54 protein-coding genes and 3 pseudogenes (2 of these 57 cut by a window edge) are annotated in these 57,671 nt (G+C 39.8%); 37 read left to right on the top strand and 20 right to left on the bottom strand.

Annotated features, from left to right (window positions below; all coding sequences use genetic code 11):
* From GWP43_RS02685 to GWP43_RS02725, 10 genes are all read left to right on the top strand, one after another.
* Positions 1 to 52, top strand: the end of a protein-coding gene (locus GWP43_RS02685) for a DUF4261 domain-containing protein (RefSeq protein WP_162662502.1). 743 nt of this gene lie to the left of the window's left edge; the window shows 52 of its 795 coding nt (coding positions 744-795); its start codon lies off the left edge, out of view; it ends in the stop codon at positions 50 to 52.
* 327 nt (positions 53 to 379) lie between these two features.
* Positions 380 to 1,276, top strand: a complete 897-nt coding sequence (locus tag GWP43_RS02690) for a helix-turn-helix transcriptional regulator (protein ID WP_162662504.1) — start codon at positions 380 to 382, stop codon at positions 1,274 to 1,276.
* 138 nt (positions 1,277 to 1,414) lie between these two features.
* A complete protein-coding gene (locus tag GWP43_RS02695; RefSeq protein ID WP_162662506.1) occupies positions 1,415 to 2,962 on the top strand; it encodes an ABC transporter substrate-binding protein in 1,548 nt (515 codons plus the stop codon).
* Between the two features lie 151 nt (positions 2,963 to 3,113).
* Positions 3,114 to 4,058 carry an ABC transporter permease gene (locus tag GWP43_RS02700; RefSeq protein WP_162662508.1) on the top strand — a complete coding sequence of 315 codons (945 nt, stop codon included), beginning with the start codon at positions 3,114 to 3,116 and terminating at the stop codon, positions 4,056 to 4,058.
* Positions 4,048 to 4,878 carry an ABC transporter permease gene (locus tag GWP43_RS02705; protein WP_162662509.1) on the top strand — a complete coding sequence of 277 codons (831 nt, stop codon included), beginning with the start codon at positions 4,048 to 4,050 and terminating at the stop codon, positions 4,876 to 4,878. The genes GWP43_RS02700 and GWP43_RS02705 overlap by 11 nt, the downstream gene beginning before the upstream one ends.
* Positions 4,875 to 5,660, top strand: a complete 786-nt coding sequence (locus GWP43_RS02710) for an ATP-binding cassette domain-containing protein (RefSeq protein ID WP_162662511.1) — start codon at positions 4,875 to 4,877, stop codon at positions 5,658 to 5,660. The genes GWP43_RS02705 and GWP43_RS02710 overlap by 4 nt, the downstream gene beginning before the upstream one ends.
* Positions 5,661 to 5,670: 10 nt before the next feature.
* Positions 5,671 to 6,450: an ABC transporter ATP-binding protein gene (locus GWP43_RS02715; RefSeq protein ID WP_162662513.1), complete on the top strand. Its 780-nt coding sequence runs from the start codon at positions 5,671 to 5,673 to the stop codon at positions 6,448 to 6,450.
* Between the two features lie 77 nt (positions 6,451 to 6,527).
* Positions 6,528 to 6,791, top strand: a complete 264-nt coding sequence (locus GWP43_RS14440) for a 6TM ABC transporter family protein (RefSeq protein ID WP_230977965.1) — start codon at positions 6,528 to 6,530, stop codon at positions 6,789 to 6,791.
* A 207-nt stretch (positions 6,792 to 6,998) separates the two neighbouring features.
* Positions 6,999 to 8,255 carry an ABC transporter ATP-binding protein gene (locus GWP43_RS02720; protein WP_230977967.1) on the top strand — a complete coding sequence of 419 codons (1,257 nt, stop codon included), beginning with the start codon at positions 6,999 to 7,001 and terminating at the stop codon, positions 8,253 to 8,255.
* 14 nt (positions 8,256 to 8,269) lie between these two features.
* Positions 8,270 to 9,934: an ABC transporter ATP-binding protein gene (locus GWP43_RS02725; RefSeq protein WP_162662515.1), complete on the top strand. Its 1,665-nt coding sequence runs from the start codon at positions 8,270 to 8,272 to the stop codon at positions 9,932 to 9,934.
* A 521-nt stretch (positions 9,935 to 10,455) separates the two neighbouring features.
* Here GWP43_RS02725 and grdD read toward each other — a convergent pair.
* Both grdD and grdC read right to left on the bottom strand, forming a co-directional pair.
* A complete protein-coding gene (gene grdD / locus GWP43_RS02730; protein ID WP_162662517.1) occupies positions 10,456 to 11,607 on the bottom strand; it encodes a glycine/sarcosine/betaine reductase complex component C subunit alpha in 1,152 nt (383 codons plus the stop codon).
* Positions 11,604 to 13,154, bottom strand: coding sequence for a glycine/sarcosine/betaine reductase complex component C subunit beta (gene grdC, locus GWP43_RS02735; protein ID WP_162662519.1), 1,551 nt, complete (start codon positions 13,152 to 13,154; stop codon positions 11,604 to 11,606). The genes grdD and grdC overlap by 4 nt, the downstream gene beginning before the upstream one ends.
* A 320-nt stretch (positions 13,155 to 13,474) precedes the next feature.
* Here grdC and GWP43_RS02740 point away from each other — a divergent pair, with 320 nt between their 5' ends.
* Together GWP43_RS02740 and nudC are read left to right on the top strand one after the other, a co-directional pair.
* Positions 13,475 to 13,999 (top strand): cysteine hydrolase family protein, encoded by a 525-nt coding sequence (locus tag GWP43_RS02740; RefSeq protein WP_162662521.1) that lies wholly within the window; start codon positions 13,475 to 13,477, stop codon positions 13,997 to 13,999.
* A gap of 66 nt (positions 14,000 to 14,065) precedes the next feature.
* Positions 14,066 to 14,857 (top strand): NAD(+) diphosphatase, encoded by a 792-nt coding sequence (nudC, locus tag GWP43_RS02745; protein ID WP_162662523.1) that lies wholly within the window; start codon positions 14,066 to 14,068, stop codon positions 14,855 to 14,857.
* A gap of 120 nt (positions 14,858 to 14,977) precedes the next feature.
* Here the strand turns inward: nudC and GWP43_RS02750 are convergent, their stop codons facing one another.
* The 3 genes from GWP43_RS02750 to GWP43_RS02760 all read right to left on the bottom strand — a co-directional run bounded on the left by GWP43_RS02750 (position 14,978) and on the right by GWP43_RS02760 (position 19,854).
* Positions 14,978 to 16,702, bottom strand: a complete 1,725-nt coding sequence (locus tag GWP43_RS02750; protein WP_162662525.1) for a thiol-activated cytolysin family protein — start codon at positions 16,700 to 16,702, stop codon at positions 14,978 to 14,980.
* Positions 16,703 to 16,876: 174 nt separating this feature from the next.
* On the bottom strand, positions 16,877 to 18,637 hold the full coding sequence (gene pyk, locus GWP43_RS02755) for a pyruvate kinase (protein WP_162662527.1): 1,761 nt from the start codon (positions 18,635 to 18,637) through the stop codon (positions 16,877 to 16,879).
* A 29-nt stretch (positions 18,638 to 18,666) separates the two neighbouring features.
* Entirely contained in the window at positions 18,667 to 19,854 is a 1,188-nt protein-coding gene (locus GWP43_RS02760; RefSeq protein ID WP_162662529.1) for a dicarboxylate/amino acid:cation symporter, read from the bottom strand.
* Positions 19,855 to 20,060: 206 nt separating this feature from the next.
* On the opposite strand from GWP43_RS02760, the gene GWP43_RS02765 reads away from it, so the two are divergent.
* The 25 genes and pseudogenes from GWP43_RS02765 to GWP43_RS02885 all read left to right on the top strand — a co-directional run bounded on the left by GWP43_RS02765 (position 20,061) and on the right by GWP43_RS02885 (position 44,358).
* The gene (locus GWP43_RS02765) at positions 20,061 to 21,503 is read left to right on the top strand and encodes an aminopeptidase (protein WP_162662531.1); all 1,443 of its coding nucleotides are present in this window, start codon (positions 20,061 to 20,063) and stop codon (positions 21,501 to 21,503) included.
* 74 nt (positions 21,504 to 21,577) lie between these two features.
* The gene (locus tag GWP43_RS02770) at positions 21,578 to 23,458 is read left to right on the top strand and encodes a phosphoglucomutase (RefSeq protein WP_162662532.1); all 1,881 of its coding nucleotides are present in this window, start codon (positions 21,578 to 21,580) and stop codon (positions 23,456 to 23,458) included.
* 166 nt (positions 23,459 to 23,624) lie between these two features.
* Positions 23,625 to 24,011, top strand: a complete 387-nt coding sequence (locus GWP43_RS02775; protein WP_162662534.1) for a PUR family DNA/RNA-binding protein — start codon at positions 23,625 to 23,627, stop codon at positions 24,009 to 24,011.
* 203 nt (positions 24,012 to 24,214) lie between these two features.
* A complete protein-coding gene (locus tag GWP43_RS02780) occupies positions 24,215 to 24,673 on the top strand; it encodes a VanZ family protein (protein WP_230977976.1) in 459 nt (152 codons plus the stop codon).
* Positions 24,674 to 24,691: 18 nt separating this feature from the next.
* Positions 24,692 to 24,901 (top strand): hypothetical protein, encoded by a 210-nt coding sequence (locus GWP43_RS02785; protein WP_162662536.1) that lies wholly within the window; start codon positions 24,692 to 24,694, stop codon positions 24,899 to 24,901.
* 27 nt (positions 24,902 to 24,928) lie between these two features.
* Positions 24,929 to 26,026, top strand: coding sequence for a Gfo/Idh/MocA family protein (locus tag GWP43_RS02790; protein ID WP_162662538.1), 1,098 nt, complete (start codon positions 24,929 to 24,931; stop codon positions 26,024 to 26,026).
* 16 nt (positions 26,027 to 26,042) lie between these two features.
* The gene (locus GWP43_RS02795) at positions 26,043 to 27,161 is read left to right on the top strand and encodes a DegT/DnrJ/EryC1/StrS family aminotransferase (RefSeq protein WP_162662540.1); all 1,119 of its coding nucleotides are present in this window, start codon (positions 26,043 to 26,045) and stop codon (positions 27,159 to 27,161) included.
* 217 nt (positions 27,162 to 27,378) lie between these two features.
* Positions 27,379 to 28,617, top strand: coding sequence for an ATP-binding protein (locus tag GWP43_RS02800; RefSeq protein WP_162662542.1), 1,239 nt, complete (start codon positions 27,379 to 27,381; stop codon positions 28,615 to 28,617).
* 6 nt (positions 28,618 to 28,623) lie between these two features.
* Entirely contained in the window at positions 28,624 to 29,118 is a 495-nt protein-coding gene (locus tag GWP43_RS15360) for an acyltransferase (RefSeq protein WP_162662544.1), read from the top strand.
* A gap of 3 nt (positions 29,119 to 29,121) precedes the next feature.
* Positions 29,122 to 29,313, top strand: a complete 192-nt coding sequence (locus tag GWP43_RS02810; RefSeq protein WP_162662546.1) for a hypothetical protein — start codon at positions 29,122 to 29,124, stop codon at positions 29,311 to 29,313.
* A gap of 234 nt (positions 29,314 to 29,547) precedes the next feature.
* Positions 29,548 to 30,795 carry a CDP-glycerol glycerophosphotransferase family protein gene (locus GWP43_RS02815; RefSeq protein ID WP_162662548.1) on the top strand — a complete coding sequence of 416 codons (1,248 nt, stop codon included), beginning with the start codon at positions 29,548 to 29,550 and terminating at the stop codon, positions 30,793 to 30,795.
* Between the two features lie 7 nt (positions 30,796 to 30,802).
* Positions 30,803 to 32,212 (top strand): lipopolysaccharide biosynthesis protein, encoded by a 1,410-nt coding sequence (locus GWP43_RS02820; protein WP_162662550.1) that lies wholly within the window; start codon positions 30,803 to 30,805, stop codon positions 32,210 to 32,212.
* Between the two features lie 75 nt (positions 32,213 to 32,287).
* Positions 32,288 to 33,439 carry an N-acetyl sugar amidotransferase gene (locus GWP43_RS02825; RefSeq protein WP_162662552.1) on the top strand — a complete coding sequence of 384 codons (1,152 nt, stop codon included), beginning with the start codon at positions 32,288 to 32,290 and terminating at the stop codon, positions 33,437 to 33,439.
* Between the two features lie 9 nt (positions 33,440 to 33,448).
* Positions 33,449 to 34,528: a non-hydrolyzing UDP-N-acetylglucosamine 2-epimerase gene (gene wecB, locus GWP43_RS02830; protein WP_162662554.1), complete on the top strand. Its 1,080-nt coding sequence runs from the start codon at positions 33,449 to 33,451 to the stop codon at positions 34,526 to 34,528.
* 39 nt (positions 34,529 to 34,567) lie between these two features.
* Entirely contained in the window at positions 34,568 to 35,890 is a 1,323-nt protein-coding gene (locus GWP43_RS02835) for a nucleotide sugar dehydrogenase (RefSeq protein WP_162662556.1), read from the top strand.
* Positions 35,890 to 37,188, top strand: coding sequence for a glycosyltransferase (locus GWP43_RS02840; RefSeq protein ID WP_162662558.1), 1,299 nt, complete (start codon positions 35,890 to 35,892; stop codon positions 37,186 to 37,188). The genes GWP43_RS02835 and GWP43_RS02840 overlap by 1 nt, the downstream gene beginning before the upstream one ends.
* 8 nt (positions 37,189 to 37,196) lie before the next feature.
* Entirely contained in the window at positions 37,197 to 38,228 is a 1,032-nt protein-coding gene (locus GWP43_RS02845; RefSeq protein WP_162662560.1) for an EpsG family protein, read from the top strand.
* A 16-nt stretch (positions 38,229 to 38,244) separates the two neighbouring features.
* The gene (locus GWP43_RS02850; RefSeq protein WP_162662562.1) at positions 38,245 to 39,225 is read left to right on the top strand and encodes a glycosyltransferase family 2 protein; all 981 of its coding nucleotides are present in this window, start codon (positions 38,245 to 38,247) and stop codon (positions 39,223 to 39,225) included.
* 23 nt (positions 39,226 to 39,248) lie between these two features.
* A complete protein-coding gene (locus GWP43_RS02855; RefSeq protein WP_162662564.1) occupies positions 39,249 to 40,334 on the top strand; it encodes a glycosyltransferase in 1,086 nt (361 codons plus the stop codon).
* A complete protein-coding gene (locus tag GWP43_RS02860; RefSeq protein ID WP_162662566.1) occupies positions 40,331 to 41,320 on the top strand; it encodes an NAD-dependent epimerase/dehydratase family protein in 990 nt (329 codons plus the stop codon). Before GWP43_RS02855 ends, GWP43_RS02860 begins: the two co-directional genes overlap by 4 nt.
* A gap of 295 nt (positions 41,321 to 41,615) precedes the next feature.
* A pseudogene (locus tag GWP43_RS02865) lies at positions 41,616 to 41,798 on the top strand (dTDP-glucose 4,6-dehydratase); the annotation flags it as partial.
* A gap of 43 nt (positions 41,799 to 41,841) precedes the next feature.
* Positions 41,842 to 42,837, top strand: a complete 996-nt coding sequence (locus GWP43_RS02870; protein WP_162662568.1) for a GNVR domain-containing protein — start codon at positions 41,842 to 41,844, stop codon at positions 42,835 to 42,837.
* Positions 42,838 to 43,072: 235 nt separating this feature from the next.
* Positions 43,073 to 43,690, top strand: a complete 618-nt coding sequence (locus GWP43_RS02875; protein ID WP_162662570.1) for a hypothetical protein — start codon at positions 43,073 to 43,075, stop codon at positions 43,688 to 43,690.
* Positions 43,691 to 43,700: 10 nt separating this feature from the next.
* Entirely contained in the window at positions 43,701 to 43,919 is a 219-nt protein-coding gene (locus GWP43_RS02880; protein WP_162662572.1) for a hypothetical protein, read from the top strand.
* 88 nt (positions 43,920 to 44,007) lie between these two features.
* The gene (locus GWP43_RS02885; protein WP_162662574.1) at positions 44,008 to 44,358 is read left to right on the top strand and encodes an arsenate reductase family protein; all 351 of its coding nucleotides are present in this window, start codon (positions 44,008 to 44,010) and stop codon (positions 44,356 to 44,358) included.
* Between the two features lie 260 nt (positions 44,359 to 44,618).
* Here GWP43_RS02885 and GWP43_RS02890 read toward each other — a convergent pair whose 3' ends face one another.
* The 15 genes and pseudogenes from GWP43_RS02890 to lon all read right to left on the bottom strand — a co-directional run.
* Positions 44,619 to 45,827 (bottom strand): IS256 family transposase, encoded by a 1,209-nt coding sequence (locus GWP43_RS02890; protein WP_414162724.1) that lies wholly within the window; start codon positions 45,825 to 45,827, stop codon positions 44,619 to 44,621.
* A gap of 85 nt (positions 45,828 to 45,912) precedes the next feature.
* The gene (locus GWP43_RS02895; protein WP_162662578.1) at positions 45,913 to 46,344 is read right to left on the bottom strand and encodes a type II toxin-antitoxin system VapC family toxin; all 432 of its coding nucleotides are present in this window, start codon (positions 46,342 to 46,344) and stop codon (positions 45,913 to 45,915) included.
* On the bottom strand, positions 46,328 to 46,516 hold the full coding sequence (locus tag GWP43_RS02900) for a hypothetical protein (protein WP_230977987.1): 189 nt from the start codon (positions 46,514 to 46,516) through the stop codon (positions 46,328 to 46,330). Before GWP43_RS02900 ends, GWP43_RS02895 begins: the two co-directional genes overlap by 17 nt.
* 286 nt (positions 46,517 to 46,802) lie before the next feature.
* Entirely contained in the window at positions 46,803 to 47,474 is a 672-nt protein-coding gene (locus GWP43_RS02905) for a hypothetical protein (protein WP_162662580.1), read from the bottom strand.
* A 386-nt stretch (positions 47,475 to 47,860) separates the two neighbouring features.
* On the bottom strand, positions 47,861 to 48,328 hold the full coding sequence (locus tag GWP43_RS02910) for a hypothetical protein (RefSeq protein ID WP_162662582.1): 468 nt from the start codon (positions 48,326 to 48,328) through the stop codon (positions 47,861 to 47,863).
* Positions 48,329 to 48,952: 624 nt separating this feature from the next.
* Positions 48,953 to 49,444 (bottom strand): hypothetical protein, encoded by a 492-nt coding sequence (locus GWP43_RS02915; protein ID WP_162662583.1) that lies wholly within the window; start codon positions 49,442 to 49,444, stop codon positions 48,953 to 48,955.
* Between the two features lie 136 nt (positions 49,445 to 49,580).
* A complete protein-coding gene (locus GWP43_RS02920; protein WP_162662585.1) occupies positions 49,581 to 50,387 on the bottom strand; it encodes a TM2 domain-containing protein in 807 nt (268 codons plus the stop codon).
* Positions 50,388 to 50,484: 97 nt separating this feature from the next.
* A complete protein-coding gene (locus tag GWP43_RS02925; protein WP_162662587.1) occupies positions 50,485 to 51,144 on the bottom strand; it encodes a hypothetical protein in 660 nt (219 codons plus the stop codon).
* Positions 51,134 to 51,493: pseudogene (locus GWP43_RS02930) on the bottom strand (HepT-like ribonuclease domain-containing protein). Before GWP43_RS02930 ends, GWP43_RS02925 begins: the two are co-directional and overlap by 11 nt.
* Positions 51,477 to 51,785: a nucleotidyltransferase family protein gene (locus GWP43_RS02935; protein ID WP_162662589.1), complete on the bottom strand. Its 309-nt coding sequence runs from the start codon at positions 51,783 to 51,785 to the stop codon at positions 51,477 to 51,479. Before GWP43_RS02935 ends, GWP43_RS02930 begins: the two are co-directional and overlap by 17 nt.
* 213 nt (positions 51,786 to 51,998) lie before the next feature.
* Positions 51,999 to 52,832, bottom strand: coding sequence for a hypothetical protein (locus tag GWP43_RS02940; RefSeq protein ID WP_162662591.1), 834 nt, complete (start codon positions 52,830 to 52,832; stop codon positions 51,999 to 52,001).
* Positions 52,833 to 53,004: 172 nt separating this feature from the next.
* Positions 53,005 to 53,790 (bottom strand): GIY-YIG nuclease family protein, encoded by a 786-nt coding sequence (locus GWP43_RS02945; protein ID WP_162662593.1) that lies wholly within the window; start codon positions 53,788 to 53,790, stop codon positions 53,005 to 53,007.
* 64 nt (positions 53,791 to 53,854) lie between these two features.
* Positions 53,855 to 54,286, bottom strand: a complete 432-nt coding sequence (locus GWP43_RS02950) for an SUMF1/EgtB/PvdO family nonheme iron enzyme (protein ID WP_162662595.1) — start codon at positions 54,284 to 54,286, stop codon at positions 53,855 to 53,857.
* 194 nt (positions 54,287 to 54,480) lie between these two features.
* Positions 54,481 to 55,104, bottom strand: a pseudogene (locus GWP43_RS02955) (integron integrase); the annotation flags it as partial.
* A gap of 877 nt (positions 55,105 to 55,981) precedes the next feature.
* On the bottom strand, positions 55,982 to 57,671 hold the 3' portion of the coding sequence (gene lon, locus GWP43_RS02960) for an endopeptidase La (RefSeq protein WP_230977992.1). The gene runs 746 nt beyond the window's last position; 1,690 of the gene's 2,436 nt are visible here — the last part of the coding sequence; the start codon falls outside the window, past its right edge; its stop codon occupies positions 55,982 to 55,984.

Consider the following 57,671-nt stretch of genomic DNA (forward strand, 5'->3'; position numbering starts at 1 on the left):
AGAATCGGAAGCAATTTATTTGGAGGGCACATCATTAAAAATAGAATTATAGATTACTGTATTTCTTTCTGTCCGGTAATCAACATAGAGAAGCCTTTGTGTGTTCTTCCCCTACTTTAAAGTAATATCGCCGTAATAGCCGACCTCACGGCCAATCTGTGTAATCGAAAGTCCAAAAACTGAAAGCCTACCGGCTTTTTCTGTAAGGGAATTATTCGTTATATCCGCTAAAGCGGATTACGAAACAGTTTTTAGACTGTTTCCTTAGATTTAGATGCCGTCCAGAGGCGGTTAAGGGACGGCGGGTATGAAAACCTCCGCATGAATAACGTAAGCATTTCGGAATGCAAAGATGTGGTTTGAAGCATGAGGAAAATAAATGAATAAAACTGCCGAATATAAAACAGCCGTGATACAATTGTATAAGGGCGTTAATCTTGAATTTTATGATACCGAAACCGATGAAGTATATTTTCTTCGCGGAAAACCGCGTAATGTATTTAGAATCGATTATTGCAAACAAGGTATTTTGGAAGGTGAATTTGAAAATAAATCTTTTTCATATTTAGGCGAAAAAGAAGCGGCAATTAATTACGAAAAACTTGCACTGTTAAAAACATATTTTCCACTGAGAATTTACAAAGGAGTAAGCATTTTATTTTTTCTCGATGAACTGGATGAAAAATTTACCGCCGTAACGGAAATCTTTGATATCGATATTAATAAGATTTGTACAAAATTGGATTTAAAAAACGGATGGTATAAACTGAAACCGGAATCGGAAATTACAAAAATTTTAGATGCGTTATATGTAAACACGGATATGTACGATCATATTTATTTTCAAATTAAAATACTCGAAATTCTTCATTATTTGAACAGGCTTGGCCTATCGGCATACCGGACGGCAGAATTTTTTTCAGGCTATAATATCAATAAGGTAAAAAAAATTCATGCCTTTATTGCCGATAACCTTGATAAGAGTATTTCATTTCAACAGCTTGTAAAAACGGAAGGAATAAGTTACACGATTTTTCAAAAATTGTTCAGACAAATATACGGCGACAGTCCGTATTCCTATCTAAAAAAATATAAACTAAAAACGGGAGCGTTTTATATTTCTTCTACAAACAAAAAAATAGCGGAGATAGCGGCTGATTTGGGTTATGCAAATGCGAGTAAATTCTCCGATGCCTTTAAGTCCATATACGGGCAAACACCGCTGCAGTACAGAAACACCCTTACGAACCCTGCTAAAAACGATAAAAATTCATAGAATCTTCAAAAGTATTTTCCAAAAAAAATATCAAAATGGAGTATTTTCGCCCAAAATGGAGTGGAAAGAAAAATCATTTTGCGTATAGTAAGTTGAAACTAACTTCTATTTATATATTTTAAGGACGGTATAACTTCTATGAAACGCTTGCTATTGGGGATTCTTTCAATTGTGCTGCTAATCTCATGTACGGTAAAAAGCGAAACACCCACGGATACAGAACAGACCGTGCTGAAAATAGGCGCCATAAAGGATTTTAAACGGTCGCTTGAAGGCTCGACGTTGGTATTTGATACGCTTTTGCAAATGACACTCGATTACAAACCGCTTCCCAATATCATTACCGAATGGACGCGGAACGATACGGCAACGGAATACCATCTTACCATACGGGATGATATTCTTTTTTCCGATGGAACTCCGCTTACCGCGCAAACCGTAAAATGGGATATCGAAAACGTTGCGCCGATAACGTACTGCGTATTTTCATCCCTGTTGAAAGAGGTCAGCATAACGGATACGACGCATTTAAAAATCAGCTTGACTGCTCCGTATTATTTTCTGCCGCAGGATCTTGCGTTAGTAACGGCGATAAAAGAAAACGGAGTTGATGAGGCGTTAAACATTACCGATTTTATCGGAACCGGCGCATATATTTTGAAAGAATACGACGAAGGTCAGTCGGCTTCTTTGATAAAGAATGAGAACTACTGGAATAAAGCGGCAGCGCCTTCAATTCCGCAAGTAGAGTGGCTTGTAATCACCGACGACAATGCACGGAATTCGGCTCTTTCGTCAGGGCAAATCGACGTGCTTGGCATAAGTGAGCATTATCTTTCGATACAGTATCCGTTAATCGATGATTTAATAAAGGCAAAAAAGATGAGCTTTTTTGAAGAACCGAAAGACGCTTTTACTTCACTTATGACTATCAGCTTTAATTGGAAAGAAGGTTTTTGCAGCGATAAAGCGTTGCGCGAAGCGCTGGAATACGGAATAAACCGACAGGCGCTCGTTGATACCGTTTTTTTCGGCATACCTCAGGCATCGGGACATCAATTTAACCCTGCATTTACCGATAGACCTCAAAACGAAAAACCATATACCTATAATCCGGAGTTTTCAAAGACGCTGCTTGCCGAAGCGGGTTATCGGGACAGCGATAACGACGGTGTACTCGAAAAAGACGGAAAAAAAGTTTCGTTAAAATTTTTAATTTCTTCAAAAGAAGATTACCAACGCGATTTGGCCGTTTTTATAAAATCGGAATTGCATAAACTCAGAATAGATTGCGAAATTATTCAGGTTACCGGTGAAGCAATGAGGGAGCATTTTAAAACCGGCAATTATGACTTGGCTGTTTCTCATCCGTGGTATGAACCGATCATCGGTACCGTAACCTATTTTGGATTTGATGATAATTATACCGACTACGGATTAAGCTATGCCATTAATGCAAAGTCTGTGGAAGCGGCGCGCGCTTTGGTCGAATCGGCAACCGAAGAACAAATTAAAACCTACGCGGGAGCATTATGGCAAGAACAATACGAGCAGTGCGTAACCCTACCGTTATGTACCAGTTCCCGCATGGCAATTTTTAATCCGCGTTTTGAAGGCTTCCGGTTTAACGGGAACGTATACCGCATCGATTTAAGCGGCGTCAAACTCCGTACCGAAAAACGGTAGTGGTGCAGCGCTGCCGATTGGAAAATGCAGGAGCATCTCTAAAAGCACTGATTTGCATGTCCGTGTTAGCGAATATGATGATTACTTTCTTACAGGATAAGCGATAAACTTATAGTTTTTGAAAGATGCTCACAAAAGGAAAAAACGTTTTATGAGTCCGTTACATGTATTTATCAGAAAATTAATTATGATTATACCGACGGTACTGTTGCTGTCTTTTTTAAGTTTTTCCGTAATTTATTTTGCGCCTGGCAGCGCAGAAAAGTTGTTGCTGAATGCAAAAAATGCACGAGGTTTTATAAACGACAAAACAGTAGACGTATACGGCAAAAAGCTCGGGCTCAATAAACCGTTCAGCAGGCTGTATGCGCACTGGTTATGCAGTTTATTAAAAGGAGATCTCGGTACATCGTATTTGACAAATAAACCGGTTTCCGGCATTTTTATAAAACGTTTTTCGGTTACTTTTAAACTCGCATTGTTAAGCCTGCTGATTTATTCGGCATTGGGTATTCCAATCGGAGTGCTTGCATCGGTAAAAGAAAATATACTGTGCCGTTTCTTTTTGCAGCGGTGGCGTATCATTTGTATGTCGATACCGTCATTTTGGATTGCCGTTATTTTGGTTTGGTTTATTGCGAATTATATTCCTGTTATTCCTACAATAGGTTATCACGGAATAAAAAGTTTAATAGTTCCTGCTTTTTTACTGGGCGTTATGTCGTTTTCCAATTTAACCTGCGTTATTCAAAGTAAAACTCAAGCGGTATTAAGTAAGTCGTTTATCATCTTAGCGGGAGCGCTCGGCATTCCGCAAAAGATCATTTTTATAAGGCACGTGCTTAAAAATATCGCAGCCCCTGCAATTGCAGTAGCCTGCATCGATTTTAGCGGATTTATCGGCGGGGCAATTTTAATCGAAAATATCTTTTCTATTCCCGGTTTGGGGCTGATGCTTGCCGAAGCGCTCAATGTAAAAGATTACCCCGTTATCGCAGGAACACTTTTTTTGTTGGGACTTTTTATCAATCTTTTAAACTTCTTTGCAGAGATGGTATATCTTATAATCGACAGACGAGGTATTTATGAAAACTAAAAAGAATTGCAAAGTTCGTATTATCGTCTATTCGATATTGAGCTTTGCCGTTCTTACGGCAGTGGTATTATCCGATATTGCAGCTGCTCCGGAAATACATGCCTCATTGGAACACAGATTTTTGCCGCCGTCGATACGGCATCTATTCGGTACGGATGATTTCGGTCGGGATGTTTTTTTAAGGACGCTGCAAGGGTTCAAATACACTTTTTTTATTGCGCTCACTGCTCAGGTTTTCAGTTTTTTATTAGGTGGGATAATCGGCCTTTTTGCAGGATATTACGGCGGACTGTTCGACGAAATACTGTATTATCTTTGCAATATCATTCTATCGTTTCCAATGATTGCCGCCGTTATCTTTTTCTCCGCTGTTTTCGGAAATTCCGTTTTTATTTTAATCGTCTTATCGATTGTTTTCGGTATGATATTTAATATAAAGGTAGTCAGAAGCGAAATAATGATACTGAAGCACAGCGATTTTGTTACGGGATTAAAAATTATCGGCGCTTCCGATTTGTTTATCGTAACGAGGCATCTTTTAAAGCCTGCGTTTATGCTACTCTTACCGACGTTTCCGCTCATCTTGGGGCACATCATTATCGGCATTTCCGCATATTCATTTTTGGGTTTCGGTGTGCAGCCGCCTCATCCTGAAATAGGCTTGATGTTAAAAGAATCCATTCGGTTTATCAATTATGCGCCGTGGCTGATGGTTTGTCCGGGATTATTTCAATTCTCTGTTATCCTCATCTTTGCCGATTTATCCGAAGCCGTTCAAAATTTTATGCAGTACGCACGGGATGTCAGGAGAAAGATATGACGGATACCGTTTTAAGCATACGTGCGCTGACAGTCGATTTTGTAGTCGGAGAAGAAAAAAAACGGATTATAAAAAATATTTCTTTAACTGTTAAAAATGAAATATTTGCGATTATGGGAGAAACAGGCAGCGGTAAGTCTGTTTTTGCAGCAAGCATTCTGGGGATGCTGCCTTCAAATGCAATAATCGAAGGTAGCATTTTTTATAAAGGTAAAGCGATTTCCGGTTTAACGGAAAAGGAATATAACACCATTCGCGGAAAAGAAATAGCATTGGTGCCGCAAATTTCTGCGGACTCTTTAAACCCGCTGTTAAAGATTAAAAGTCAACTTGCCGTACCGATTACGGTTCATAAAATTTGTAAAACGGCGGATGAAGTATATTCCCGTTCTTGTGCATTACTGAAAAGTGTGTCGCTTAATCGGGATGTATTAAATCTATATCCGTTTCAATTAAGCGGCGGGATGCAGCACCGCGTTTTAACTGCGCTCGGCCTTTCGTGTAAACCTTCCGTACTGATTCTTGACGAACCGACCCGCGGAATGGATATGATGTTGCGCAACGAATACGCTGCGCTGATTAAGTCGATTTACGATACGGAGCATATTGCAATTATTTTTATAACGCATGATTTGGAACTTGCGCATAAACTTTCTCACCGCTGCGCGCTTATGTATAACGGGGCAATTGTAGAAGAAGGAGAAACGCAATCGGTATTCAAAGACCGCCGCTCTTCTTATTTTCGTTCTTTGATGGCAGCGATGCCGCAAAATCTTATGTGAAGGCGATAGTATGGAATATATTCTCCAATGCAGCGCTCTTTCAAAATCATTCCGCAGCAATACAATACTTGGGGCGTCCGCTTCTATTTTAAAAAATATCGATTGCGGTATTGTACCCTTTTCCGTCACCGGCATCACCGGAGAAAGCGGCTGCGGCAAAACGACACTTTCACGCTGTATTCTTAATTTGATAAAACCCGATAGCGGAATCGTTTTGATACACGGTAGGCCGGTTTGTGCATACGGCTGCAAAAAAGAATTTTTCCGCACCATACAAGCAGTGCAGCAAAATCCCGAATCGGCGCTGGATCCGGATTTTACGGTACGACGCAGTTTGGAAGAAATGTATACGCTCCATAAGGAACGCTTTGCTTCAAAGCAGGTGTTTTTGAAGGAATTGGAATCGTTATGTAAAGATGCCGGAATTGCATACGACGAATTGGACAGACTTCCGTATTGTTTTTCAGGAGGTCAGCTACAGCGTATTTGCATTATCAGAGCGGTCATTATAAAACCGGAAATTCTGATTCTTGACGAACCAACTTCGATGCTTGATGTTGCCGTTCAGGCGCAAATCTTGTCGCTACTCTCAAAGCTAAAAGAAAAGTATAAATTGACGTTAATTTTGATTTCGCATGATCTCAATGTAATCGAATATTTCTGCGATTATTTGATTGTTATGCGGGCAGGCAGCATTGTCGAATCGGGCGTATGCAAAGAAGTATTTGCTCATCCGGCACACGAGTATACGGCAGCTTTATTGAAAAGCAGAAACTTACATTTGAACTAAAAAAAGTTCTATTGGGCATCTCTAAAAACTCCGTTAGATTTTTAGAGGTTCCCTATTGTAATTTGGAGAAAATAGTTATGATGATTCACAAACGGGTGATGGAACTGACGAAAGGTGCGCGTTCCGGTATTGTATGCAAAGCCTTGATAGGGGTTGCCATTTCTGCGACCTATATTGTGCAGGCAGCGACGCTGGGCACGATCGTCGGGCTGTTGTATAAACGGGCTGCATTTTCCGCACTGCTACCGTATATAACATGTTTGACAGCAATTATCGGTACGCGGCTTGTATTAATCTATATAAATTCCGTGTATGGAAAAAAAAAATTATCGGCACGGTAAAAAATATACTCAGACGGCGCATTTATGCAAAGCTGCTAAAACTGGGACCCGCATTTTTGGATGACGAGCGTACCGGTACATTGGGCTCGACAATGGTAAGCGGTGTCGATTATTTGGAAGGTTATTTGACGCTGTATCTGCCGCAGGTGCTGGTATGCCTTATCGCTTGCTCTGCAATGCTTGTCTATATTTTTTTCAGTGCATTATGTGCTTGGGCTTATTGCGTTGGTAGCATTGATTATCGTGCTCATATCCCCGATCGTATTCGGGAAAGTATTGTCGGAATCTTCCAATGCGCATTGGGCGGCGTATCAGGAGCTGACGGCAGAAATATTAGACGGTGTACAGGGGATTGTAACGGCAAAGGCAAACAATGCGCAAGAACGAATCGGCAGCGTATTAAAAGGAAAAATGAAAACGCTTTTTTCCGAAACGATGAATAATCTCAAAGTCAATTTAACGGAAGTGGGTATTGCCGGATTTGCTTCGGGCGCAGGCGTCAGTTTCACCCTTGCGGTTGCCGCTCTTCTGGCGGTAAAAGGGAGTATTCCGCTTTCTTCGCTTTTGGTTCTGCTTTTTATGACGAATGAAGTGTTCAGACCTGTGGCCGATTTAAGTGCGTATTTTCATCAAGGCTTTATGGGCATTACTTCTTCAGGCAGTATTTTTGCACTGCTCGACGAAGAAGAAAAAATACACGATACGGGGACAAAAACACTCGATGTAAAAATGCCGGGCGGTTTTGAAATTGCGTATACGGATGTCTTATTTTCATATAACGAAAATGAAGCTCCCGTTTTTGAAGACATGAATTTTACGGTCAAAAAAAACGAGCGGCTTGCAATCGCTGGAGAATCGGGAAGCGGAAAAACAACTCTTATCAATTTGTTGCTCCGCTTTTATGATCCGCAGGCGGGACGCATCGCCATTAACGGAATCGATATACGGGATCTGACGCTGAAATCGCTCCGCAGTTTAATTTCCGTTGTTTCGCAGGAAACATATTTGTTCAACGGTACGATAAAAGAAAATCTGCTGCATGCAAACGAAGCGGCTGATGACGATATGGTAATCGAAGCATGCAAAATTGCGCATATCGATTCGTTTATTCAAAGCCTGCCTGAAAAATATAACACGCGTGTCGGGGAACGGGGGCTTAATTTTTCAGGAGGACAGCGGCAGCGTATTGCTATTGCACGTGCCGTGTTGAAAGATGCGCCGATTATCGTACTGGATGAAGCGACCTCCGGTATCGATACCGAAAACGAAAATGAGATCAAACATAGTCTTTCGGTGTTATTAAAAAACCGTACGAGTATTACCATTGCCCACCGTTTAAATACAATAGAAGATTGCGACCGCATTTTGGTTTTGCGGCATGGACGGATTGTCGAAGAGGGAACTCATCATCAGCTGTTTGGAAAAGACGGTTATTATAAAAAACTGGTACAAGCACAGCAGTAGAAAGGAGCGAAGAAATGTTCGAAAAATATAAACCGCTTTTAAAATTGATCGTATATATCAAAGAGTATAAAAAAGAATTCGTGATTTCAGTGCTGTATGGAATATTGAATAGTGTTTTTTCGCTACTGACGGTATTAACCGGAGCGTATATTACCTCGGCGGCACTGTCCCGTGCGAGTGTTCAAACCGTGCTGTATTTGTTTATCCCTCTTTTAGGGTTTATATGCGGAAAAGGGCTTTTTCCTTTTTTGGAAATGTACGAATGTCATCTGGTTGCTTACAAAATTATAGAGAAAATACGGGGGCTTTTATACGATGCAGTTTCGGCATCGGCGCCTCAATCGATGGCAAAAACAAGGTCGGGGAACATAACCGCTGCTATCGTTGAGGATGTGGAAGCAACTGAAATCTTTTACGCTCATACCGCAGGTGCGTATATCGTTGCTGCCGTATGCACCGTACTGTATCTGACGGCTCTTGCGTTTCTCTCGTTGCGTATTGCCGCCACCGTATGCGCTGCTTGTATCCTTGTTGCGGCAGTGCCGTATTTTTTCAACCGTGTTACCAAAAAAACGGGAGAGGAAATACGAGAGGGCGCGGCGGCCGTACATGCGGAAGCGGTAGATACTGTTCAAGGGTTGCGTGAAATTTTGATTTTTGGAAAAGAGAAAAAATACATCGAAAAGGTCGTACGGGATACGCTCAGGTTGAACAAAAAAGAAAGGAAGGACGGGCGATTTAAGGGTGTGCAGGGGTTAACCGTCAATCTGATTACCTCCGCTGTATTGATTGTGTCGCTTTTATTCGCTCATACAGAAGTTATTGCCGGAACATTGCGGGCGGAAACGGTTTCCGTCGTGATTGTTTTTTCGCTGTTTGCCTTTATACCGGTGATGGGTGTTTCGGTAACGGCGGGAGCGATGAATATTTCTAACGGAGCGGCAAAGCGGATTTTGAATATTCTTGAAGAAGCACCGTCTGTTACCGATACCGTACCGTATATTCCACAATCCGAACTGCACCTTGCAGGCAGTGTCGAGTTTAAGGATGTGCGTTTTTCTTATGAAAAAGACCGGGAGGTACTGCACGGTATTTCTTTTTTCGTGCAGGCGGGAGAGAGCGTTGCCATTACCGGAGAGTCGGGAGCGGGGAAATCGACGATAGCGGCTCTACTGATGCGTTTTTACGATCCCGACAGCGGCGCGGTGTATATCGGCGGAAAAAATATCAAAGCATTGAATCAAAAATCCGTGCGGGATATGATTGCGTATGTGCCGCAAGATGTATATCTTTTTAATAAAAGCATTAAAGAAAATATTGCGCTCGCCTGTCCCTGCGCTTCCGATGAAGAGATAAAAGCCGCAGCGCAGATTGCAATGGCGGACGGCTTTATCGAAAAACTGGAATACGGATACGATACAAATGCGGGCGAGCGCGGTGTACAGCTTTCAGGCGGGGAAAAACAACGTATCGCCATTGCCCGCGCTGTTTTGAAAAAATCTCCCATTTTACTGATGGACGAGGCGTCTTCCAATTTGGACAGCGAAAGCGAGGCCTTGTTCCGGCAAGCGTTGAGCAATATCCGCAGAGGCAAAACTATCCTCACAATTGCGCATCGTCCATCTACCATAAAAGAAGCGGATAGAGTTATCCGAATCGATAACGGACGGATGGTATAAAAAGTTAAAAGACCGAGAAATGGTAGGTATTAAATCCGCGAATAAAGACGTTCTAAAAGGTGCCCACTCTGCACTCCTGCTGCTGCAAAAACATTACCTCTTAAAATGCGCCGGGGTTGTTGATTTTATCTTGTTTTTACGGGTTTATTTTAATAGAATCAACGCATAGCAAAAATTACAAGTAAACGGTGACGGATTCTGTACTTTAGGTAAATTGAGAATTTATAATGAAATTGAGGTATATATATGTATATAAGAAATGAAATAGAGAGAATAATTAAAGGCAATAATATAAATCGCTCGAATTGTTTTGAATGTTCAAAAATCAGTTATAAATCAATAATAAAAAAAATTGAACGGAAATTTGTATTAAACGGCGGCAATATACATTTAAAATAACAGAAAGAATATAAGACCTCTAAAAACTTGCTTTGCAGGCCGCAGCAGACAAGGAAATGAATTCCCTGACAGAACAAACAGGGAAGCTTGCAGTTTTTAGAGGTCTCCTACAGTAATTCTTTTTAGATATAGTTCGCTGCGGTTAAAATCTTACGCGCTTTTTCAGCGTCTTCTCCGGCAAGCAGGATAACGGGGCCGGTACAGCCCATGCCCGCTTCCGCATAGATGTTCTCTTTCCAGAGCGTCTTGCAGGCATTTTCTATGTCGATAACGTCGATGCCGTGGATTTCTTCCGTAACGACCTTCTTAGGCGGCACCGCGACTGTCTCCGCGCTTGCCTCTTTTGCGGCGCCGAACGAGTCGAGTATGGCTTGCAGCCCTGTTTTTTCGGCGGCTTGCACCTCGGCACGGCACAGCGCTTGCAAGTTTGCCTGCGCGCTGCGCGCGGAATACGCCAAGGCTGCGGCGATAACCGGGGCGCCCGATGCGCGGGAAACAATCGCGACAACATCGGTCATATCCTTACCGGCGCAGGGACCGTAACCGGAACCGGAGGCTTCGTAGCTACCGCCTGTTAAGAAGGAGCTGAAAAGCTTCATCAACACATTGCCGGTTAAGGTATCACAGACCATCACATCGGGCGTCCCTTGCAGCAAATCGTTTCCGCGCATGCGTACCCCGCCGTCGGCGCGGTGCGATTCGGTGAAGCGTATCGGATAGCCCGCTTTTTGCAGCTTTAACAGCGCTTTTTCAATCGTCGCAACGCCGTCGATGTTTAAAAGCCCGACCGTCGGGTTTTCAACACCGTTTGCTTTTGCAACGGCAATTCCGGCAAAGGTGTTTAACAGCATTGCCTTATACCGGTCGGCATCGGAGGCTCCGGTAGTGGACGCAATAAACATCTCTTTGCCGAAGCCGGGCGTTACTACCTTTCCGATTGTCGTAACGCCGAGCGGGAAAGTATAGTGCATTGTTACAGCGGCTTTTATTTCGCCCGTTTTAAACAATTCTTCCATTTTATGATGTGCGTCTTCCAGCGTCGGCGCTTCATACCAGCGGAACCCCCTCGGTTTTCGGGGGCCGCCGATCAGCACAATATCCAATCCGGGATTGGCATGGGCTGCCAGTTTTGCCGCGCGGATAAGCTCCGCTTCTCCGTGCTCGCTGCCGGGGACGGTTAAGCCGACCGGAAAGGCTTCCGCAAAGGCGCCGGTTTCCAGTCCCTTCGCCATCAGACTGAAGGCATCGGCCAGTTGTTGTTTTGTACTGCTCATTTTGCTCCGTCCTCCGCTAAGATACGGGCAGCGACATCGCGCATAGCATCGGCTACAATCTTCTTAATTTCCGCTTCACCGGCGCCGCCCGCAGCACCGGAACTTCCCTTACCGTTGTTCGCCTCAATTAAAAGGCTTAAACCGTCAAAGAGGTTGGTCAAACGGCCGAGGAACAAGCTGCCTTTTCCGATAATCATTGCGCGGCGCAATTTACCTGCAAGCATATCCCGCCGTGCATGGCCGATAAAAGGAACGCCGGAGGGAATATGTCCCTGCGTAGGCGCAAACCCTTCCACACCGTATTGCTTTACAAATTCCGCGATTTTGGCTCGTTCAAGCTGGCCTTTCATAACCGCAAGCGCCGCGATCATCTTTGTGTTCGCTTCCGGCACATTACCGGCGCCTGCAGGAGCAGTAATTTCATGATTCTGCAACTCCGCAGCAAATTTTTCGACATCGGTAATCTTCATCCCTGCGGCGTTCAGCGGATCGTAGATAAGCGCTGTCATAACCGCCTGCGGAGAAGAACCGGAAGAAATCGTATGTTTGCCGATAACATCGGTATTGATAATGGGGTTTACACCGTCGTCTTCCGTAATTAAAACGGCGAAACCGCCTACCATATCCTCAAGGAGCGGCATCTCTTTTTTAACATGATCTTTACCGTTCATACCGAGCTTAGGTACGGAACCGCCGGCGACAACCATCACGGTCTTAAAGATACCCGACCGCACGAGCGCAGCGGCATTTGCCAATGCGTGTACCGGCGCTGCACAGAAACCGCGGATATCACAGCCGGTTGCATGAACGCATCCCGCTTTTTCGCCGACGGATTTTGCGATGTTGCCGCCTCCGCGCTGGTTTACATCGCCCGCAGCTTCCTCGGAACACTCGATAATATAATCGATGTCCGCCGCATTGATGCCTTCAAGCTCCGCGAGGTGCCATGCGGTTAAGATGCCGGTTCCCTTGGTAACAAGGTTTTCGAGCATCGTATGAGCGCTCAAGTTCGGGTCGGTGTCATGCGCTTGTTTGACACAGCCGACCAGCACGTCATTGTCGTATAAACCTTCCGCCGTGTGCGATTGCACCAACTTTTCGATATCGGCCTTGGAATGGGCTTCTCCCAACGTAATCGCCTTATCCTTCATTAACGGATGATTTTGAATAATCGTTGCCGCTTCGGCAGTAAATTCTTCGGTTAAGTATACCAGTTCAAAAACGTCGGCGTACTTCATCAAAATATAGAGTTCTTTTTGCGTTGCAATTTCACCGAACGGCCCAAAGCGGTCGGCTTTTTCGGTGCACTTAAACCACGGCTCGGGGATACCGGGCAAATCTTCCGGCTTCTTGTTTCCGATATACACCTGATTAGGCGGATATTGTACAGCTTGCTCAAAGGTTCTTAAATGAGACGGGATTGCGGCAATATAGGGATCGGCAGGATCTTTCGCAATCGCTGCGGTCTGAGTTGAACCGTTCCGTTTTAACAGATCGGGGCTGTATGCCAATGTGTAACTTGCCCCTTTAATCACTGCGTTTTTCATAATACATCCTTATTGATAAGATATTGAAGCACCTCAAAAAATTTTAATTTTTAGAAGGTACTCAGTTAGAAAAATACCGTCTCATATCGATACACGGTTTTTCCTATAATATGGTAGCATTAACTTAATTTCATAGCCTACACTTTGAAAATGCTCTTGTCAAGCATTCATTTTTTATAGAATTTTTTATAGAAGACAGTGTTCGGTTTCTTATTGATACATGCCCTCGTCCGTATTTGAAATAAATGATATAAAGTTATATATGGAGAGATACATCCAGTTGTTCCATCAATAAATTTGAGATAGACGGAGGATTTTCTATGAATGATGTGTTGGCTGTTATCGATATGCAAAATGATTTTGTCAGCGGGAGTTTGGGTACAAAGGAAGCGCAAGCGATTGTTCAAAATGTCGTAAAAAAGATTGAGACTTTTAAGGGGCACATTGTATTTACGCAAGATACGCACCAAAGTTCATATCTGCAATCTCAAGAAGGAATGTTTTTACCTGTTCAGCATTGCATAAAAAATACGGAGGGATGGGAACTTGTTGCTCCGATTAAAAAGCTCATAACCGATCAAGTCTATGAAAAGCCTACCTTCGGTTCGCTTTTGCTGGCGGAATCTTTAAAAAGTTTGCATGAAAGAACCCCAATCCGTTCTATTACGCTGATAGGATTGTGTACGGATATTTGTGTTGTGTCGAATGCGTTGTTGTTAAAAGCTTTTTTTCCCGAAATCCCCATTTATGTTGATGCTGTCTGTTGCGCGGGAACAACGCCCGAAAATCACAAGGCGGCGCTGCAGGTTATGAAGATGTGCCAAATTATTATCGAAAATGAATAAGTATCATTTTTAGCAATCGGAATATGTCGATTTGACTTAAACCGATAAAAGGATATACTGAAACGTATGGCGCTTATAGATTGTCCCGATGGGGCTGATTTTGAATTCGGTGTTTTAATACAAAAGAAAAATATTTTTATTTTAGGAAATGGACAGTTGCCGAACGGTAACGAAGTATCTAAAGCTCTTAAAAAATATAATGATAGTGATATTCTCGGTCTTTACGGTGAAAAGGCATATCACACGTTTGCGGCAGCTTTGTCGCCCGAAGCGGCGGGGTCGAAAGGTTTTAAACAAATTCCGTACCGAAATCTATTTATAACGGAACCTGCTGAGCATGCCGCGATTGTTGCTCGCGCAGCGCTTTTACTCGATTGGCTGCATCATACAAAGTATTGTTCTTCTTGCGGTAGCCGCCTGTATTTGAGCACAACCGAAACGGCATTGGAATGCCCACAATGCCGCAGAATATGGTATCCGGTTCTTGCGCCGTGCATTATTGTACTTATCAGCAAGGGTGAACAAATTCTTTTAGCGCGGCATGTACAGCACATCTCCGACCTTTATACTTGTATTGCGGGTTTTATCGAAGCGGGAGAAACGGCGGAAGAGGCGGTTGCCCGCGAAATACGCGAAGAGGTTGGTTTAACGGTTAAGAATATCCGGTATCGCGGAAGCCAAGGCTGGCCGTATCCCAATCAGCTGATGCTTGCCTTCCGCGCCGAGTACGTTTCGGGGGATATTACCGTACAAAAGGAAGAGCTATCGGATGCTGCATGGTTTACACGCGACGCATTACCGCCGATACCGCTCCCCGGATCCGCCGCTTACGATCTTATCTGCGGCGACTGGTTTTAGGTACACGGACAGGACAATCCGTTTGCTGTGTTTGCCCTGCCTGCTTTTGAAAAACCCGTGCAAAATTTTGGATAAAACTTTGCACAGGTTGTTTAAAAGTAGTGTATTGCCCTTTTCTTGTTAACTCTCTTTTTCAACTTTAAACCGAATATCGAACACCAGCGTTTCATTCGGATTATCTTTGTGATAGAGCGTAAAATATTGCAAGGAACTTTTTTTGAGTTCGCTTGCCTTAGGCGTAAGCAGCATAGAATTATTCCCCTGTTCATTGCTTACAAAAACTTGTTGCACACCATTTACATAGCCCTTTATATTGAAGGAAAGCTGAACAACAGAAGATTCGCTTAATACAATAATATTATTTGTTTGCGCTTGAGGCTGTACCTTTTTCATGTACGTACACGTTAATTTTGGCAGAGGTTTCGTATTACTGTAGTTAAAGATCGCTTGCCGCAGCTTGTCTTTATCAAACGGCTGCATGCCGATACTACCGGTAACATCTATAGTTTTATGGCCTGTATAATGTATATTTTCTACCGTTGCGGTTACCTTGTATCCTTTTGTCGGTACCTCAATACGTTCTACCGTCTTGTATTTTTCGCTATATTTGATATATGCGACGGCATTATCGTCCAGGAATCTTAATTGGTACTTAATAATCTGCCCCGGATTCTTTGCAGAAAATCCCTCTTTTACAATATATTTTTGAAACTGTCTAAGATCGGTAACAGCCTCGCTGCCGCCTCCGATAATATTGATGGTAATCGTCGTTCCTTTTTCCAGTTTTTTGATTGCCAGATCGATGTCGGCTTCGGCATGATTTGCTGTTGTAACTTTAAATACTGTGTCGAGATTGGCTTTAAGCTCTGATTTTTCCTGATCGGATTCAATAGTAAGATATGCAATTCGTCCGTAAGAAACCGACGACACATATACCGGCATTCTGTCGCCTACGGCTGCTCGCGGTATATTGATCATAAGCGGAGCTGCTTCTTGATTTACATCGACGGTATAAAACGTTTCAACGAATTTGATAAGGCGCCGTTCCTTTTGGTCTCCATTTTTGAATTTAAAGCCTGCTGCAATTTTGCTTTTAATTCCAGCTGCACCGAAACCAACCCCTATTTTAAGCTGCGCTTCAAGGCTTTTTTCATTGGTAATCTCCATCTCTTCATAGCTTGAATGGGCAGAGGCATGGTATGTAATACTTTGACTGAGGATTCTATTGCGCAGATCTCTATATGATGCTAAATTCGGGAAAATTGCGTCGGACGTAATCCCTGCTTTTCCATCTTTACCTTCTTTATCTTTTACTCCCTGTAAATCGAATGAGATCGTCGCTTTTCGTTTATTGCCTTCGGTAATTTCCTGGTAGCTCTCTTTATCAAGACTATCGCCACGCAGAACGGAACCGGGATAGATTGAGTTCTGGGCAGGGTCAAGCATGAGCGTGTCATCAAAGGCAGCCGAAATATCATGCTCAACTTCTTTCTCGATGTATTTTACCACCATACCCTGGGCATTAAGCTGCGGCTCCGTTTCACTAATCTGCCGCCCTTGAAAAATCATTTCGCGCAATCTCTGCGGTGATCGTGCAAGCGTTTTAGGAATATCAAGCCCTTTATAAGTAAATTCCTCTTGCTCGTTGCTTTGGCTGTTACCGGAATTACCGCTGTTCCCGTTACTCGGTTTTGCAGGTTTTTGCACCGATTTGTCCGTTTTAATTTCCCTCACTAACGGTTTTGTCGGTTGTTGGCACCCCGTTATACCGAATAGTACAAGACAGAACAACAGTGATTTCCATTTCATACATGTTGCGAGCTTTACTCGTTTTTGTTGCTGCATAAAAACCTCCTTGCGGTTGATGCTGTCTGTCTTATAAAGCACGTAATGTAAAATGGCTTGAAATTCGGAGAAAAAATTAAAAAATTTTAAAAAATTTCGTGCAAAAATAAGGCAACCGCCTGAGACATCTCCAATTCGGTTGCCTTAGTGTGTAGAAAAAGCTGTAAAATTAATTTAATAAATAGCGGCGGTTCCTTTTATCACGACGCCGGTTTTTCCGTTCAGCGTGATAATATCGCCTGTTTTTAATATGCTTGTTGCCTCGGAGGCGCCTACGATAGTCGGCTTCGACAAGTTCATTCCCATCAAGGCGGCGTGTCCGCTCAAGTTGCCGTTTTCGGTAATGACAGCGCCTGCCCGCTCGATAAAGGAATTCATTAAATCGTTGGTCGTTTGGGTTACGATGATGTCTCCGTCCGCAAAGTCGGTCAGTAAGTCTTGCTCGGAACGGATAACCTTTACTCGGCCGGTTACAACCGACTGAATGCCGGTGCCCTTACCCTTCAGCAGGATCTTCCCGACGGTTTCAACTTTCAACAAGTTTGTCGAACCGACCAGTCCGATAGGAACTCCGGCGGTAAGCACGGCGAGTTCACCCTCTTGTACAAACCCATTCTCTTTTGCGACGTTGATGCACTGTTCAAACATTTCGTCCGTCGATTTAAAATAGGACGTGACAATCGGATATACCCCCCAGTTAAGTGATAACCGGCGTGCAGTTGCTTCATAGGGGGTTACGGCAACAATCGGCGCCTTGGGCTTGTATTTTGAAAGTGCCCGCGGCGTTTCTCCCGAAGAGGTCGCGGTAACGATAACCTGTGCATTCATTTCCAACGCCATAGAACAGGTTGCGTGTGCGATGGCATTCGTAATGGTCAAAGAATGCTCCCGGGCAACCGCCCCCATAATCTTGTCGTAGTTTAACGAATTTTCGGTTGTAACGGCAATGCGGTGCATCATCTTAACGGTTTCTACCGGATATTTGCCCGCAGCCGTTTCTCCCGAAAGCATAATGGCGCTCGTTCCGTCAAAGATAGCGTTCGCAACATCGGTAACCTCCGCCCGTGTCGGCCGCGGATTATGCGTCATCGACTCGAGCATCTGGGTTGCCGTAATTGCCGGTTTACTTGCCTTCAGTGTTTTGCGGATAATCATCTTTTGCACGAGCGGAATTTCTTCCGGCGGAATTTCGATACCTAAATCGCCGCGAGCAACCATGATGCCGTCGGAAACTTCAATAATCTTGTCGATGGAGTCGACGCCTTCTTGGTTTTCGATTTTCGCAATAATATGGATATTGTTCCCATTCGCTTCCTCCAAGACCTTGCGGATGCTTAAGATATCCGCAGGGCCGCGGGTAAACGAGGCTGCTACAAAATCAACCTCATTTTGAGCGCCGAACTTTAAGTCGGAAATATCCTGTTCGCTCAGAAAGGGGAGGTTGATTTTTGCTCCGGGAATATTGATACCCTTATGATTCGATACGGGGCCGTCGCTCATGACGGTACAGATAATATCGGTGCCGTTATCGATCCGCTCGACCTTCAGTTCGATTAAGCCGTCATCTATAAGGATGCGATTATTAGGCTGTACTTCCTGCGCAAGGTTCTTATAGGTTACGCTGCATATTTTTTCATCGCCGACAACATCGCGTACGGTAAGCGTAAATTGCTGTCCCTTGCTCAGCTGTACGGAATTAACGCCGAAATTTTTCAGCCGTATTTCCGGCCCCTTGGTGTCCAGCATAATCGCAATCGGCAAGTTGAGTTCCTGTCGAATCTTTTTGATACGGTCGATACGGATCTGGTGCTCTTCATGCGTACCGTGCGAAAAATTAAGGCGGCATACGTTGAGCCCTGCCTTAAATAATTCGCGCAGTATTTCTTCCGAGTCGGAAGCGGGATCGATAGTACAGACAATCTTTGTCTTTTTCATCTTTTCTCCTATCGAATAAAAGTATGTCTTTACGCTTTCTTCTTATCCTTCGAGATGGCATCCACTAGAATGGCAATTGCGCCGTCTCCGGTTACGTTACATGCAGTTCCGAAGCTGTCCTGTGCAATATAGAGCGCGATAATCAATGAACTCATTGTGTCGTTAAAGCCGAGAATGGACTGAACAAAGCCAAGCGCTGCCATAACGGCGCCACCGGGGATACCGGGGGCTGCAACCATTGCGATACCCAAGATTGCGATAAACGGAAGCATAACGCCGGCGTTTGCCGTTTGTCCGTGCAGGATCAGGATAGCCATCGAGCAGCTGGTAAGGGTGATAGTACTTCCTGCAAGATGAATGGTCGCGCAGAGCGGAATAACAAAGTCTGCAATTTTTTCCTGAATACCGATTTTCTTTGCGGAAGCGAGCGTTACCGGTATGGTTGCTGCGGATGATTGAGTTCCCAATGCGGTAACATACGCCGGTAGCATCGTCTTAATCGACGTAAAGGGATTCCGTTTTGCAATGGTACAAGCAATGATGTACTGAATAAGTATCATGATGACGTGCAGTGCAATGACGATTGCAAATACTTTGATGAATACCTTGAGGATAAGCCCAACCTGTCCCGCATGGGTCATGTTGGTAAACACGCCTAAAATATGGAGCGGTAATAGCGGGATAATGATAACTTCGATAACTTTCGTAACGATATTCTGAAATTCGCGTGCTGCGTTTTTTAATGTTTCAGAACGGGTTACCGCGATACCGATACCGAGAACAAAGCTTAAAATCAACGCAGTCATAACACCCATCAGCGGCGGCATATCGATACCGAATAAGCCGGGCAGCAGCGCATCTTCAGGATTCGCATGGGAAAAAACATCCGCATGAGAACTTAAAAAGAACGGGAAGAATATGGAATCGGTTACAAAGGCCAACGTACCGGCAAGCAGCGTTGAACCGTACGCAATACCGGCAGTGATAGCGAGCAGCTTTCCTGCGTCGGAACCCAGATCCGCGATACCCGGAATGACAAATCCAAGAATGATCAGCGGGATGATAAAGCTGAGAAAGTTGCCGAATACCCCGTTAAAGGTTGCCAAAATCTGAACAGGCAACGGCAAATGGATGGAGCGCGTCAAGTTACCGATTAAAATACCGGCAACGATTGCAATAACAAGACGCGGCAATAGACCTAATTTTTTTGCACTCACAATAAACTCCTTTTTAAAAGTGTCCGAACATCTCTAAAAGCTGACCGGTTTTTTAAAGGTGTCCGTCTATCTTTTTATAGTGTAACTGACTTTATTTCACTTGTCCAGTTTTTTTTGATATTCTGGCGCCGCGATGTACCTCTTTTATAATTCCCTTCAATAGTATATACTGCTCCATCCGATGAAAATTCAATAAGAGGTACACTATGGAACTCACGTATAAAGCAAAAACAGCATGGGAAAAGCTCACCGACAGCGAACTTGCCGAAATGCAAACGCTTTCTCAACACTACATCTCGTTTTTAAACACAGGAAAGACCGAACGCGAATGCGCCGCTCAAATTATACGGCAGGCAAAGGAAGCCGGTTTTAAACCGCTTGAAGAGGTCATAAAGAGCGGAAAAGCGCCGGCGGGTACAAAGGTATATCTCAACAATAAGGATAAGTCCGTTGTGATGATGGTGCTCGGCGAGGATATCATGCAAGGTATGAATATCGTCGGTGCTCATATCGACAGCCCGCGCCTTGACGTTAAACAGATGCCGCTCTATGAAGATTCAAACCTCGTGTTTTTAAAGACGCACTATTACGGCGGCATTAAAAAGTACCAATGGACTGCAATCCCGCTCGCTATTCACGGGGTCATTTTTACCAAAGAAGGCAAGAAGGTTGAAATCTGCATCGGCGAAGATGAAAACGATCCGGTGCTTTTTATTAGCGACCTCCTGATTCACCTTTCAAAAAAGCAGTTGCAGGAAACGCTGGCCGAAGGGATTACCGCCGAGCAGCTTAACGTACTGGTCGGTAATATGAAGCCTGCGACGCCGGATGATGATGGCAAGAAGAAAAAAGACGAATCGAAAGAGGATAAAAAAGGAGATAAGGTATCCCCTGTTAAGGAAAATATCTTAAAAATCTTAAATCAAAAATACGGCATTACCGAAGAAGATTTCCGCGTTGCGGAGCTTGAGATTGTTCCCGCAGGAAAAGCGCGGAATGTCGGGCTTGATAACTCGATGATTGCAGGACACGGCCACGACGACCGCGTATGTGCCTATACCACACTGAAAGCGATGCTCGAAGTTTCGGGGACTCCTGCAAAGACTGCCGTCGCCCTCTTTGCCGATAAAGAAGAGATCGGTTCGGTCGGTAATACCGGCATGACAGCGCTCTACTTTGAAAACATGGTTGCGGAGATTGCCGCCCTGCAAAAAGCTCCCTGCGATTTAGGCGTGCGCCGTGCATTTGCCAATTCCTGTATGTTGTCTGCCGATGTATCCGCCGGTTATGACCCCGCGTTTACATCCGTATTTGAAAAGCTCAATTCGGCGTTTATCGGCAACGGTATCTGCATCAACAAATACACCGGCTCCGGCGGCAAAGGCGGCTCAAATGACGCAAACGCTGAATATCTCCAAAAGATCAGACACTTATTCGACACCAACAATGTTGTCTGGCAGACGGCGGAACTCGGCATGACCGACGCCGGAGGAGGAGGCACAATTGCCTACATCCTCGCTAAGTACGGAACGGAAGTCGTAGACTGCGGAGTGCCGGTATTATCGATGCATGCTCCCATCGAATTGATCAGCAAAGTAGACCTTTTAATGGCGTACCGAGCCTACAAGGCGTTTTTAAAAGCACATTAAAGCTAAGTGGAACCTCTAAAAGCTGTAGTTTTTAGAGGTTTCCGGTTAATGGATTTCGATACGAGAGAATATCAATGAATACAGCATACCCTGAATTACAGCATGCATTTGAAAAGATGATTCTATCGGCGTCGGGCTGGCGCAAAGTGTTCGCTCAATCCGGAAGCGAAAACGACGGAGCGCCGGAGATTTCCGCTGCCGACCGCGATATCGTTTTCTTTGCCGCTCAATCATTTGCGGAATTCTTACAAGCTGAGTTTCCGGCAATCCGCACGGTAATCATAGCCCGCGACAGCCGCCCCACCGGCGCAGCGCTTTTAAAAGAGGCGGTAACTGCGTTTGCAGCCGCTGGGAATACTTCTGCGGCAACAAGCTCGGCTGCACTAGCGGTACAATCGGTTGGGATAGCCGCGGCGCCGGAAATTATGGCGTATGCACGCTCCGCAGGGGCTGCTTTCATGTATATTTCTGCAAGTCATAATCCCATCGGGCATAACGGCTTTAAGTTCGGGTTGGATACCGGCGGCGTACTGGACGGAAGTCAATCCGCGCGGTTGATAGCCTTATTCACACAAAAATGCGCCGCTGCCCACCAAGATACCGCAGCTGTCCTGCGCAAACAGGCCGCCCCGGCACCGGTGCAAGCGGTGTTTGAGGCAGAAGCAGCGCACAAACAAGCGGCGCTTACCGCCTATCAAAACTTTTTACAGGAAGTAATTGCCGATTCAAAAGACAGCGCGGAACAAGCACGGTTCTTTGATGACATTCGCGCTCAATGTACCGCGCTTGCGGCAGCAGGTAAGCCGTTTACGCTGGTTGCAGACTTTAACGGCAGCGCCCGCGCCGCTTCGGTTGACCGAGCTTTCTTTGAAAAGCTCGGTATGCAGCTTGTCGGTATTGCGGAAAAGGCCGGAAATATCGTCCATGGTATTGTTCCCGAAGGAGGAAACCTTGCAACCTGTGCAGCCAAAATCGAAGAACTGCACCGGAGCAATCCCGCACAGGCGGAGAATACGTTGTTCGGCTATATGCCCGATTGCGACGGGGACCGCGGCAATATCATCTACTGGGATGAAGCGCAGCAAAAAGCATTGATCCTTGAAGCGCAGGAAGTCTTTGCCCTGTCGGTCATCGCAGAACTGAGTTATCTGCACTACAGCGGTAACATCAGCGCGCCACTTGCGGTTACCGTCAACGGATCGACTTCGCTCCGCATTAACGAAATCGCAAAAGCCTTGGATGCGGAAGTGTTTTATGCGGAAGTAGGCGAAGCCAATGTAGTAAACCGGGCGGAAGATGCACGTCGGTACGGTTATAAAGTGCGGATACTCGGCGAAGGTTCCAACGGGGGGAATATTACGTACCCTGCCGCCGTGCGTGACCCGCTGAATACGCTCTTTGCAATCAGCAAGCTCCTGCTCATAAAGGATATGCCTGACCGCTCCTGCCCGTTCCGTATCTGGTGCGAGCGGTCGGGGCAAACGGCAAAGTACCGGAAAGACTTTACCTTTGCGGATATTATTGCAACGCTTCCCCGCTATTGGACTACCCCGACGCAGGAAGCTCGGGCGCTGATGCACATCCATACTACCGACCATACCGCACTGAAATCGGCATATCAGAAGATTTTTATGCAGGAATGGGCGGATAAAAAACAGCTGCTGAAAGACCGGTTCGGTATAGCAGCCTGTAAAGTATTTGCGTATAATGGGACGGTTTGTACAGAAAACCTCAGGGATTTTGGGGTTTCCGCAAAGGGCGGCCTCAAGGTGCAGTTCTATAATGCAAGCCATACTCCGATTGCCTTTATCTGGATGCGCGGTTCCGGTACCGAACCGGTATTCCGCATTATGGCGGACATCAAAGGATATGATCAGGCAGCGGAAGAATATCTGGTGCAGTGGCAGGGAGATATGGTACGCAAAGCCGATGTGGCGGTATCGGTAAAAAATTAAGGGAAAGTGGTATAACTTCGGCAGCCGCAGTAAGGCTGCCTCGTTAACCGTCAAGTTTTCTTTCGAAAACTTGCTTATTAAACATGTGCGCTTTTCGCGCACGGATTCGCCTGCCTCCAAAATTGATATTTTGTTCGGCTGTCGAATTTATGGGAAGGATACAAGAATGGGAATTCGAGGAGAATTATTTACCACTCAAATTCCGGTAGAAAACCGGACATATTTTTTTAATGTGAAAGAGAATCGGCTGGGTGATGTTTTTTTGCAGATTGTCGAAAGCAAAAACACCGACGGCGCCGGTTTTGACCGCCATGCAATTGTCGTATTTCAGGATGAAATGCAAACCTTTTTGCAGGGGCTGAACGAAAGCCTTGAATTTATCGAAAAAAAGCGGAAAGAGCAGCTCAAAGAAAAACGGGAGAAAAAACAGCGGAACATTTCTGCGGAAACAGCCGGCGTAGAAAAAAAGAAAATCATCAATAAACATAACCCAAGCGCAAAACCGAAATCCGCGCGTAAGGTGCGTATCGTCAAAAAAGACGGCGCAGAATAGGTTGTTACGCATCCCGCAAACAGTATGTTGACAAGAACAGGGCTGGGAAACCTCCAAAGTTATAGCTTGCATTTAGCCTAAAATTAGTGTATAGTTCTGCAGTTTGCAATTATCAGCCTGATGTGGAATGGAGCCTGTTTCGGCGGCACAGAAAGCAACGGTGGTTATTTAATATAGTTTGGCATACTGTATATTTAAAATTTTTGAAATTTAAAGCAGTTATGTTAATGGGTGAGGTGTGCTCTCATTATATTCCAAAGGTAGCGGAAATGATTTCAAAAAGATTTATCGATTATGGTATGCGCTGTATGTCGATTGGTATCGCTGTTACTATTTTTATCCTTTCGGCACACTCAAAGCTGCCTATTCCGAAGACAGTGTCTTTCCATGGCTTAGACAAACTTTTACACGCTTGTGCTTTCGGGAGTCTTGCGTTTACTTTTTCTTATTGGTTTGCGGCTGATAAATGGCTTACAAAACCTTTCAGATATTTCGCGGTTGTTTGTCTTATTACTGCCTGTTACGGTATCTCTGATGAAATACATCAAATTTTTGTTCCAGGGCGCGATGCTTCCATATATGACTGGTTTGCCGACTGTACCGGAGCGGTTTTAGCGGTATTTGTACGTCTGAGAATGGTAAAATTCTGCATGAAAACTTAATTTTTAGGAAGAGCGTGAATGAATACCGCAATTATAGAAAAGCTTACTGCCTTTTTTGACGCTAAGTCCGAAATTATCCTTGCAATGCCTAAGGGAAGCGCTTTGCTGCATAGGCATACTATGACTGCTCTTTATTGGTATGAAGATTATTATCCCATCTATAAGCGCGGGCAAGCGTATATTCTTGAGCATGCTTTTAAACGAAATCTTGTCGGTGATGTACCATGAGTATTGATAAAAATGAGAGGTATATGAATGAAATATAAGATAGCATTAATCGGCTGTGGCCGTATTAGCTTTAAGCATATTGAAGCCTTCGTTGCGATGCAGGATAAGGTTGACTTAGTTGCTGTTTGCGATCCTTTGGTGGAGCGGGCAGAAGAGAAAAAAGCTGAATACACTAAAGCAGTGTCGAATGCAGCAGTAAGAGTCTTTGCCGACTATAAGGAAATGCTGGCAGCGTGTAAACCGGGAATTGTAACGATTGCAACCGAATCCGGTAAGCATAAAGATATTGCGGTACATTGTTTGCAGAATGGAGCGCATGTGATCTGCGAAAAACCGATGGCACTTTCTACGGCTGATGCGCAAGTGATGATTGATACGGCAAAACAGCACGGCAAAACATTGGCGGTGTGCTTTCAGAACCGCTTTAATGCACCGGTTGTAAAAGCACGCGAAGCATACGAAAAAGGGCGCTTCGGTAAAATGCTGCACGGAATGATCCAAGTGCGCTGGAATCGGAATAAAAGTTATTATGATCAAGCAAAATGGCGTGGTACTTGGGAGCAGGACGGCGGCACTTTGATGAACCAGTGTACGCACGGCATTGACCTTTTGCAGTGGATGATGGGAGAAGATGCTGTTCGTGTGCAGGCGCAAACTCGCCGATTTATCCGCCCGATTGACGCGGAGGACTTTGGCTGTGCTATTGTGGAATTTGCCTCCGGCGCTGTCGGCATAATAGAAGGAACTGCCGATGTGTATCCGAAAAATCTAAACGAAACATTGAGTTTATTCGGTTCCGAGGGGTCTGTTGTGATTGGCGGGCTTGCTGTTAATAAAATGGAAACATGGCGTTTTGCGGATGCTGAGCAGGTCGGTGATACGGAAGAGAAGGTGCTCAATCCCAATGAAAAAGACCCTCCGACGGTGTACGGCTTTGGGCATACGGCTCTTTTCAGAGATGTTATCGATGCAATCGAGCATAATCGTGAACCGCTTGTTTCGGGCGAAAAAGGCAAAAAAGCCTTAGAGATTATCTTGGCCATTTATAAATCCCAAAAAACCGGATTGCCGGTAACGCTTCCGTGTGATTTTTCAACGCTGGAAATGAAGGGGATTTTTAATTAATGAGGAGAGAAAAATAATGAATGTACCTTTTTATACGGCAACAAGAGAATATAAGAATCTAAAAGCAGAATTTGATACAGCGTTGTCTTCCGTGCTTGAAACGGGTGACTTTATTTTGGGGAAAGCAGTAGCAAACTTAGAAGAAGGGATAAAACAATACTCCGGTGCAAAATATGCGGTCGGCGTTGCTAACGGCAGTGATGCGCTGGTGATTGCTTCCGATATCCTCGGGTTTAAAGACGGTGCAGAGGTTATAACCCCTGCTTTTACATTTTTTGCGTCAACCTCCTGTATTGCCCGCTTAGGCGGTAAGCCTGTCTTTTGCGACATTGATGAAGATACCTTCTGTATGGATATGAAAGATGCGGAAAAGCGTATAACAAAAAAGACGGTTGGCATATTGCCGGTGCATTTATTCTTGCAGACGGCGGATATGGAAGCCTGCATGGCGCTTGCGAAAAAGCATAATCTTCGTGTTTTGGAAGACGCTGCAGAAGCGTTCGGTATGCAGGATATGTATAACGGCGTTTTACATCAGTCCGGAACTATCGGCGATATGGGGATTTATTCGTTTTTCCCGACAAAGACGCTCGGCGGTTACGGCGACGGCGGCATGATTGTTACGAACAACGAAGAATATTACCTAAAAGCCAAGAGTTTGCGTGTCCATGGAGCGACAAAAAAGTATCACCATGATTATATCGGCTATAACTCGCGGCTCGACAGCTTACAGGCAGCCGTTTTGAATGTTAAGCTCAAGCATATTGATGATGCGATTGCAAAACGGGCTGAACACGCTGTTCAGTATCGGACATTGTTAAAAGACGTCGGGCAGATAAAGCTTCCCGTAGTAAAAACGAAAGGAAAAGAAGTATACTATGTATTCAATATCCTTGCTGAAAACAGGGATGAGTTACAGACATATCTCACCGAAAAAGGTATAGGCACAACGGTATATTACCCCAAGTGTCTGCATGAACAGGAGTGCTTTAAGTATCTCGGCTACAAGAAAGGTGATTTCCCTGTTGCAGAAAAACTCTGTGCTTCCGTACTTGCTCTACCGATGTATCCTGAGCTGACTCAAGATGAAATTACCTATACCTGCGACGCAATAAAGGCGTTTTATAAGCGGTAGAGCGATTCTTTAAAAGAAGATACCGCACTGCTTGTATGGGGTTATTTCGGATAATCATGCGTCTATCCAAAGAAAAAGATATGATACTTTTTTATGTTTATACCTATAAAAACACTGTGTCTTTTCTGAAACTTTATAGGCATGGCTATAAAAACTTGTTTATGTATTGACTTTTTATGCTTATAACTTTAAATTTATTTCAATAATTGAGGGAATTGTGGATGTAGGCATAAAAACTGTAGTCAGACGATTGGATTATCTGCAAGAAGTGTCTCCTTTTATCGGAAAGCCTTTTATAAAGGTGTTTTCGGGGGTGCGTCGCTGCGGGAAGTCCGGTATTTTATCTTTGCTGCGTGATGAACTTATTGCACAAGGCGTCGATGCGGTGCATATTATTTTTGTCAATTTTGAAAGCTTTGCCTTTTCAACGATTAAAACCGCTGAGGATTTGTACCGGTATATTGTTGAACGAGTTCAGCCGAAACAGCGCGTTTATTTGTTGTTTGATGAAATTCAAGAAGTAGATGGCTGGGAAAAGTGCATCAATTCCTGTCTTGTAGACTTTGATGCGGATATTTATATTACCGGTTCCAATGCACGGCTGTTATCATCGGAATTGGCGACCTATCTTGCAGGCCGTTATATTGAAATTCCGATATATACGTTGTCATTTGCGGAATATTTGCAGTTTCAGGTTTATTACTTTCCGCAGCGGAACATGACGCAACGGGACGCTTTCGCCGCTTACCTACGGAAAGGCGGTTTTCCTGTTATCCATACAGCGGATTACGGAGAGCAGGAAGCATATAAGATTGTGGCAGACATTTACGCTTCGGTACTGCTTCGCGATACTATTCAACGGTTTAATATTCGTGATATTGAACTGTTGGAGCGTGTGGTAAAGTATACCTTTGACAATATCGGTAATAGCTTTTCCGGTAAAAATGTTGCCGACTATTTTAAAAATCAGAAGCGTAAACTTGATGTAAATACAATATACAATTATTTGAATGCGCTTGAAGCGGCCTTTGTTTTGTATCCTACACGTCGTTATGATATAAAAGGGAAAGAGCTGCTGAAAACACAGGAAAAGTTTTACTTGAGTGATGTGTCGCTTTTATACGCTATTTTAGGATATACCGATCAGAAAATTTCCGGTATATTGGAAAATATCGTTTTTTTGGAATTAAAGCGTAGGCGATATAATGTGTATATCGGTAAGCTCGGTACAAAAGAGGTTGATTTTATTGCAGAAAAACAGGGCACAAAGCTCTATATTCAAGTTGCCTATAAATTGGAAAGTCAGGAAACCGTCAGCCGTGAGTTTTCTCCTCTTTTGGAAATTCGCGATCAATATCCTAAATTTGTCGTAACGATGGATGAATTTTGGCAGGAGAATGTAGAGGGGGTGCGGCATTTTTACATTGCTGATTTTTTATTGAGCAAGGAATATTAAAGATTAATGGAAAAGAATTATTTTGTGCACGAATCAAGTTATGTAGATGAAGGTGCGGAAATAGGTGAGGGAACCAAAGTTTGGCATTTCACGCATATTATGAGCGGCGCTAAGGTCGGTAAAAAGTGTTCGATCGGGCAAAATGTCAATATTGGCGGAAAAGCTGTGATAGGCAACGGCGTAAAGATTCAAAATAATGTTTCGCTGTACGATGATGTTGTAATAGAAGATGATGTGTTTTGCGGTCCGTCCTGTGTGTTTACCAATGTCATAAATCCTCGTGCCTTTATTGAACGCAAACACGAATACAAACAAACTTTGATCAAAAAAGGTGCATCCATCGGTGCAAATGCTACGATTGTCTGCGGGGTAACCGTCGGCGAATATGCCTTAATTGGAGCAGGAAGTGTAGTAACAAGAGATGTGCCTCCGTATGCACTTGTTTACGGTAACCCCGCACGGGTGCATGGCACGGTGAATGAGGCGGGGGAGAAGGAGTAGAAGATGACAAAACAAAAATTGGGGTATTTTAAACAACTTATGAAAAGAATGTTTTTGAAAGCGCTTAAATATATTTTGTTTTTTATTCCCATTAAAAATGGTCAATTATTTGTTATTACTGATTCTACTATGCGGGATGAACCTTGTGGTATTACTACGAATGGACTTATGTGCATCTCCGCTTTCTTATTTTAAGTATATTCCTCTTGGCTCTATGCGTCATGACTAACGGTTTTATTTTGAATATAGAAAGTTGAATAGAGCATGATAGAAACTTGTATAATAAAAGTAGAACTGCTAATATAATAAAAATATTTATTAGTAAAACTATTTTATAGAATATATTCTATATATAAAATATGAAGTGTGTCTGTAATACTTATTTTTATATGAAAATGTTGCTATTTATCTCTAAAAAAGGATGTAGGTATGATTTTGAATTTAAAATACTGTCTAAAGCAAGCGTGTAAATTCGTATTCAAAATTGTTTTAGGATGGCTGCCCTGCCGGAATGATTTTTTATTTATAATTCCTGAAGATTCTTCTTTGCGTGAAAGTTTTAGTATAAAGAATTATACAGGGGATAACGTTTTATTTTTTTTGCACTACCTTTTGGAATGCCATGACGTCATTGATGCGCCATTTAAAAAAATATATCTTAGTATATTGAATGATGTTACTTATAAAGATTGTTGTGAACTCCAAAAACAATTAAAATATATACAATTGCTTCCGATTGTTTCACCTAAAATGCACAAACGTATTTTAAATTATATAAGATATTATTTTGCCTTTTTAAAATGTAAAATAATTATTACTCCTGATGTTATGTCACCTCTTTTAGTAAAAAAAGGATCTCAAATTGATATATGTCTGAATTATTATGCGTGCCCATTTAAATCTGATGTTGCTAAGCATAATGAAAGAACAAGAATGCAAACAAAAAAATATGTAGCTGCTTCTTCCGATTTTGCGTCTCGTATGGATATGTGTGCATCACATGTGCCGTATTTTGACTATAAAGTATTAGGATTTATCCGTCATGATAATATTGTGAATCCGCGTTTTGATAAACCAACAATAAAAAAGATGATGGGAATTGATGAGAAAATTAAAAATATTATTCTGTATACTCCTACGCATAGAGATGGTCAACTGGCAAAACAACATCAAGCTATTATTGGTTGCGATGATTATACGAAATTAAATACTTTATTAAATGTTAACTCGGCTATTTTGCTCGTTAAATCTCATGTCGGTATGTTGGATGATGTTTTAACTGGCGTGGATGGGTGTTCTAATATTATGATTTATAAACCGTCCTCATGTTATACTTTTTATGATATTTTACCTTATGCTTGTTTGTTAATAACCGACTATTCATCAATATATTTTGACTTTTTGGTTACCGGTAAGCCTGTTGTGTTTAATTTTTCTGACCGAGAAGAATATGAGAGGAACAGAGGCTTGTCTTATAATCCTGTAGAATTGTTCTGTGCAGGGAAGATTGCTTATACTGAAGAGGAATTGTATGCTGCTATTGAGAATGAATTAAACGGAAAAACGTATAAGAATGACAAGCATTATAATGATGTTAAGAATCTTTTTATTAAATATACGGACGGAAAAACAGGTGATAGGGTATATGATTTTATTTGCAAAAAAATAGCAGAATGAGTGATATATGTTAAAAAAACTATTGCAATTTTCCATCGGCTCTTTTGCTGCTGCTGCCGTATCATTCTTTACAACGCCTGTTGTTACCTATTTTATCATACCCGAGTATTTTGGTGTTGCAACTCTTTTTTCTACGGTCGCAGTTTTTCTTTTCCCTATAATTAATTTCGGAACTGATCAGGCCTTTATGCGTTTCTTTTATGAAAAGAAAGGCGACGATCGATATATATTGTTGTGGAGCTGTTTGTTCCCATGTTTTTGTATTTTTATTTTTTTATGTACAGGATTATTGATTTTTTCACATCGGGTGTCTTTGTATTTTTTTGATAAAGATATTCCGTATTTGGTCGTTTTGTTATGTATTGATTTATTCTTTAGATTAATCCAGCGTTATTCGATTTTAACGATACGAATGCAGCAAAAAGCATTGTTGTTTTCTCTCCTGAATTTTTTTCTTTCTATAACCAATACCATGACAATAATTATTTATTCGTTGTGTTTTGAAAAATCATATCTTGCAATAATATACGGAGGAATAGTTTCCAACCTGGTGGCATCGATTATCGCGATTCTTATTGAGCATAAATTTTGGTTTTCGAAATTTAGAATTACAAGTGTCGGTATAAGAGAAGTGTTGTTGTATTCGGTTCCGCTTGTTGCGGCTCATTTTTTATCCACTTTGTTTGATGGAATTGATAAATATTGTTTAAAGCAGTTTTCTACTTTTTATGAACTCGGTTTGTATAGCGTTAGTTTTAAAATTATAGCGGCTTTGCGTCTTGTACAGTCAGGGTTTTCGATGTATTGGACTCCTGCCGCTTTTGAACATTATGAAAAACATAGAGATGATACCTCTTTGTATGAAACCGTTTTTGAAAATTTATTATTGTTTCTGATAAGTGTTTCACTATTACTAATTATATTTAAAGATATTATTGTGCTTATTCTGAGCCGACAGTATTCGGCTTCTGCACATATTATGCCTTTTTTGGTGTTTTTACCTGTCATGTATACAATAACCGAAGTTTCTAATCTTGGAATATATTTTAAGAAAAAGATGATGTACGAAACATATACTTTTATTATTCTAGATGTGGTTGCGGTTGGTTTAAATTTTGTTTTTCTTGCAAAATTCGGCGCAAAAGGTGCGGCAATGGTAATTTCTATTGTATATCTTTGTTATTTTTATGTCCGTACATTTTTTTCAATAAGATTGTATCCAATGAAATTCAAGCTTGTAAAGGCAAGTATCTATTTTTTAATTTTGTGGGCTGTTGCCTTTGTTAACACCTTTGTCGATTGTAAGGTTTTTGAAATTTTATCTGCAGCTGTTGCTTTAATAATGGTCTTGATTATTGACAGAAAATTATTAAAGATGTGGATTTGGAAATGTTTAAATTATATGTATTCCAGATAGATGTGCCTATGAGTTGGTAGGTAAATTATCGGCGAATACGATTACTTACTGATTATAAAGGAGGAGGATAAATATATGATCAAATTTCAACGCTGTAATAGATGTATCATGGATAATGTATCCGATGCTAATATACGGTTTGATAGAGACGGAAATTGTAATTATTGTATCGCGGCCCTTGCAGCAAAACCATATCGGTATTTTCCAAATACAGAGGGAGAAGAAAAACTTCGGCAATTATTGACCGTTCTAAAAAATGCCGGACGAGGCAAAGAATTTGATTGTCTCATGGGCATATCAGGTGGGCTCGATTCTGCATATCTTGCATATTTGGGAGCTGTTAAATGGGGATTGCGAATCCTTGCTGTGCATGTTGATGATGGCTTTGATACCGAGTTGGCAAAAAAAAATATTAAATATTTGGTGGAAAAAGCCAATATCACACTCATTACCATTAAACCTGATCCAGAGCAGTTTTTGGATTTAAATCGAGCTTTTTTATATGCAGAAGTACCTAATTTGGCTATTCCACAAGATAATGTCTTGTTTGCTGCTTTGTATGATTTTGCTCGAAAAAAGAAAATAAAATATTTTTTATCGGGACAGAATTTTTCCTTGGAATCTATTCTACAATCTGGAAATACTCATTCGGCGTATGATCTCGTTCATATTAAGGCTATCCACAAATTATTTGGTACAAAACCGATTAATAAATTACCGTTAATCTCTTGGCAACGGCGGATGATAGATAACCGAATATTACATTTAAAGACGGTTACTCCTCTTGATTATATTGATTATAATAAAGAACGTGCTATTAAAGAATTACATGATTTTTCCGGTTTTACATACTATGAAGCAAAACATCTTGAGAATGTATTGACAAAAGTTGTTCAGCTAGTTTGGTTTAAAGAAAAATTTAAAGTTGATAAGCGTACTTCGCATTTATCAAGTTTAATTATTTCTGGACAATTGACTCGTGATGATGCCTTGAGTTTATATCAAAAACCTGCTTATGATAAAGAGCAAATGGAGAATGATATAGCTTTTGTATTGGATAAATTACAAATTTCGAGAGAAGAATTTGATAGAATTTTGCAGAGTCCGCCTAAACAGCATACTGATTATAAAACATCTTATTTCTTAGATGTTTGGACGAATCCTAGTAAATTGATCTTTTTAAGAAAGCTAAAGCGGTTTTTGCGAAGTTTATTTATCTCAAAATGAGAAATGACTATGCACATTCTTACAATTATTGGCGCTCGTCCGCAATTTATCAAAGCGGCTGTATTAAGCCGCTATATTAGGAACAATCCGCAACTTGGTGTAAAAGAGACAATCGTTCATACCGGTCAGCATTATGATCAAAATATGAGCGATATATTTTTTACTGAAATGGATATTCCTCAGCCACATTATAATTTACATATCGGTTCCGGTTCTCATGGTAAAATGACCGGTCTAATGCTCGAAAAGATTGAGGCATTACTGTTAGAACTCAAGCCTGATGCAGTGCTTGTCTATGGTGATACTAATTCTACGTTAGCTGGAGCTTTAGCTGCGAGTAAGTTGCATATTCCGGTGGCGCATGTGGAAGCTGGTTTGCGTTCCTATATGATGGTAATGCCGGAAGAACAAAACCGTAGACTTACTGATCATCTTTCAACATGGCTTTTTTGCCCGACAGATACAGCGATAGATAACCTTAAGAAGGAAGGAATTATTTCTACGGGTGGTTTACCGTCTGCGGATAATAAGACTGTGTGCAAAACGGGTGATATTATGTATGATGCCTCGCTTTATTACCGGCAAAAAAATATTCCATTACAAATACCGAGTAATTTTATCTTGTTAACCATTCATAGGGCAGAAAATACTGATGATCCGGTTCGCTTAAAAAGTATTGTAAATGCAGTTAATTCACTATCAGAAAGCAAGTTTCTTTTCCCTGTGCATCCTCGCACAAAAAAAATATTAACAGAACATGGGTTGGATTTTGGAAAACATGTTACACTTATCGACCCGGTCGGTTATTTGGAAATGCTTAAATATGAAGAAGCGTGTGTTGCCGTGCTTACGGATTCAGGCGGTGTTCAAAAAGAAGCTTTTTTCTTCCAAAAGCCTTGTATCACTATGCGTGACACTACCGAATGGGTTGAACTTGTCTCTTCCGGCTGGAATACACTCACGGGCGCTGATACTGGAAAAATCATATCAGCTATTGGGAATATTCATACTCCAGAGAATTATCCTCAGCTTTATGGTGATGGGCATACGGCAGAAAAGATTATGAAGGTTTTACTATGTCAATACTGATATATAAAAAGAATACGATAGACTATAGGAGATTTAATTATGCCAAACTTTGACGTAATCATAGAGAAAATTGAGAGTAATACCGAAGTTATTGGTGTTATCGGTTTGGGGTATGTTGGATTGCCGCTTGCCGTGTCTTTTGCAAAAAAGGATGTACAAGTCTTGGGTTTTGAGAAAAGCTCTAAAAAAGTAGAATTGGTGAATACCGGAAAAAACTATATCAGTGATATAAAAGATGAAGATTTAATCCGTGTAGTAAAAGAAACAACAAAGCTTTCTGCAACAACTGATTTTTCTCGAATTAAAGAATGCGATGCGGTCATTATCTGCGTTCCGACACCGCTTGATCATTTTAAGAAACCTGATATGAAGTTTATCGAACAATCTTGTATAGATATTGGAAAAAATATGAAAGCAGGTACTTTTATTTCGCTTGAGAGTACTACCTATCCGACAACCACCGAAGATTTTATGAAGCCAATTATCGAAAAAGAATCAGGCTTAAAAGAAGGTATAGATTTTTGGCTTTGTTTTAGTCCCGAACGGGTTGATCCGGGAAATAAAGATTATAAGACTGATAATACGCCGAAAGTAGTTGGTGCTTTAGGCGAAGATGCTCAGAAAATTGCAATTGCTCTCTACAGCAAGGCGATTCAGCATCTCTATCCTGTCTCAAGTCCCCGCGTGGCGGAAATGGTTAAAATACTTGAAAATACCTATCGGCTTATCAATATTTCACTTATCAATGAACTAGCTCTTTTAGCGGGTAAAATGGATATTAATATTTGGGAAGTGATAGACGCTGCAAAATCGAAACCCTACGGTTTTCAGGCCTTTTATCCCGGTCCCGGTATCGGCGGACACTGTATCCCGCTTGATCCGTTCTATCTTGAGCATATTGCAAAAGGCTTTAATTTCGATTTAACAATGATAAATACTGCCGGCAATATCAACAATCAGATGCCGCATAAAATGATGAATAAGATTATGTATGCGCTTAATCGCAAGCAAAAAGCAATGAATGGTGCAACAATTCTATTCCTTGGTGTCGCATATAAGCCGGATATTGATGACCCGCGTGAAAGCCCTGCCTTACTTGTTATGGAAGAATGTGCTAAAAAAAGAGCAAATGTCCTGTATCATGATCCGTATATCCCTGAATGTATTGACGATCACGGAAAAAAATGGGTCGGTACGGATTTAACTGATGTCCTATTATCTAAAGCAGATTGCGTTGTATTTACAACCAATCATTCATGTTTTGATATTGAGCATATTGTAGCAAAATCGAGCTTAGTGGTGGATTTACGCAATGCAGTAAAAAGTGTCCACATTGAAGATGGGAAGGTTTTTAAACTGTAATGAGAAGTGATGTTGACAAGCCTGTAATGATTATTGTTTCGACTCTATTTTTTAATCGTATTGGGAATCAATCTTTATTAGAGACAGTGAAACAGTATATTAAAAAATATCATATTGTATTTATTACATCTGCCTCAAAACACAATAATTATTATATGGACGTAAAAAAAGCATTGGATATATTTGGTACAGATATAACTTTTCTCCATGTTTATCAGATACTACCTGCTGTAATAAAATTTCTGCTCGTACCATTTGTTAAAAAACAAAAGAATAAACAAGCGTCTGGAAATTTTGTCAACACTACTTATGGTAAATTGAATATACTTTCTTCAAATCTTGCAGCAGTATTCTTATATCGGAAATTACTTTATGCAATTAAAAAATTCAATCCTTCGGTTATTTGTGCTTATGAAGTTTTTGCAGTGAAACCTGTTTTAAAAGTAAAAAGGAGGTGTAAGCAAAAGAATATTAAATATTTAGCAAAATTCCAAGGAACAGTATTAGGGTTCGATTATCACAAAGTTAGTGATTCTGTTATTTACAAGCGTTATAGTACTGATATTGAAGCATTTAAATTATGTAATCAATTTGATTTGTGTTCGATTACCAATGATGGGACAAATGGTGATAAAGTTTTAGCCTATTTTGGGGTTGATAGAGATAAAATTTTGTATGAACCAAATGGTATTTCGCACTACATTCAAGATATTAAACCGAATATCCGTATAGATAATACATTTGATAGTGTTGAGACGATTAATCTTTTTACACTGTCACGTCTTATTGGATGGAAACGGATATATCTATCCATCGAAGTAATGCATAAGCTAGTTAATATTTTAAAATGTCATCGTTATGCTTTGCATATTTATGGTCATGGTTCCGACTCTGAAATTAAAGCTTTGCAGGGTTTGATAGAAAAATATCGATTGTCCGCCTATGTACATCTTTATGGAGCTGTTGAGCATGATGACTTGATTGATGTATATAATCAAAATCATATCATGGTGTCGCTCTATAAATATACAAATGTTACTAATCCGGTATTTGAAGCGTTGTATCTTAATAAGCCTGTAATAACCCTTCATGATGATAATCTTGACGCTATTTTGAAAAATATAGAGACAGATCGGATATTCCTTTTTAATGATGATGGAGAGGCTTGTATTACGGATACCATATCTACTTTTTTGCATACACAGCATTTTCAATTTTTGAGAGAAAATAATAACGTTTCTGATGTTTTTGATTGGAAAGCAAGAATTGATAATGAATTAACTAAAATACAGGAATAAGTCTTTTTATGATATTCTATCTACAGTTTTTATTTATTATCACAATATTATATTTAGCTGCAACCACTAATAGAATGCTGGATCTTGTTGGATGGTATATCCTGGGAATTTTTATTATCTTTTTGGCTTGTTTTCGTTATAATATTGGTACTGATTATCTTAATTATTTATCTATTTATTCGAGTCTGCAGGACGGATATTCCAATTATAATATAGAGATTGGGTATAAGTATATCAATCTCTTATTTGTTCATTTAAAATTACCTTATGCGTTTAGTGTTTTCTTTTTTGCCTTTTTTACAAATGTATTTATGTTGTTTTTTATAAAGAAACATAGTATAGATCCAATGCTTTCTCTCGTTTTGTATATACTATTGAATTATTATTTCATAACCTATAATGTCGTTCGTCAAATTATGGCGATTTCTATTTTTTTATTAGGCGTAGATTACATTTTTCAGAAGAAGTATTTAAAGTTTATAGCAATAACATTATTTGCTTCTTTGTTTCACTATACAATGCTGCTAGGGCTTATATATCCGTTTTTGAAGAACATTAAACTAAGATCGCTTATATGTATTTGGGGCATTTTACTGCCATTTATTATTTTCCCTGTTCAGACAGTGATTATGAAGGTAGTACCGAATTCTTTTTATTATGCACACTATTTTGATTCGCAGTTTTTTATGAAATCTTCTCAACTTTCTATGCTTAAACTGATACTGCCTAATATTCTTGTAATCGTTTCCTTTATTTATTCAAAATACTTTAATGGACAGTATGAGAGATTCTGGCTAAAACTATTTGTCTTTTCAATTAGTATAGCAAATCTAGCTAATGGAACTAATGTTTTGATGCGATTGAACTATGGATTTCAAATTAGTGAAATTATTTTTTATCCTCTCTTTATATCAAAAATTGCAAAATCGGAAAAGAAATGTATTTGCATTTTATTGGTTGCCTATGCTATGCTTTTTTATATTGGTACAGTTGTCATCCGGGGTGCTCATGGTGTTATACCGTATCAATTGTTATTCTGATATATGGAAATAGTATATGAACGAAATTTTATTATCAATTATTATTCCGGCATATAATAGCGGGCGTTTTTTGCCTGCAACGCTGTCAATGCTTGTACAGCAAGGTCTTGATGATTGTGAAGTTATTATCATAAATGACGGTTCTATTGATTCCACTGAATCTATTTGTCGTGATTTCTCAAACCGTTGTTCAGAAATACGTTTCGTTTCACAAGAAAATCAAGGGGTTTCTGCTGCGCGAAATAGGGGTATAGAAGAATCACATGGTCGTTATTTATATTTTTTTGATTCTGATGACAGTCTTACTGATGGTAGCTTAGATTTTTTTCGTAGTATCTTGAGTCGACATGATGATAATACAACGCCAGAGCTCTTTGTGTTCAGTTATGAACTGCATAGACTTGATGGAGTTGTCAAGCATCTTTTTTCCAATAAACTGCATAAAACAAAAATATATGACGATACAATTAAAAAATATTTTTTTGCAAAGAAAATACCATGGCACATCTGTAGTTGTGTTTTTGATAGAAACTTTATCGTAGATAATAATATTCTCTTTCCCAATGGCATTAAAATTGGAGAGGATATTGTCTTTATGATACAAGCAATTACTGCCGCAAAGTGTTTGTATTATCATAATCGCTTGTGCTTTATCTATCAAATACGGGCTGACTCTGTGATGCAGGGCTATAAAAGTTATAGTATGGATAGAATGAAGTCATTTGAAATTGTACGGGATGCTATTTTAAAAAATTCCACAGCTTATGCTACGGTTAAAAAAGAAGTAAATTTTTTTATTGCAAATTTATATCTAGCTAATTTAGTTGCGTATATCAAAGCTGATGTTAAAGATAGAAAGATAAATAGTATTTTCATGCAAAATAAATGTTTTTTGTATAAAAGATTGTCGGGAAGATTTATCAATTATGGAGCGCTCTGTATTGCTCGATGCATTCCGCTTCGAATAGTTTTTGCAATTTTGAAATATTCTGTGTAGAGTAAGTAAGGTGGAATGTATAGATGAGAATATTGCATATTATAACGAATACGGAATTGGGAGGCGCGCAATCCGTTTGTATTTTTTTAGCAAATGCAGCAGCTCAAGAACAAAATACCGTTGCTGTAGCTAGTATGCCTGGTGGATATTTATGGGATCAATTACATCCTGATATTATCCGTTACCCGGTAAAAACAATGGTGAAGCCGATTAGCCTCTTTCCAGACATACGCTGTTATTTTGAATTAAAAAAAATTATTAGATGTTTTAGACCTGATATTATTCATTTGCATTCTAGCAAAGCGGGCGCATTAGGTCGTATTGCTGGAATAAAATATAAAGATCGTATTGTCTATACTGTTCACGGGTTTGACTCTATTCGTCTTCGTCATAGAGTGTTTTTACCATTAGAGCGGCTATTACAGCGGTATTGCGCAGCAATTGTTGCTGTTTCATGTTATGATGAAATGAATTTAAAGAAGGAAAAAATATATACTAATGTTTTGACTATTCATAACGGGGTACAGTCGCCTAAAACAGCTGTTTTAAGACCATTTGATAATAGTGGATATAAAAAAGTTATTATGACGGTTGCTCGTATTTCGCCGCAGAAACGATTTGACGGGTTTCTTACAGTGGCATCTCATCATGAAATGCAAGATTTTTTATTTGTGTGGGTCGGCGGCGCGGCAGGAAAAACACTGGATGACCTGCAACAAGAGTATACTATTCCCCCAAACGTGTTACTGTTGGGTGATTATCCTGATGCAAGCTCGCTTTTAGTGTATTGTGATTTATTCATTTTGCTGACGAATTATGAAGGTTTACCGATGACTATACTTGAAGCCATGGCTCAAGGAAAAGTTGTTGTTGCCTCTGCTGTAGGCGGGATTCCAGAACTTGTAGATGATTCGAATGGAATGTTGGTGAAAAACGATGAAGATGCTGTTATGGCAATACATCAGTTATTAGCTGATGAAGAGAAATTAAAGCAGATGGAACAGATATCAGTTTATAAATATCTTAATTATTTTACCTTTGAGACTATGTATCATAAATACGCTGAGTTATATAAAACAATTTTTAACCTAACAAGGGAAGAAGAATGACTATTGCAATAATAGGCGGTTCCGGATTTATCGGAACAAGATTGACTCGACGGCTCTTAGCTGCCGGACATACTGTTAAAATACTTGATAAGCAGGATAGTAAGTATTATCATGAATTACGGGCTTTTGCTGATGTTAGAGATATTGATTCTCTACAGAAAGGTTTAAGTTCGAATATCGAGTGTGTTATCAACTTAGCTGCTGAGCATCGTGATGATGTTGAACCTAAGAGCCTCTATGATGAGGTGAATGTTAACGGTGCCGAAAATGTATGTAAAGTATGTTCGGAATACAGCATAAAAAAAATTATTTTTACAAGCTCTGTTGCTGTTTATGGCTTTGCTCCTTTAAATACGAACGAGACGGGGGCAATAAACTATTTTAATGATTACGGAAGAACAAAATGGTTTGCAGAGGGAAAGTATCGTGCTTGGCTGAATTCCAATACGAATAACTCACTTACAATTATTCGCCCTACTGTTGTTTTTGGCGAACAGAACAGAGGCAATGTGTATAATCTTCTAAGACAAATTAGTTCCGGATTTTTTCCTTTTATCGGTGATGGAAAAAACAGAAAGTCTATGGCGTATGTTGAAAACATTGCCGCTTTTATTGAATTTTCTCTTAATAATACTTCTGGGGAGCACTTATTTAACTATATAGATAAGCCGGACTTTGATATGAATACTCTTACCAAAGAGGTGTATGCTATACTTGGAAAACCGCATCATAAAATTTTTCATTGGCCGTATTGGTTGGGGTATTTTGGAGGTCTTTGTTTTGATCTTCTTGCCAAAATAACTGGAAAAAAATTAGCTATCAGCTCTATTAGGGTAAAAAAATTTTGCGCAAACACCCTTTTTGATTCAATTAATACTCAAAAGACTAGTTTTAGGCCTCCTGTTTCATTGAAAGATGGTTTATATAATACGGTTAAATACGAATTTATTGATAAGGTTCAAGGGCATAATTTTTATAGTGAATAATACCTATAATTTTATACAGAACAACCGCTCAAAATCTTTTGAGATGCAATAATGTTACGAGGTACCTAATAGTTTTGTTTATAGGATCTTAAAGAAATGCGTACAAGTGAAATTGTAGTATAGGATGCATATATCTACAATGGCTTGAGTCTGTCAAAGAAGTTGATGTTACCGCTAAAACATCTTAAAGGAGGTGTTCTAAATGCGCCGTTTAAAAAATATTCTTATCACAGGCGATGCCGGCTTTATTGGGTCTAATTTTATCTGTACCTTATTAAAAAGACCAGATTAAAAAAACCGGCGCTATGTTATTGATTGTACAAAGCTTAAAACGCAGCTGGGCTGGAAGCGTGTGTTTGATTTTGAAACAGGTCTTGCACATACTGTTGACTGGTATTTACAAAATAAAGATTGGATTGAGAATGTCCGTTCCGGTGAATACCGAAAGTGGATTGAAAAAAACTACAGCAGACGTTGATAGCATGATTATGTTATACTTGCAAAAATGAGAGGGTATATTTATGAATGATGAAAATAATGTTGTCGATGAAATATCTTTGCTGGATTTAATTTCCGTATTGTGGCGGTGGAAATGGCTTATTGTCGGAGTAACCGGTTTGATATCGGTGGCTGTGTTTGCTTATGTTTTTATCGGTAAAAAAATGGCGCCTGAAAAATCATATATGCCGGATCTATATACCAGCACGGCTTTTATACGGGTACAGATCGATGCCGGCGCTGCGAGTGATGCCTTGGTGTCAATGCTGCGGCAAAGTAATCCCAGTAATCTAGCTGAATTGGCCGGCAGTGGAATAGTACTTTATATTGCAGGGAGTAATTTATTTCTTGATACTGTTGCCGATGAATTGCATATCGCCGAAAAATATGGGATTAAAAATTCTGTCAAAACAGAGACAAGGAATATAGTAAAGGGTCTGTTTAAGGTAAAGATGGACGAAAAAAGCGGAATATTTTCAGTAACCGCTACGCATATTGATCCTAAGTTTACGCAAAAAGCCGTATCGGTCGCTGTCGATTATTACGAAAAGTGTTTTGCGGAGCTCGGTTTGAATAAGAAGGCTCGAGAAAAAGAAAATTTGGAAAAAAGTTTGGAACAATCCTTTAATGAAATAAAACGCTTGGAGCAGGAAGTTGATAATTTGGAAAATAAAAAATCTCGTTCAGGTGGGGGAGAGAACGTTGTGCCTGCGATAAAGCAAATTAAACGTGAAATTGCTATCCAAGAACAGGTTTACGAACAGTTAAAAGTACAATATGAACTCTTAAAAGTAATAATTGCAAGCGAAAATCCCGCATTTCAAATACTGGCTATGCCGGAAATACCCGAAAGAAAATCAAATCCGCCGCGGACAAAAATATATATCATTGCTTTTGTCGCAGGATTGTTCTTTTCAATCTTTCTGGCATTTCTCTTAAACGCGCTACAAGAAATATGGAGAGATCCTTCAGTTCGCGCAAAATTTTTATCAAAAAAAGAAAAGCACCGCGAGTCATAAATTTGTTTTATCTTTTTTGCGGTCGCCACGCCTTTGTTATTCGTAGCTTCAAATTCTGATGTAGAAGCTATAACCGCTTATCGTTCCTGGAATAGAACAGAGTGTAATGCGGAACGGCGTGGCAATACGCTCCGACGCATATCCGTATATGCCTTGTCGTAAATTTGACTTTTATATTGCGATAGCCGTTATCCCTCCTCTTTAAAAATCCCACAAAATAGTATATGCTTTCTTCATGAGCAATACAAAAACCGACAGAGATTTTCTCTTTGCGCTTGATTATATATTGAATAAAGCGAATCTACGCGAGATTGAAGCATTTGCCGCAGCGGTTGAGCGCCGGCAAGCTCAGCTTGAGGGAGCGATAAACAGTAGCATCCCATTTACTCCGGAAGAAGCAGCCAAGAAAATGTCGGAATCGATCTACGCTTCTATTGATGCAAGTATGGATGGTGTCCGGCATACTTTTCGGGATTATGCCGCCGATATCTTGCAAAAAGAAGCGCCGGAACTTTCTAAGGAACAGATTGCCGGTCTGATCGATTCATGGATTCCGCAATCGAGCGGGGCAGGCGGTAAAAAACGTCGCGCTTCTTTGGTAAAGAACGGTTCGGTGCAGGGGGTGCCTGCCGATCTGTTATACGAAATGGTTATACAGTTTGTTTCCTATAGTTTGGGAGAAATGCCGGTTGAAACACAGCGCAACCTTACTGCTGCAATGCATGATTGGACGGGCTCTTATTGGCGGCGCTTCCCTACCGAAATAAAACAAGAAATAAAAGCTTTTTTGAACGGAGAGACAACATCCGGTGAGTTTCAAGATCATCTACGTGATATGTTAGGGTTAGCATAAGGAGATTTACATGCAAGAAAACGAGCAGCCGTTCGAGGCGTGGATCGGATATTATAAAATAGAATATCTTGATACTGAACCCAAAGTTACGGAAAAAGAGCTCTTCGATACGGTATTTGCCAAGCTGGAAAAAATACAAAAGCAAGCTATACTCGAAAAGATTAAAAGAGTAGAAGCTCAGCTTATAAGTCTGGAAGAGGAATTGGATATATTTTTAGCACAAAGGTAATAAGTGTCTGTGCTTTAAGTTTTTCTTTCCATAGTGTAAGCAATATAGAGTATGGCGGATGCTCAGATTTCAATTCGAAGGAAGATATATGACTTTTATCTATTATCCTAAATGCAGAACGTGCATGAAAGCAAAAAAATGGCTTGGTGATCATCATATTGATTATATTGAGCGGCACATCAAAGAAGATAATCCATCTGTCGCTGAATTACAGACCTGGCATCGGCAAAGCGGACTGCCGCTGAAAAAATTTTTTAACACAAGCGGATTGTTGTATAAAAGTTTACAACTTAAAGACAAACTTTCCGGTATGACTGATGATGAAATGTATAGTATCTTGGCATCGGACGGCATGCTTGTAAAACGACCGCTTATTATTACGAAAAATAAAGTTCTTATCGGCTTTAAAGAAAAAGAATGGGAAGAAAGTCTTGTATAAGAAGATGTGTTATTAATTTTTGCGACAAAGCAAATGTATGGTTGAAGCGGGTGTTAGATGATTTTCTAGTTACAAATATGAGACTGTGAAGTCCTTTCTGTAAATTCAGTAGGCTGCGGTAAAAAGTTTTAATGCGGGTATATCCCACAAGTAGCTGACAGCTACTGTTTATTTTTTGAATATAAAATACTGTTGATTTTTTATCAAGAGTTAAATACTAAAGACAGCTTCCTTGCTGTGAAATTGTCTTTTTTTATAGATTAGTCAGGCAGGCGACCTTCGTACATTATGCACATTTCTCCGTAGGCCTGGCCCCAGTTGTGAATCGGCTGAGTCCATTTTTTTGTTGCTTCAAAAGTTGTAAGATACAAAGCTTTGAGCAGAGCCTGGTCGCTTGGGAATACACTGCGCTGGCGATTGAGTTTTCGGTAACTGGAATTCAGGCTTTCAATCGCATTCGTGGTGTAAATGATTTTCCGGATATCCTTAGAGAACTTAAAAATAGGCACGACAACATCCCAGTTTTCTATCCAGCGCTTCATGGAGTTCGGATATTTTGCGGACCATTTTTCAACAACTCGGTCGCGAGCTTTCAGCCCTTCACCTTCGGAGGCTGCGTTGTAAATTGTCTTCAGGTCAGTAGCGAAAGATTTCATGTCTTTTGATGCAACGTATTTCAGAGTGTTGCGGACCATGTGAACCATACAGCGCTGATAATCAGTTTTTGGAAATGCGGCATAGATGGCCTCTTTGATACCTGTAAGGCCGTCAGCACAGATAATCATAATATCCTGCACTCCACGGTTCTTAAGCTCATTCAGAGCGTTCAGCCAGAACTTAGCACTTTCATTTTTGCCTATGGCAAGCGACAGCACTTCCTTACGCCCGTCACAGGTAAGTCCAAGAATTACATAAGCGGCTTTTTTGACAATCACTCCGTTGTCTCTGACAGAATAGTGAATGGCATCGATGTAAATGACCGGATAAACATCATCAAGCGGCCGGTTCTGCCATTCTTCAATCTGCGGAACTATCTTATCTGTGACATCGGAAATAAAACCCTCAGACACATCAAAGCCGTAAATGTCTTCGATGGTGTCTGAAATCTGACGGGTTGTCATTCCCTTTGCATACATTGATATGATTTTATGATCGATGTCAGAAATATCTTTCTGGCCTTTTTTTACGACCTGCGGTTCGAAAGTTGATTTTCTGTCTTGAGGAACTTCCAGTTCAACTTCTCCGATACTTGATTTTACAGTCTTTGACTTGTAACCGTTTCGGTAATCATCGTTGTCAGAACGCTCAGATTTTTCATATCCCAAGTGAGCCTCCATCTCTGCTTCCATCATTTCTTTGATGGTTCCGCCTAGAAGGTCTTTCAGTGCTTCCTGAATATCCTGCGCTGACTGGATGTCGTATTCTGAAAGCAAAGTTTTAATAATCTCTCTTCTTTTGCCTTCAGTCATTACAACTTTGTGTGGTGGTGTTTTTTCTTTTGCCATACGTTGGCTCCTGTCTTTATTTTACCACAGTACCTACTTTTTTAGGAATTTACAGAAAGACTTTCACAGAGTCACAAATATCTATAGACAATTTTTCACACACTTTTGCTAAAGCTCCATTATTTGTTATTAAAGTCGCATCATTCCTTCTTGCTAATACAGCATAATACATATCATAAATCGAATGATTATTTTTCATTCCTTCTGCTAGAGCTTCTTTCCATAATTCTCTTGTTTCAATAAAATCATCAACCATATCAATTCCATCTTGAACATATTGAATACAATCAATATGAGATATGCGACCTGCCTTATAATATTTCCATAAAACATTTGTAATTTCGGCTATAAACAAATCGGGGGCAATAATCCAAGTACCTTGATGATATATACTCTTAAATGTATTGTCTTTTTCTCTTTGAAAAATAATCTCTATATAGATGCACTTACATCTAAAACTACAATCATCTGTTACGATCATCTCTTATAAAAGAAACCGGATCGATTTTCTTAATTTCAGATGCTATCTGTCTCTTTTCAAGTCTATCAATCAATCGTTTACGTCTTCCGATATTTGATTCTTGTTGCTCTAAACTCTTTTCAAGTAAAACTACTACTTGTTGAGCTATAGTTCTATTTTCATTTTTTTGCAACGTATGAAATTTTTCTATAAATATCTTCCGGACATTCTCTTACTTGTAATAAAGGCATATAATCACCTTCTGCATATAATATACAGCTATTTGTATGTTATATCAAGCAATTTTGAACTTCTAGTAATATAAATCGATTCAATTAGGATACTATAAAGAAAAATGCTTCCCCGCATCTTTTATGCGTGCAGCGTCCGTTCAATATCCGCTTAACCTGCATTTGCGGCTTGTCCGCAATGTCAGGTTGAAGCGAGTGTTAGACGTTATTTTTAAATATAACTATATACTATTTAATTATATTTACTTTTATTTTATCAAACTCAGTTGGTAAAAACTCTAGTTTTATTGAATCGTTAAAATATTCGCTATCAAAGCCTTGTATTATTATTGTTCCGATGAATTTTTCTACATCATATTCTCCTAGACATTCATCAAGAAATAAAAATCCAATCTGACTATAAATTTCACATTCGATCTCAGTGTATCCATTACAAAAAAGAACAATTCCTATTTTACTTTTATCTTCATCTTTTATAAACATAAACCTTATATCATTTGGACAAACTTCTTTATCTTCTATTTTAATTGAATTCTCTATTTTTCTTCTCGGGCGGAATCTTATAAAAGTCCATTCTGATAATTCCGGTTTTAATGAATACAATTTTTCGACTGCAGGAAATGCATCTAGTATTCCATCTGCACTAATTACAAAATCTCTTTTTCCATTTTTTACAGAACTAATTTCAAACGTTAGATCAGGATTTATTTTATGTAATTGAATTTGAAGTTCATTAAAAATTTTTTCCTGATTTATTTCATAATTGTATATTAATTGTGAGTTTTTACAAAACCAACCCCAAAATTTTTCTTCTTTTGTCTTTACAAAACATGATATTAAGCCCATAAGCATAAATCCTATAATAAATATAATTTTTTCATTTTCTTTCTTGTTGCCCATTGGGCAATCTGTCTAACATCCGCTTAACCTGCATTTGCGGCTTGTCCGCAATGTCAGGTTGAAGCGGGGGTTAGACATTTTTTTTGTTATGAAAAACTATAGTTATTCATAACACTTTTTAGATTATCGAATTTTTCCATATTTCAATAATCTTTCGACATCCTTTCTTATTTTTTCATAGTCACAATTATCATATTCGTTCTTTTTAAATACTAAATGAGGAACCTCGTCTTGTCCCGGTGATATTCTGTATAAACTTATCATTGCATAATCATCCATTAAAATAACGGCCATAGTTGTATATAAATTTTGTGTGTAAATTTCTAATTTATGATCCCTATTTATAGACTCTTTCTTCAGTTCCTTAATAAAATCATTAATTTTATTTATGTAATAATCTCCTTCATGATCATTTTCCTTGTTAACACAGAAATTGAGTCCGCCGCATCGGGATCCAATAAAATAAATCTTGTCGTTTTATAACTTTGATTAAATCTTTTTCTGAATAATTCAATATTATTAGCAAAAAATCTTTTACCATCATTCATTACTACTGTAACGATTTCGCTTTCGATAAAATTCTCTTCATAAGTATCGTTTTTTAGTGGAAACCCTGATTCAAAACCTTCTAATCCTTTTTTTTCAAGTCTATCCAAAAAAGGAAGATTTTTCTCAAGCAAAGTCCGCAATGTTTCCTCAAAATGATTTCTTTCAAAAATACTTATTATAATTGTGAACAAAGCAGCAGTAATTATAGAATAAGCAATTGATTTACATATTTCAATAGCAATTGGATCCTGTATATAATTATAGGTAATATATAATAAGACCGCACTTACAATAATTAATATCAAAGCAAAAAACAATTGTATTTAGTTTATAAGACTTTTTTACCTTCATCTTCATTTATCTCCTTATTATTTTCGCGGTAACGGACAAAATAACTATCGTTTTTTGTCTTTACTAGAATTTTATTTTTTCTCAGTATGAACAAAATTTTTCTTTCTCTTCTGGGCGCTGGGCGCCGAAGGCGTCCACATAACACCTTTTCGACCCTTCCTCATAATATCATACGAACGCCCCATTTGCAATCTAAACTATCGTGGATTAAAACAACTATATCTTTCTTCCATAATATCCGCCGAAATACATCATCGACAGGCAGACTAGGCCTATCTTCACTAAATAGGATACATTTTCGGTTGATAGGGCATGAAAACCGGCTGCAACCACTTTGTAAGAACAACACTTTGGAGGATTTGCATCGGGAGGGTTGATTGACTTCGGAATACCTAACCGTCAAACAGCTTCATGCAGGGTTTGCTGAATGACCTAAGGCTCGATATGCTGTCCTCCTGTCTTTTTATTCTGCCATCGAGGTGCTTGAGGTAACACCCGCTGCCATGCTCATGTTTTATCGGCAGTGGGCTATTTTTTTGACGAGAGCAAATGGAAGCGACCCTGAACCGAAAGCGTTTCTACAAAGGCAATTCCGCCACAAGCCATTCACCGCTTTTTTTGTCTTTTCTCATAGTAACTTCGTCTTCACCTTCGTCAGTTTTGTCCTCGTAGGAATATGCGATTTTTATCGTGTAAAAAGCGGTTGCGTCCCCCTTAAGCATAAATTTTTCAGGACTAATTGTAATGGAAATTGTATCGACTATTCCGTAGAACTGCGCATAAGCCTCATTCATTTCGTCGACTAATATCTCATAAAATGTATTATTCACGATCAAATCATGCCAGTCGTCAGTTTGCTTAAAATAGCTGACAAAGAACGCGGCGAGTACAGCCGAGGGGTTTGTTCTATCTTTCCAAGAATCGCCGCTCAAAGTCTTTCCTCCGTAAGTTGCAGTAACCTCTTTTCCATTCCGTACAACGATGAATGATTTTTCAGTGATTAGCGTGTTCTGCGCATACAAAACAGTTACTGTGAAAAGCACCGCGGCTAGTCTGATGATGTGTTTCATTATTCCTCCTTAGCTATTGATTAATATCTATTTGCATTATCAATTTTTTCGCCTTGAAGAGGTCAATCTAACATTCGCTTAACCTGCATTTGCGGCTTGTCCGCAATGTCAGCGTTGAAGCGGGTGTTAGGACAATCTACCAATTTCTCACTAAGTTTTTTTCAGAATCCTTCATTCTTCCAAAAACTGCAAGAATGAAATCTATGCTATTTACGAGCACTGATATACTTACAAAACCTATTAATAATATTAATAATATAATAAATACACTTCTATCTATAAAAAGAAGTGTATACCAATAGCGAAAAACCAAAAAAAATTCAGTAACAATAATCAATCCAAGTAATAATTTTCCAATACCTATTACCGTTCGTCCTATATAGAATCTATCAATTCCTAAAAAACCTAAAAATGCAGAATAAAGTATTAAATAAGTTCTGCTTTTTGGTGAAATTCTTTTATTATTTTTTATTTCCAAATATCGGCTTTCGCTCTTTACAATCATACTACCTGCTGATAAAATAAAAGAAATATTTCTTATCAGAATAAATATATATAAAATGGAATTCTGTGCAGAATTAAATGCAGAAAAAAATGTAAGGTAATTTACTCCTTTCTGTGACACAGCGATAAATAAGGCGGAAACCGAAAAAGGATTATCAAATATTATTGTTATGAGAATATAAAAATAAAGTGTTAGAATTCCATACTCCCTTTCATTTGAATTACTTTTTAAACAGAAAATTCCCAGTAAAAGGAAAAAAATAAAGTTCTTAATAATTTCTTGCCACGGAACAATAAATATATCTTTATACTCATCTAAGGATGACAAATATCTTCCTACAATACTTTTTGGAAAAAAAATTAAAAGAATTATTGCAATAAGTAAACTTAGTTCTGTCCAAAATGCAATTAATCCTGTAACTTTTGAAAACTTATTCATTAATTCTCCTGAATTTTTCACGCCGTTAGGCGTGTCGTCCTAACATCTGCGTAACCTGCATTTGCGGCTCGCTCGCAATGTCAGGTTGAAGCGGGTGTTAGATGTTTCCATCTATTTTATTGGCTTTTAAAACTACATGTATCATATCATCATTTTTATACTGCTTGCCTAATTCTTTTATATTCTCAATAAATTTTTTACTATCTTCAATATATTCATAAAAAGAATATACCTCAAGATTTCCTTTTGCATAACAATAAAATATTTCATTATATTTTTTACACAATTTGAAAAATAACTTATAGTTTTTTGTTTTAATTAAATAATATAATAAATGCATTACAGGGTGTATAATAGTATCCATTATCATATACCGCCATAATTCAAATGAAAAACCTGTTGGAAAATCTTTTCTCTGTAAATCTGCTTCTGTATACAGTAGCACAATATTTTTATATTCATTCAGTTCAAAGATTAGTTTCTTCTGTAATTCTGTAATATGCTTATTCTTATTTTTTATATAATTTTGTTTATTGAATATATCGATATTACTTATTTCTTGAAAATCTTGGTTATGTACAATAGCGTTTAGTTTATTTTTTGAAAACATAATCCATTCCAAAAGATGCGCAATGACATCTTTATAATTCCAATCATCATAATTACTGACAAGTTGTTCACTTTTGTAACTACTTATAAAATCAGCAATATCTATTTCTATTTTATTGATTTCTGTTATTATTTCTTTAATTGTCATTTTTCTTTTTTTCTGTATCCATAATTTTTATCAGCTGGTTCTTAAATTCAGGAATAATGTTTTTTGCAACATCCCACACAATTTCATAATCAACGGAAAAATAACCATGAATGAGTTTATCTCTCATACCGGCAATATTTCTCCATGGAACTTCTTTATATTTAATTATTACATCACTTGAAATATTTTTAACGGCTTCTCCGATAATTTCAATACTTCGTGCAAAAGCTCGTTGCGTTTTTTTCATCTTTTAAAAATACTTCCTTTGATATGGTCCTTATTTCAGATTCCAAAAAAAAACAATTTCATCAAAAATATGCTTAAATAACTCTTCATTTGATCGATACATATTCAACCTCATTGAGTATTCTCTGACCAATATAAGGACTTAAACTTTCTATGGTTAATAAATCTATTTTTGCATTCAAATTATCTTCCAAGTAATAAACTAAATTTATAAAGTTATTATAATTTTTTTTATCATCATGGAATTCTACTAATATATCAATATCGCTATTTTTATTTTGTTTATTATGTACATAAGAACCAAAAAGACCTATTTTTTTTACGCCATAGGACTGGAGAATGTTTTTATTATATTCTAAGAAATGAAAAATCTCTTTTTTTTCTTTAGGTTTCATACTTCTATTATACCTTTTTTTAATATTAAATCTAGATTTATACCTGAAAAATTCAGCTCGTGCAGTAGCACGAGTCCGTCTAACATTCGCTTAACCTGCATTGCCGCAAAGGCAATGTCAGGTTGAAGCGGGTGTTAGATTTTTGCTTTATAAAATTCTCATCCTTATCAAGGCAATAAATGAAATAACTTAAAATAGTTGTTGAATAAAATTCTAGTACAAAGGATACCATAATCCTTGATAGTCGCGATCTACGAATAATTGAGTATCTTTTTTTAATGTTTTTCCATCCTTGTAGTATTCAAGCAGATGAATACTTTCTAAAAAATAATTACCTGTAGACCATTTCCTATAAGAATAAATACGATTATTTATATAGTCATATTTATGTAATTGTATGTTCTGAATCTGACCGGAAGTTTTACACTCTTCATAGATTATATTTCCCATAGTATCATATTTGTATAAATATTCTTCAGAAAATTCGTTTGTACTTTTACCGCCCATGGTAACAGTACCATCATCATTAAAAGTTGCGACAATTGTTCCGCCATAATTGGAATTCTTCCTTTTTTTACTAAGTAGGTACCCTTTACTATCATATGCATATATCAACCCGTCCGAATCCGTACAATATAAGATACCTTTATCCTTATAGTATTGATATGTCACTTCGTGCTGTTCGCCAGAGCCTTTTTTATCCATACGTATTAGATGACCTTTAGTGTTATATTCATAACGCTCTTCCGCGTAATAAACTTCTCCCCGCCTTTGACTCTCTATCTTACAACAAATTTTATTTCCTTGCCCATCATATTCATACCATGTATTATCAGTAGAGCCATTCCCTTCATATATTAATTTTCCTTCGCCATCATACTCTTTTACTTTTATGATGGACAGCCATTTATATATGGTTTCACCGTTATACTCGATTGGAATGTATTGTCTCTGGCCTGCAGATAATTCTTTATCCTGCCCCCACGCCGTACATATCTCAATAATCAAAACAAATAAAAAGCTATACAACTTAATCTTATTTCTCATCTTTCAACCTTTCTTTTGCAATGTTTTTTTCATTGTGAGTTTTATTTTTCGGTCGAAGGACTGTTTCGATTTGTTCCGCGCCCGCCTGCCTCTAGGCAGGTCAATCTAACATTGTTTTAAACCGCAAGTTGCAACAGCAACTTGTCGGCTTTGAAAACGGTGTTAGGTGTTATTAATTAACGTTATACCCGAATTTTCTTGTTAGAAGAGTTTCTTTCCACCACGTTTCTCTTGCTAATATGATTTTATCATCAATGGTTGATTTAAAAATTTCTAAAATTGAATATCTAAAATTTTTCTTTATATATTCAAACTCTATTTTTTTTAGTTCCTTATTTCCTCCATGTCCATTTGCTATATAATTTTCCCATCTTCCAAGAATCATATTTTCTCCATAGGCTGAACCTACATACATTTTTCCAGAATTTATATCTGTTATTAAGTATACGCCTTTCTGATTTTCCAACGCAGTTTTCCATGAATCTATTTTAATTAAGTTTGAAAGTTCATTCCAGCTTACATTTACTTTGTCATAACCTGGAAAATCAATTTTTATAGATTCTCTCTTAATTTCCAAAACATTCATATTTTCTATATACTTTTCTAATCGTAAATATGAAGCTCTAAAATCTTTCTTAAAATTAATAATCAGTTTACCAATGAACTCATTCGCTACATTTAGCAAACAGGTTTCATATTTATATTTACTATTTTCTTCACTTACAGAAACACTTTCATAAATACCAGCAAAAAGCCATTCATCTTTATTCCAATAAATTAGTGACAATATATATTTTCTCCCAAAGTTTTTTTGACTTTGATTCTCTTGCCAATTTTTAAAATTTCCTTCAAGGAATGCATACTTTGGCTCAAATATATCATCACTTCCAGTTGCACAATGAGTTTTTATTTCTTTACATTTTTCTTGCAAAAAAGGAATTAACCTACCTATATTCATATCATTCTCCTATTTATTGCTAAAGTACTCTTACTCTCTTTATATTAAAAACTGCTTAATTTAGTCATTTATTTTTTACCATATAAAAAGTAACTCTTTCACTATGATTATCAGCCGAAGTCCAATATATTAATTCTTCTCCATTTTTGTAATGAATTATTGGCCGTTGAGATATTTCATTTTTACCCCAAGCCCAACAAGGATTATTTGGAGATGCCTTTCTATATTCTTTTAATGTTGGAAGTCGATAACCATTTGCATTCTTATCTAAAACAAAGCCTTTCGCATCTGTATTATAGTTATTATACAGATTTATAGGTTTTTCATTCAAATAATAACAAGGTGTGAGACCTTCTTTTATACTTAAATCATTACAATATGCAATTGCATAAAAAAACCTATAATTAAATACAGGTTTTAACGAATCTTCTAAAGGAAAATCCTCTACAACATAAAGAGTTTTCTCTTGTTCCTTTGTGGGTATAACATACTCCATTTTTTTCCTCCATAACTCAGTGCACAGTCCACCTAACATTGTTTCAGCCCTTCCTCATAATATCATAAAAACTACTCGTTCGCAATCTAAACTGTTACAAGATAAGAAATTAAATCTTTCTTCCATAGTATTACCCGGAACACATCATCAACAGCCAGATTAGGCCTATCTTCACTAAATGATATAAAGACAAATCACATTCGGTCGACAGGGCTTTGAACGCCGAGACCGCCGCGGTTGAGGACGTGGGTGTAAACCATAGTGGTTGAAACATCGCTGTGACCGAGAAGTTCTTGGATGGTGCGGATATCGTAACCGGATTCCAGTAGATGCGTTGCAAATGAGTGGCGGAACGTGTGGCAGCCGATTGGCTTCGGAATACCCGACTGTAAAACAGCTTCGTGCAGAGTGCGCTGAATAACCGAAGGATCAATATGATGCCGTCCCTGCTCACCGGTTTCTTTATTTTGCCATCGGCGTGCTTGGGGAAACACCCACTGCCATGCCCACGTTTTACCGGCATTAGGATATTTTTTTGCAAGGGCAGACGGCAACGGCACTAAACCGAAACCGTCTTTGCAGTCTGCCTCATGGATGCGGCGGACATTTTCCAAATGTTTTTGCAGCGGAAATTTCAAAGATACCGGCAGCATAGTTTTACGGTCTTTTGCTCCCTTTCCGCAGTGTACCGTAATTTCATTTTTATCAAAATCAATATCCTGTACCCGTAACCGCAAGCCTTCCATCAACCTCATTCCCGTTCCATAAAGTAAGCGAATAAAAAGACCATAATCGTTTTCAGGCAACAGCAGGAATAGTCCAAAAGCATTGAGCCGGAATCCAAGCTCTGTTGGGTACTTTTTTTATCGCTTGCAAGATTTTAGAAAAATCTTCTCTACCTGCTTTAAAACGTACTGATAGCGTTTAATATTTATTTTTGTGCATCACGAAGTAGATGCACCCCTGCCGTAAGCCTTTTGAAATAGACTGTTAAGCAGTTGTACATCCCCGCCCAAAAATGAACATCCTTGTTCATTTTTGGGCTACAAGTTTGCAGGAGCAAACTTACTTCCGCTTGGAACCACTGCCCTCCTTGGCAGTTCTGATACGTTGAGCATTTTCAGAAGCCGCACTCGGTTATAACTTTTCCGTAAGCCTTTTGAAATAGACGGCGCAGATACGAGGCACGAGCACAAATTAACCGCAGGCGTATCTTTGATACGTTGAGCATTTATTTTTGCGCAGTAACGCAGTAGATGCCCCTTCCGTAAGCCTTTTGAAATAGACTGTTAAGCAGTTGTACATCCGTGTACAACTGCTTAACGACGAGATTTGTGTACAACACAAATCTCGCTACTGCTTATAACCACGGCCATCCCTGTCCGCTTTGAAATTACGAGGCGCGAGCAAAAATAAAGCGGAGACACGCCACAGAATGTACGTCCTGTACATTCTGTGGCTACGAGTTTAGCCTTACGTCTAAACTCGTTACTGATTTACTCCCCCGCCATCCGTGGCGGCTCTGCTACGTTGAGCATTTATTTTTGCGCAGTAACGCAGTAGATGCCCCTTCCGTAAGCCTTTTGAAAATAGACGGCGCAGATACGAGGCGCGAGCACAAATTAACCGCAGGCGTATCTTTGATACGTTGAGGATTAATTTGTGCGCAGCAACGAAGTAGATGTGCCGTCTATTTCAAAAGGTATGAGGGAAGGCCTTCTGTATAACCTCCTCCATCCTCGTAACAGGATGGAACTGAATGCCTTTCTTTACATGCTCGGGAATTTTTTCGAGGTCGCGGATATTTGCGGCGGGGATGATAATCTCTTTGATGCCGTTGCGGCGGGCGGCGATGGTTTTTTCTTTTAAGCCGCCGATCGGGAGTACCTGACCGGTCAGTGAGAGTTCGCCGGTCATGGCGAGTTTCGGTTTAATGACTTTACCGGACAACAGCGAAAGCAGCGCAACGGTCATCGTGATGCCGGCGGAGGGGCCGTCTTTGGGAGTTGCGCCTTCCGGAATGTGCAGGTGGATAACGTGGTTTTCAAACCACTTAACGCTTGCAATGCCATGTGCGTCGGCAAAGTGGCGCACCCATGTCCATGCAATCGATGCGGACTCCTTCATCACATTGCCCATCTGACCGGTCAGGCGGAATTGCCCCTTGCCCTTATTCGATAAGGCTTCTATCAACAGGGTATCGCCGCCCATGCTCGTCCATGCAAGCCCGATCGCCGTACCGGGGACTTTCGCGTATTTGATATCGTCGTCGCGGAAGATAGGTTTGCCGAGCATCTTTTCGATTTCGGCGGTATCCGGCGCAAACACATCTTTTTCGCCGCGCTCGCCGGTAACCAGCTCAACGGCGATCTTCCGGTGGAGCTTATCGAGGTTCTTTTCAAAGTTGCGTACCCCCGCCTCCCGCGCATAGCCGTTCGCAATATGCAGCAGTATCTGCTTGGAATATTTCACCTGCGCTTTCTTTAAGCCGTTTTTCTCAAGGCTTTTCGGCAACAGGTAGTTCTTTGCGATTTCTACCTTTTCCGAATCGATATAGCCTGCGAGTTGAATAACTTCGGCGCGGTCGAGCAGCGGGCGCGGAATACCGTCAAGTGTGTTCGCCGTCAGAATAAACACGATATGCGATAGGTCAAACGGCAGATCGAGGTAGTGATCGCGGAATGAAACATTCTGTTCGGGGTCGAGCACTTCAAGCAAAGCGCTGGAAGGGTCGCCCTGATAGCTTTGCCCCATCTTATCGATCTCGTCAATCATAAAGACCGGCGCCTTTGTTTTCACGATTTTTAATCCCTGCAAAATCTTGCCGGGCATCGCGCCGATATACGTTCTGCGGTGACCTTTAATTTCAGCCTCATCCCGCATACCGCCCACCGAGAATCGGAAAAACGGTTTATTCATTGCACGGGCAATTGACTTGCCGACACTCGTTTTACCGACACCGGGCTGCCCTACCAATAAAACAATCGAGCCCTTCGTATCGTTTTTCAGCTTCCGTACCGCAAGGTATTCGATAATCCGCTTCTTTACATCCTCCAGCCCGTAATGATCCGCGTCCAAAACTTTTTTCGCTTCTTCTATATTATACGCTTCCGGTTCGGGAGGATTCCACGGGAGTGTCAGCGCGGTTTCAAGATAATTCCGTCCGACAATGTATTCAGGTGAATTCGGCTCGAGGAACTTGAATTTTTCAAACTCAGCTTCTATCGTCTCTTTTACTTCACCTTCAAAATGGAAAGAGTCGATCAGCTTGCGGAATTTCTCTTCATCGGCATCCTTCGGATCGGAGCTCAAGCCCAGCTCTTTTTTGATGCTTTTGAGTTCTTCATGCAGAAAGTATTCGCGCTGATTTTTTTCAATCCGCGTA

Source organism: Treponema vincentii, from assembly GCF_010365865.1.
Taxonomy (GTDB): Bacteria; Spirochaetota; Spirochaetia; order Treponematales; family Treponemataceae; genus Treponema.

Bases quoted from the DNA above. Each gene is read 5' to 3' on its own strand.
- GWP43_RS15360 (WP_162662544.1), top strand. From the start codon at position 28,624: ATGGAAAAGAATTATTTTGTGCACGAATCAAGTTATGTAGATGAAGGT.
- GWP43_RS02815 (WP_162662548.1), top strand. From the start codon at position 29,548: ATGATTTTGAATTTAAAATACTGTCTAAAGCAAGCGTGTAAATTCGTA.
- GWP43_RS02935 (WP_162662589.1), bottom strand. From the start codon at position 51,785: ATGAAACCTAAAGAAAAAAAAGAGATTTTTCATTTCTTAGAATATAAT.
- GWP43_RS02705 (WP_162662509.1), top strand. From the start codon at position 4,048: ATGAAAACTAAAAAGAATTGCAAAGTTCGTATTATCGTCTATTCGATA.
- wecB (WP_162662554.1), top strand. From the start codon at position 33,449: ATGCACATTCTTACAATTATTGGCGCTCGTCCGCAATTTATCAAAGCG.
- GWP43_RS02775 (WP_162662534.1), top strand. From the start codon at position 23,625: ATGGGAATTCGAGGAGAATTATTTACCACTCAAATTCCGGTAGAAAAC.
- GWP43_RS02945 (WP_162662593.1), bottom strand. From the start codon at position 53,790: ATGAATATAGGTAGGTTAATTCCTTTTTTGCAAGAAAAATGTAAAGAA.
- GWP43_RS02700 (WP_162662508.1), top strand. From the start codon at position 3,114: ATGAGTCCGTTACATGTATTTATCAGAAAATTAATTATGATTATACCG.
- GWP43_RS02860 (WP_162662566.1), top strand. From the start codon at position 40,331: ATGACTATTGCAATAATAGGCGGTTCCGGATTTATCGGAACAAGATTG.
- grdD (WP_162662517.1), bottom strand. From the start codon at position 11,607: ATGAGCAGTACAAAACAACAACTGGCCGATGCCTTCAGTCTGATGGCG.
- GWP43_RS02725 (WP_162662515.1), top strand. From the start codon at position 8,270: ATGTTCGAAAAATATAAACCGCTTTTAAAATTGATCGTATATATCAAA.
- GWP43_RS02880 (WP_162662572.1), top strand. From the start codon at position 43,701: ATGCAAGAAAACGAGCAGCCGTTCGAGGCGTGGATCGGATATTATAAA.
- GWP43_RS02750 (WP_162662525.1), bottom strand. From the start codon at position 16,702: ATGCAGCAACAAAAACGAGTAAAGCTCGCAACATGTATGAAATGGAAA.
- GWP43_RS02820 (WP_162662550.1), top strand. From the start codon at position 30,803: ATGTTAAAAAAACTATTGCAATTTTCCATCGGCTCTTTTGCTGCTGCT.
- GWP43_RS02920 (WP_162662585.1), bottom strand. From the start codon at position 50,387: ATGAATAAGTTTTCAAAAGTTACAGGATTAATTGCATTTTGGACAGAA.
- GWP43_RS02710 (WP_162662511.1), top strand. From the start codon at position 4,875: ATGACGGATACCGTTTTAAGCATACGTGCGCTGACAGTCGATTTTGTA.
- GWP43_RS02795 (WP_162662540.1), top strand. From the start codon at position 26,043: ATGAATGTACCTTTTTATACGGCAACAAGAGAATATAAGAATCTAAAA.
- GWP43_RS02895 (WP_162662578.1), bottom strand. From the start codon at position 46,344: ATGATCGTAACAGATGATTGTAGTTTTAGATGTAAGTGCATCTATATA.
- GWP43_RS02885 (WP_162662574.1), top strand. From the start codon at position 44,008: ATGACTTTTATCTATTATCCTAAATGCAGAACGTGCATGAAAGCAAAA.
- GWP43_RS02810 (WP_162662546.1), top strand. From the start codon at position 29,122: ATGACAAAACAAAAATTGGGGTATTTTAAACAACTTATGAAAAGAATG.
- GWP43_RS02715 (WP_162662513.1), top strand. From the start codon at position 5,671: ATGGAATATATTCTCCAATGCAGCGCTCTTTCAAAATCATTCCGCAGC.
- GWP43_RS02690 (WP_162662504.1), top strand. From the start codon at position 380: ATGAATAAAACTGCCGAATATAAAACAGCCGTGATACAATTGTATAAG.
- GWP43_RS02855 (WP_162662564.1), top strand. From the start codon at position 39,249: ATGAGAATATTGCATATTATAACGAATACGGAATTGGGAGGCGCGCAA.
- GWP43_RS02950 (WP_162662595.1), bottom strand. From the start codon at position 54,286: ATGGAGTATGTTATACCCACAAAGGAACAAGAGAAAACTCTTTATGTT.
- pyk (WP_162662527.1), bottom strand. From the start codon at position 18,637: ATGAAAAAGACAAAGATTGTCTGTACTATCGATCCCGCTTCCGACTCG.
- GWP43_RS02835 (WP_162662556.1), top strand. From the start codon at position 34,568: ATGCCAAACTTTGACGTAATCATAGAGAAAATTGAGAGTAATACCGAA.
- GWP43_RS02740 (WP_162662521.1), top strand. From the start codon at position 13,475: ATGAATGATGTGTTGGCTGTTATCGATATGCAAAATGATTTTGTCAGC.
- GWP43_RS02925 (WP_162662587.1), bottom strand. From the start codon at position 51,144: ATGACAATTAAAGAAATAATAACAGAAATCAATAAAATAGAAATAGAT.
- GWP43_RS02785 (WP_162662536.1), top strand. From the start codon at position 24,692: ATGAATACCGCAATTATAGAAAAGCTTACTGCCTTTTTTGACGCTAAG.
- GWP43_RS02790 (WP_162662538.1), top strand. From the start codon at position 24,929: ATGAAATATAAGATAGCATTAATCGGCTGTGGCCGTATTAGCTTTAAG.
- GWP43_RS02875 (WP_162662570.1), top strand. From the start codon at position 43,073: ATGAGCAATACAAAAACCGACAGAGATTTTCTCTTTGCGCTTGATTAT.
- GWP43_RS02825 (WP_162662552.1), top strand. From the start codon at position 32,288: ATGATCAAATTTCAACGCTGTAATAGATGTATCATGGATAATGTATCC.
- GWP43_RS02695 (WP_162662506.1), top strand. From the start codon at position 1,415: ATGAAACGCTTGCTATTGGGGATTCTTTCAATTGTGCTGCTAATCTCA.
- GWP43_RS02940 (WP_162662591.1), bottom strand. From the start codon at position 52,832: ATGAGAAATAAGATTAAGTTGTATAGCTTTTTATTTGTTTTGATTATT.
- GWP43_RS02845 (WP_162662560.1), top strand. From the start codon at position 37,197: ATGATATTCTATCTACAGTTTTTATTTATTATCACAATATTATATTTA.
- GWP43_RS02770 (WP_162662532.1), top strand. From the start codon at position 21,578: ATGAATACAGCATACCCTGAATTACAGCATGCATTTGAAAAGATGATT.
- GWP43_RS02765 (WP_162662531.1), top strand. From the start codon at position 20,061: ATGGAACTCACGTATAAAGCAAAAACAGCATGGGAAAAGCTCACCGAC.
- grdC (WP_162662519.1), bottom strand. From the start codon at position 13,154: ATGAAAAACGCAGTGATTAAAGGGGCAAGTTACACATTGGCATACAGC.
- GWP43_RS02870 (WP_162662568.1), top strand. From the start codon at position 41,842: ATGAATGATGAAAATAATGTTGTCGATGAAATATCTTTGCTGGATTTA.
- GWP43_RS02840 (WP_162662558.1), top strand. From the start codon at position 35,890: ATGAGAAGTGATGTTGACAAGCCTGTAATGATTATTGTTTCGACTCTA.
- nudC (WP_162662523.1), top strand. From the start codon at position 14,066: ATGGCGCTTATAGATTGTCCCGATGGGGCTGATTTTGAATTCGGTGTT.
- GWP43_RS14440 (WP_230977965.1), top strand. From the start codon at position 6,528: ATGATGATTCACAAACGGGTGATGGAACTGACGAAAGGTGCGCGTTCC.
- GWP43_RS02890 (WP_414162724.1), bottom strand. From the start codon at position 45,827: ATGACTGAAGGCAAAAGAAGAGAGATTATTAAAACTTTGCTTTCAGAA.
- GWP43_RS02915 (WP_162662583.1), bottom strand. From the start codon at position 49,444: ATGAAACACATCATCAGACTAGCCGCGGTGCTTTTCACAGTAACTGTT.
- GWP43_RS02850 (WP_162662562.1), top strand. From the start codon at position 38,245: ATGAACGAAATTTTATTATCAATTATTATTCCGGCATATAATAGCGGG.
- GWP43_RS02905 (WP_162662580.1), bottom strand. From the start codon at position 47,474: ATGGGCAACAAGAAAGAAAATGAAAAAATTATATTTATTATAGGATTT.